Here is a 56199-nt window from a genome sequence, read left to right as displayed (position 1 = left end):
CAGGGCGGCTCTGTCGCTCATGGGGGTAGCGTACGCCTGGGGTTGAACACGTTCAAAATGGGATTCCCTCCTTCCGGACCCCGCCCCGAAGGCCATCGTGCGGCCCTGGTCGGACCGGGCCTACGATGTCCGCCGACGAGGGAGGATGCATGGGCCTGGACTTGAGCGAGCGGGCCTACCGGGGGCAACGGTGGGCGGCTCGGGCGGCGTTGGCCGCCGCGGGCCTCGCGGTGCTGGTGCCGCTCGCCTACGGCGGTGTCGGCGGCGTCGTGCTGCTGGTGGCCGGCGCGGTGGGTCTGGGGCTGAGCGCGATCGCGGTGTGGTGGACGCTGACGCTGCGCGGGCCGCTGCGCTGGGCGGCGGCCGTGCTGGCACTGGCGGTGCCGGCCGCGGTCGTCGCCCTGTTCGCGGCCACGCTGTTCTGGGCGCTGCTGGTGTCCGTCGCACTGTGGACGGTGGCCGTGTGGAGCGGTCGGTACGCGCTGCGGGGCACCGGCGGCTCGCGGGTGCGGGTGATGCGGGAGCGCAGGGCGTCGCCGCCGAAACGGCCGTATCTGATCATGAATCCCCGCTCGGGCGGCGGGAAGGTGGACCGCTTCTCGCTCCAGGAGAAGGCCGAGCGGCTCGGCGCCCGGGTCGTCCTGCTCGACGAGGACCAGCACCAGGACGTCACCGCCCTCGCCCGCGAGGCCGTGGCCGACGGCGCGGACCTGCTGGGTGTCGCGGGCGGCGACGGCACCCAGGCCCGGGTCGCGGCCGTCGCCGCCGCCTACGACATCCCGTTCCTGGTGATCAGCGCCGGCACCCGCAACCACTTCGCCATGGACCTCGGGCTCGACCGCGACGACCCGGCGTCCTGCCTGGACGCTCTCGTCGACGGCGTGGAGCTGCGCGTCGACCTGGGGTTCGCGGGCGGCCGGCCCTTCGTCAACAACGCGTCCTTCGGGGCGTACGCGGCGATCGTGCAGAGCCCCGGCTACCGCAACGACAAGATCGGCACCAGCCTGGAGCTGCTGCCCGACCTGCTCACCCGCCAGCAGGGCGCGACGCTGACGGCCCGTGCGGCGGGCAGGACGCTCCACGCTCCGCACGCCGTGCTGGTCAGCAACAACCCTTACCGCACGGGCGACCCCTTCGGCTTCGGCCGCCGCGACCGCCTCGACGCCGCCGTCCTGGGCGTCCTCGGCATCAGGGTGGACAGCGCGGCCGAGGTCGCCGCGCTGCTCCTCGACCCCGACCCGGAGGGCCTCACCATCCTCACGGCCCCCGAGGTGGTCATCGAGGCCGACCGGCCGGAGATCGAGGCCGGCCTCGACGGCGAGGCGCTCGTCCTGCCCGCCCCGGTCCACTGCCGCATCACCCCCGGCGCCCTCCGCGTCCGCGTCCCCCGCAAACGCCCCGGCGTCCCCCCGCCCGCACCCCGCCTGGACTGGCGCCGCCTGCGGAAGCTGGCGGCGACGGTGGGGCGTACGGCGGTGCATCGGCGGCGGCTGTGAGGCGGGCGGCGGCGACCAAGGAACCAGACTCACCCCTTCCGCTTCTTCATCTGTCACGTGGATCGGCCGAGCGAGGGAAGCACCGGGCGCGGTAGCCGCCTGCCCGGAGCCCCTTGCGCTGTACTGCGGTGGACTGCGGTGGACTGCGGTGGGAGGTGGGCCGATGGCCGGGCGAGCGCCCTGGGTGGCGGCGTGCGTCCTGCTGCTCGTCGGCGTCATCGGCGGGTGCGGCACGGTCTCGGAACGCCGGGACGACGTACGGGACACCGCGGCCGCCTTCGAGACGGCCCTCGGCAAGAAGGCGTACGCCGATATGTGTGCGGTTCTCGCGCCGGGCACCGTGGAGGAGCTGGAGCAGACGGCCGACGGTCCGTGCGCGAAGGCGCTGAGCGAGGAGTCGCCGCCGTCCGGTGGTGCCGTGCGGCGGACGGACGTGTACGGGAACCAGGCACGGGTGGTGCTCGCGGCGGACGTCCTGTTCCTCTCCCGTTTCACGGGCGGCTGGAGGGTCATGGCGGCCGGCTGCCGGGAGCGCCCCGGGGAGCCCTACCAGTGCCGGATCAAGGGCGGGTGAGGTGTGCGGATCATGTTCGGCGTGATCGTGGCGATCATCACGGTCGGCCTCGTCTACCTGGCGGTTCTGGGGCTGATGCACCGATGACCGAGCACTCCTCCCGGACCGCACCGCCCGAGAGCCGCGGACTGCGGGGCTTCGTGCGGGACAACGGGCTCGGCCTCTTCTTCACCGTCGGGTTCCTGCTGTCCCTGGCGGGGCAGGCGATCGCCGGACACGCCGACTTCAACAACGAGTTGGCGGCCGATCAGCTCCAACAGGTCTCGCTCGCCGAGTACGTCACGTCGTCCGACTTCGCCGTCGACGTGTCGGAGAACTGGCAGTCGGAGTACCTGCAGTTCTTCCTGTACGTCGGCGCGACGGTCTGGTTGCTGCAACGGGGCTCCCCCGAGTCCAAGGAGCTGCACAAGGCCGGAACCGAGTCCGACGAGGACCAGCTGGTCGGCGCCTACGCCAAGGAGAGCTCGCCGAAATGGGCCAGGGCGGGCGGCTGGCGTCAGGCGGTGTACTCGCACTCGCTGCTGCTGGTCATGGGGACGGTCTTCCTGCTGTCCTGGCTGGTCCAGTCCGTGACCGGCGTGGCCGCCTACAACGAACAGCGGCTACGGCAGCTGCAGTCCCCGTTGAGCTGGTCCGGCTACCTCGGCGCGGCGGACTTCTGGAACCGCACGCTGCAGAACTGGCAGTCCGAACTGCTCGCCGTCGCCTCCATGGCCGTGCTGTCGATCTACCTACGGCAGCGCGGCTCCCCGGAGTCGAAGCCGGTGGGGGCGGCGCACGGCGCCACCGGCGTGGAGGGCTGATCGGCGGGAGAGGACGTCCGGTTCGCCCCCGGACCCCGGTCGCCCCGGACCCCGGTTCCCGGCCCGCCCCCCGGCCCTCGGCCCCTCGGCCCCTCGGCCCCTCGGTCCCTCGGTCCCTCGGTCCCTCGGTTCCCGAGCCCCCGGAAATGCGACCGGAGTGAGTACTCACTCATTGACGGAGTGAGTACTCACTCCGTACTCTCGCAACCATGACAGCGCCCAAGGAGAACCCGACCACCCGCCGCCGCGCCCCCGGCATGTCGCCCGAGCAGCGCCGCGAAATGATCATCCAGACCGCGATCCCGCTGATCACCGAATACGGCGCCGCGGTGACCACCGCGAAGATCGCCCGCGCCGCGGGCATCGGCGAGGGCACGATCTTCCGGGTCTTCGCCGACAAGGAGGAGCTGCTGCAGGCCTGCGTGGCCGAGGCGCTCTCCCCCGAGCACGCGGTCCGCGAGCTCGACGCGATCGACCTGTCCCAGCCGCTGCCCGACCGGCTCGCGGAGGCGGCCGAGGCGCTGCAGGCGCACATGGCCAGGATGGGCGCGATCGCCGGCTCGCTGGGACATCGCGGCGGCAAGCACCCCGGCACGGTGCGCGGCGCGGGCCGCGACGAGTCGACGACCCGTATCCGCGCGGCCCTCGCGGCACTGCTGGAGCCCGAGGAGGCCGGACTGCGCCGCCCGCCGGAGCAGATCGCGGCCCTCTTCTTCGGGCTGCTCTTCACCCAGCCGCGCACGGACGACGAGCCCGACCTGACCCCGCAGGAGTTGGTGGAGGTGTTCCTGCACGGGGCACTCTCGGGAAGCGCCAAGTGAGCACGCGGAGGCGGCGCTTGACCGTGACGGCCCTGGCCGCCCTGACCCCCGCCCTCGTGTGGCTGGTCACGGACCCACTCCTGGGCCACCGAATCCGCATCACCGACGGCGACCAGACCCTCGACATCGGCGCCGCCCCCGTGGCGGTGGTCGCCCTACTGGCCTCACTCTCCGGCTGGGCCCTGCTGGCCACCCTGGAGCGCTTCGCGCCCCGGCACGCCCGCAGCATATGGACCGGCATGGCCGCCGCCGTACTGGCCGTGTCCTTCCTGCCGTTCACCGGCGACGGCATGGACGGTGGCACCCGGGCCTCCCTCGCCCTGATGCACCTGGCGGTGGCGGCGGTGCTGATACCGGGGCTGGGCGGCAGGGCACCGGGGGCGGACGCCGGTGCCTCCAGGGAGTGACCGCCGACACCAGGAACGACGCCGCTACAACCCCGCAATCGCGTTCCACCGCTTCGAGAAGTCCACCCGCTCCTCAGAGGTGATGTCCCGCGCGATCGCCAGCCGCCCGCGCATGGCCGCGTCCGGGAAGATCAGCGGATCCTCCGCAAGGGCGGCCGTCTCCTCGTCCTTGGCGGAGGCGAGGACGTCCTGGGCGGCCGGGACCGGGCAGACGTAGTTGACCCACGCGGCGAGTTCGGCGGCGACCTCGGGCTCGAAGTAGTAGTCGATCAGCCGCTCGGCGTTGGCCTTGTGGCCGGCGAGGTTGGGGATCATCAGGGACTCCGACCAGAGCTCGGCGCCCTCCTCGGGGACGACGAAGCGGATGTCGGGGTCGTCGGCCTGGAGTTGGATGACGTCGCCTGAGTACGCCTGGCAGGCCAGGACGTCGCCGCTGGACAGGTCCTTGATGTAGTCGTTGCCGGTGAAGCGGCGGATCTGCCCCTTGCGCACCTGCTTCTCGACCTGGTCGCAGACGGTGTGGAAGTCGTCGGCCGTCCACCGGGTGATGTCGACGCCGTTGCCCTGCATGAGGAGCGCGAAGGCCTCGTCCAGCCCGGAGAGCAGCGTCACCCGGCCCTTCAGGTCGCTCGCCCACAGTTCTGAGACATGGCGTATCTCGCGGCCGAGCCCGCGGCGGTTGTAGGCGATGCCGGTGATGCCGCACTGCCAGGGCACGGTGGACTTCCGGCCGGGGTCGAAGGCCGGTGAACTCAGCAGCGGATCCAGGTACTTGGTCACGTTCGGCTGCCGCGCCCGGTCCATCTCCTGCACCCAGCCGAGCCGCACGAACCGGGCGCACATCCAGTCGCTGATGACGATGAGATCGCGGCCCGTGCGCTGATGGTTCATCAGGGAGGGGCTGATCTTGCCGAAGAACTCGTCGTTGTCGTTGATCTCCTCGACGTAGTCGACGGAGATGCCCGTGCGCTCCTGGAAGGCCTCCAGCGTCGGCCGCGCCGTCTCGTCCTCGTCGTCCGTGTCGATGTACAGCGGCCAGTTCGCCCACGTCAGCCGCTTGTCGGTGGCGGAGACATCGGTGGCGGCCCGGTCGCCGGGCGACACATAGGCGGGCCGCACACCGCAGCCGGCGAGCCCGCCGAGCAGGGCGCCCGCACCGAGGGTGCGCAGCAAAGTCCGGCGGGACAGCGGGGAGTTCATCGGGGGGAAGGCCATGGCCGCAGCATGCCGCCACGACACGGAGCCCAGCAATGGACGCCCCGTCAAGCGGAACGGCACCCGGCGGACACCCTGTCGACCACGCCCCGAACAGGCACGGGGCTGTGTCGACCCCGAAGATCCGCCGCGGGGGCGCGAACAGACTCCGCGCCCCCGCGGCCGTAATGCGACCTGCGACCTACGCGTCCAGGGACGTCATGACGTGCTTGATCCGCGTGTAGTCGTCGAACCCGTACGCCGAAAGGTCCTTGCCGTAACCGGACTTCTTGAACCCGCCGTGCGGCATCTCCGCGACCAGCGGGATGTGCGTGTTGATCCACACGCAGCCGAAGTCCAACGCCTTGGACATCCGCATCGCACGCCCGTGGTCCTTGGTCCACACCGACGACGCGAGGGCGTACTCGACGCCGTTGGCCCACTCGACGGCCTGTGCCTCGTCCGCGAAGGACTGCACGGTGATGACCGGCCCGAAGACCTCCTTCTGGATGATCTCGTCGTCCTGCTTCAGCCCGGACACCACGGTCGGCGCGTAGAAGTAGCCCTTGTCGCCGACCTGGTGGCCACCGGCCTCGACCTTGGCGTGGGCGGGCAGCCGCTCGATGAACCCGGAGACCTGCTTGAGCTGGTTCGGGTTGTTGAGCGGGCCGAACAGCACGTCCTCGTCGTCCGGCTGGCCCGTCTTCGTGTCGGCTGCGGCCTTCGCGAGCGCCTGCACGAACTCGTCGTGGATGGCCTCGTGGACGAGCACGCGCGTGGCGGCCGTACAGTCCTGCCCGGCGTTGAAGAAGCCCGCCACCGAGATGTCCTCGACGGCCTTGGCGATGTCGGTGTCCTGGAAGACGACGACCGGCGCCTTGCCGCCCAGCTCCAGGTGGACGCGCTTGAGGTCCTTGGACGCGGACTCGGCGACCGACATACCGGCCCGCACCGAACCGGTGATGGAGGCCATCGCCGGGGTCGGGTGCTCGACCATCAGACGCCCGGTGTCACGGTCGCCGGTGATGACGTTGAAGACACCCTTCGGCAGGATCCCGCCGATGATCTCCGCGATGAGGACGGTCGAGGCGGGGGTGGTGTCCGACGGCTTCAGGACGACCGTGTTGCCCGCCGCGAGGGCCGGCGCGAACTTCCATACGGCCATCATCATCGGGTAGTTCCAGGGCGCGACCTGCGCGCAGACGCCGATCGGCTCACGGCGGACGATGGAGGTCAGTCCCTCCATGTACTCGCCGGCCGAGCGGCCCTCCAGCATCCGCGCCGCGCCCGCGAAGAAGCGGATCTGGTCCACCATCGGCGGGATCTCCTCGGAGCGGGTCAGCCCGATCGGCTTGCCCGTGTTCTCCACCTCCGCCGCGATGAGCTCCTCGGCCCGCTCCTCGAACGCGTCCGCGATCTTCAGCAGGGCCTTCTGGCGCTCGGCGGGGGTCGTGTCACGCCAGGCGGGGAAGGCGCGCGCGGCGGCCTCCATCGCGGCGTCGACATCCGCCTGCCCGGACAGCGGCGCGGTCGCGTACGCCTCGCCCGTCGCGGGGTTGACCACCTCGGTGGTCCGTCCGTCGGCGGCGTCCCGGAACTCACCGGCGATGTAGTTCTGTAGCTTGCGCAGCCGTCCCAGCTCGGTGCTCACTGCCGGCCTCCTGTCAGGTCGAACTGTCCATTCTCTGAGACACCTACCCTAATCGGCGGGCCCACGTTTTCAACACCCCCACTGGTGTCACTTCTGCGAAATCCGCAAGTATCCGTCTCGCAAACAACGAATTTCATCGCCCCGGCCTTGCGGAACTGTCGAGACGTCGTGCACAGTGACCTCGTGGCCAGTCGAAGCGCAGAGCACAGGGACTCCCGCGAGTCCAGGAACGGCGGCGGTCCCCAGCTGGACGCCGTCTCCCTCGCCATCATCGAACAGCTCCAGGAGGACGGCCGCCGGCCGTACGCCGCCATCGGCAAGGCCGTCGGCCTCTCCGAGGCGGCCGTGCGCCAGCGCGTCCAGAAGCTGCTCGATCAGGGCGTGATGCAGATCGTCGCCGTCACGGACCCGCTCACGGTGGGCTTCCGCCGGCAGGCGATGGTCGGCGTCCACGTCGAGGGCGACGTGGAGTCCGTGGCCGACGCGCTGACCGCCATGTCCGAATGCGAGTACGTGGTGATGACGGCCGGGTCGTTCGACCTGATGGTGGAGATCGTCTGCGAGGACGACGACCACCTCCTGGACGTCATCAACAGGCGCATCCGGGCCGTCCCCGGAGTGCGTTCGACGGAGAGCTTCGTCTACCTCAAGCTCAAGAAGCAGACCTACATGTGGGGAACCCGATAACCGTGAGGACCCGATAACCGTGAGCACCAACAGCCCTCAGGACCTCAGCAGGACCGCGTACGACCACCTGTGGATGCACTTCACCCGCATGTCCTCGTACGAGAAGTCCCCCGTCCCCACCATCGTCCGGGGCGAGGGCACCTACATCTACGACGACAAGGGCAAGCGTTACCTCGACGGTCTCGCCGGCCTGTTCGTGGTCCAGGCGGGGCACGGCCGCGTGGAGTTGGCCGAGACCGCCTTCAAGCAGGCGCAGGAGCTGGCGTTCTTCCCGATCTGGTCCTACGCGCACCCGAAGGCCGTCGAACTGGCCGACCGCCTCGCGGAGCACACCCCGGGCGACCTCAACAAGGTCTTCTTCACCACCGGCGGCGGTGAGGCGGTGGAGACCGCCTGGAAGCTCGCCAAGCAGTACTTCAAGCTGGTCGGCAAGCCCACCAAGCACAAGGTCATCTCCCGCGCGGTCGCCTACCACGGCACCCCGCAGGGCGCCCTGTCCATCACCGGACTGCCCGGCCTGAAGGCCCCCTTCGAGCCGCTGGTCCCCGGCGCCCACAAGGTCCCGAACACCAACATCTACCGCGCCCCGATCTTCGGCGACGACCCGGAGGCCTTCGGCCGCTGGGCCGCCGACCAGATCGAGCAGCAGATCCTCTTCGAGGGCCCGGACACGGTCGCGGCCGTCTTCCTGGAGCCGGTGCAGAACGCCGGCGGCTGCTTCCCGCCGCCGCCCGGCTACTTCCAGCGGGTGCGCGAGATCTGCGACAAGTACGACGTCCTGCTGGTGTCGGACGAGGTCATCTGCGCCTTCGGCCGTCTGGGCACGATGTTCGCCTGCGACAAGTTCGGCTACGTGCCGGACATGATCACCTGCGCCAAGGGCATGACCTCGGGCTACTCCCCGATCGGCGCGTGCATCATCTCCGACCGCATCGCCGAGCCGTTCTACAAGGGCGACAACACCTTCCTGCACGGCTACACCTTCGGCGGCCACCCGGTGTCGGCCGCGGTCGGCATCGCCAACCTCGACCTGTTCGAGCGCGAGAACCTCAACCAGCACGTCCTCGACAACGAGGCCGCCTTCCGCGGCACGCTGGAGAAGCTGTACGACCTTCCGATCGTCGGCGACGTCCGCGGCAACGGCTTCTTCTACGGCATCGAGCTGGTCAAGGACAAGGCGACCAAGGAGTCCTTCAACGATGAGGAGACCGAGCGGGTTCTGTACGGCTTCCTGTCCAAGAAGCTCTTCGAGAACGGCCTCTACTGCCGTGCCGACGACCGCGGTGACCCGGTCGTCCAGCTCGCCCCGCCGCTGATCTCCAACCAGGAGACGTTCGACGAGATCGAGCAGATCCTGCGCGAGACGCTCTCGGAGGCGTGGACGAAGCTCTGACCTCCCGCGCTTCCCGCCCGGCCCGGGTGCACCCGTACGAGTGAGAACGGTGTGCCCGGGCCGCGTGCTGTCCGGTGTCGCGCCCCCGGCTCCTTAGCGTGCCCGTGTAACCGATCGGTCCTGCCTTCGTTCCCCCGCAAGGGGGATTGGCAAGAAGAAATGACGATCAGAACCGAGGTGTACGCCCATGGTGGCCCCGCCGGACAACGACGTGCTCTGGGCACGCGCCCTGCACTTCTCGTACCACGACGGCTCGCCCGCGCTCAGCGGCGTCTCCCTCGGGGTCCAGGAGGGCGAGGTCCTCGCCGTCATCGGTCCGCGCGGCAGCGGCAAGACCGCCCTTCTGCGCTGTCTGTCCGGCCTGGCCCAGCCGCGGCAGGGCGAGGTCTGGTTCAACAGCGTGCCGGTGCACACGATGGGCGCGATGGCCCGCGAACGGCTGCGCCGCGACCGCTTCGCCTGGATCGACCCGGCGCCGTCGCTGGTCCCCGAGCTGAACGTCTGGGAGAACACCGCCCTGCCCCTGATGCTGCGCGGCACCAGCCGCCGTCGCGCCAAGACGGCCGCACTGGAGTGGCTCAAGCGCCTGGACGTCGGCGAGGCCGCCCGCAAGCGCCCGCACCAGCTGGTCCAGGCCGAACGGCAGCGCGTCTGCATCGCCCGTGCCCTCGCCCCCTCCCCCATGGTGCTGTTCGCCGACGAGCCGACGGCTCCGCTGCACCGCGCCGACCGCACACACGTTCTGCGCACGCTGACGACAGCGGCCCGCTCGCACGGCATCACGGTCGTCCTGGCCAGCCATGACGCGGACACGGCAGCCCTCGCCGACCGCACCGTCACGCTCCTGGACGGACGGCGCGTGAACACGGTGCACCTGCCCCCCGTCGCCGAGGCGGAAGGCCGGGCCGCGTGCTCGCTCTCCGTCTGACCCGCGGCGCCCAGCCCGCCGTACAACTGCGCCGGCTGCTCGTGGCGGCGGGGTCGGCCGGCACGGGCTTCCTGCTGCTGTCCGCCCTCGGCTTCGCGCTGTCCCACCCCGACTCCCCCGCCGCCGCGACGCTCCGGCTGGCCTGGTGCGTACCGCCGTTGGCCGCGACGATCCATCTCGCGGTGGCGGTGGCCCGCACGGACCCGGGCACCAGACCCCGCCCGGGACTCGCGGCGATCGGGCTCGGCCCCGGCCGCCTGATGCTGATCTCGGCCACCACCACGGCCCTGGCGTGCACCCTCGGCTCGATGCTGGCCCTGCTCGTCTTCCTCCATCTCCGCGGCGATCTGACGGGCATGCCGTTCGACGGCGCGGCCGCGGCCTTCCTGGCGGCGGACAGCCCGCTTCCCCTGCCGGCCACCCTGACCCTGCTGGGGCTGGTACCGGCGAGCGCGTCGGCGACGGTCGCGCTGACACTGCGCCCGAAGACAGCGGGGCCCGCCGGGAGCCGGGGCGCGAGCTGGGCGTCCGGGCGGCTCGGGGCGTGGTCGCGGGGAGGTGCGGAGGCCGCGGCAGGCGATGCCGCGCCTCTCCCGCGGAACGGTGAGGCGTCCCTGCCGGAGAAGGGGGACGCCCCGCAGGAAGCCGATGCCCCGCAAGCGCGGGTGAGCATCCCGCTCCGGACGCCGGCCCCGGCGAACGGCACCCCCCAGGCGACCACCGAGGCGCCAGACCAGGCGACAGACCAGGCGCCGGGCCAGGAGACCGACCAGCCGGCCGCAACCGACGGCACCCGGCAGACCCCGGACGCCCTGCCCGACCTCCTCACGCCCCGCCCCGCGCCCAAGGGCCTCCCCTGGGGCATCACCATCCTCACCGCGGGCCTGGCCGTGGAGACCTACGCCAGCCGCGGCACCCCCGACGCTCACCTCTCCGTCCCCGCCGCCCTCCCCACCGGCCCCGCCGGAGTCCTGGTCGGCTGGGTCCTCGCCACCCTCGGGCTCGCCCTCGCCGCACCCGGCCTCACCCATCTGTGCGGCCGCCTGCTGCAGTCGGTGCGCCCGGGGCCGCTCCGGCTGCTGGCGGGTCGCGGCCTCATGGCGGAGGCCACCCGGATCGGCCGCCCGCTCGGCGTCGTCTGCGCCGTGGCCTCCGCCGCCTACGCCATGGCCCCGCTGCCCGACGCCGCGGCCGACGCCGCCGTCGGCCCCCTCACCACCCTCGGCGCCACCGTGATCATCGGCTGCACCCTGGCCACCCTGCTGATCGCCGCGGTGGAGGCCAGACAGTCCCGCGCCGACACCATGGCCGCACTGCTCCGCCTCGGCGCCCCCACCTCGATGCTGCGCGGCTCGGCGGCCCTGCGCGCCGCCGCCCTGCTGGCCCTCTTCTGCCCGCTGACCCTGATCGTGGCCGAGCTGGCCGCCCTGCCCCTGGCCCGCTGAGAGACGCCGCCTCGTTCCCGGCCGCGCGCCGCCGGAAAACCCGTACGAAAAAATCTCCGCGCCGCGATGAGTTCCGCTCGGACCCCCGGTCTACCCCACCGAACAGCAACCACCCGATGGGAGAGACCACCATGAGCGCCCCCGCGTACCAGCAGATGATCTTCGTAAACCTGCCCGTGAACGACCTCGACGCCTCGAAGAAGTTCTTCACGGAGCTCGGCTACTCGATCAACGCCCAGTTCAGCGACGAGAACGCCGCTTCGGTGGTGATCAGCGACACGATCGTCGCGATGCTGCTCACCAAGCCGTTCTACTCGACCTTCACCAAGAAGGAGATCGCGGACGCCACGACGACCAGCGAGGTGCTGATCTGTCTGAGCGCCGAGAGCCGCGACAAGGTGGACGAGCTGGTCGAGAAGGCGGTCGCCGCCGGTGGCACCGCGTCGGACAAGGTCCAGGACATGGGGTTCATGTACGGCCGCGCCTTCGACGACCTCGACGGCCACACCTGGGAGGTCGTCTGGATGGACCCGTCGGCCGTCGAGGGCTGAGGCCGGCTCCCGTCGCCCGGTGCCTAGCATGGGCGGGTGCACACGATGCCCGCCCATGCGGCCCACCACGACGACCGTGAGATAGAGACGCTGGAGGAGTTCGACGCGACCGTCTCGGCGCGCGGCTCGCTGGCCGGATTCCGGGTCCAGGCCGTGGACCTGACGGACCGTACGCGCGAACTGCTCGGTTCGGACACCGCGGGCGCCGTCTTCCTCGGCTGCCCGATGCGCGAGGAAGCCGCCGCGAAGATCCGCACCGACGGCGCCCTGGTCTTCCCGCCGGTCCCCGACCTCCCCTTCGAGCCGTACCGGGGCCTGGTCTACTCCCCCGACGAGCTCTTCGCGTCCCTGGCCGACGGCTACGAGAACACGCCCGACGCCCACGCCTACGCCTGGTTCCAGCGCACCAAGGCCGACCGCGACGTCTACGCCTCCATGCTCCGCGCGATCCATGACGACTCCATCTCGGACGCGCTCGACGAACTGCTGTCCGGCGCCCGCGTGGTGGGCGTCATGGGCGGCCACGCGATGCGCCGGGGCACGCAGGCCTACGAGGGCGCCGCGCGGCTCGGCCGGGAGCTGGCCCGCGCCGGTCTCACGGTCGCCACCGGCGGCGGGCCCGGCGCGATGGAGGCCGCCAACCTGGGCGCCTACGCCGCCCCGCTCGACGACGAGATGCTGCCCGAGGCCCTCCGACTCCTCGCGAAGGCACCCCAGTTCACGCCGTCGGTCACCGACTGGGCGGCGGCCGCCTTCGAGGTGCGCGCCCGCTGGCCCCGGGGCGGACGCTCCGTCGGCATCCCGACCTGGTTCTACGGCCACGAGCCGCCGAACCCGTTCGCCTCGCACATCGCCAAGTACTTCGCCAACGCAACCCGTGAGGACGGCCTGCTGGCCCGCTCGAACGCGGGTGTCGTCTTCCTGCCGGGCGCCGCCGGGACCGTACAGGAGATCTTCGACAACGCGACACCGAACTACTACGAGTCGCGCGGCGAGCCCACGCCCATGGTGCTGGTCGACCGGGCGCACTGGACGGAGCGGCTGCCGGCCTGGCCGCTGCTCCAATCCCTCGCCAGGGAGCGGTCGATGGAGACGCGGATCGCTCTGGTCGACCGGATCGAGGAGGCGCCGGAGGCGTTGAAACGTCTTGGCGGTTAATGAGAGGGCAAAGCCAACGCCTGTAGGCTGCATATGCGTTGACACTACTTATGCCACGCTTATAAACCTGTGAGTCTCCTGGGGCCGTTGATGTCACGTCACCGGCTCTGCCGAACCCCCCTCAGTGATGCAACTCCGTAAAGGACAAACGTGTCCATAAACCGCCGTACCGTCGCACGTTCCGTGCGCGCTCTGGGTGTCGCCTCCGCCTCGGCCGCGCTGGCGCTCTCCGTCGCGGGCGCCGCCGCCGCATGCGACATCAGTGAATTCTCCGCCGAAGCCAAGTGCGACGGCGACAAGGGCGTCATCACCGTCACCGACGTGGACCCCAGCGGTATCCCGGCCACCGTCACGGTGTACCTGCAGAACAACGGCGCCGACCTGAAGAAGGTCGGCGAGCAGGAGGTCAAGGGCTCGCGCGAGGGTGTCACGATCACCTTCGCCGAGAACTGGAAGCCGAACGCCGAGTACCGGGTCCACGTCAAGGCCGCCGGCTATGTCGACGAGGACATCAAGCCGAACCTGACGACGCCGTCCACGGCCTGCAAGAAGGAAGAGGAGAAGCCGCCGGCGCCGTCGGACACCCCGACCCCGTCGGAGACCGCCTCGACCCCGGCCGAGGAGAGCGAGTCGCCGTCCCCGACCCCGTCGGAGAGCGACAGCACCGCCCCCGCGGACACCGCGAGCAGCGCCCCGTCCCCGGCGGCCGGTGACTCCAACCTGGCCGAGACCGGTGCGAACTCCAACACCGGCCTGATCGCCGGCATCGCGGTCGCCCTGGTCGCGATCGGCGGCGGCGCGGTCTTCTTCGGCCTGCGTCGCCGTGGGGCGAGCAGCGACCGCTGACACGCCCGTCGAGCAGCAGTCCGGTGGCCCGTCCCCACTCCGGGGGCGGGCCACCGTCGTACCGCGTCAGAAGCTGGCCCGCCGCAGCCAGAACTCCAGCAGCTCGCGCTCGCCCAGCACCTCCAACTCGGGGCTGTCCAGCGGCAGTCGACGGTAGAAGGCGAGCAGGACGGCGGTGAGCGGGCCGCGCAGGGCGACCGTCGCCTTCCGGTGGTCGCGCCGCCAGGCGATGGCGTCCCCGTCGAGCTCGATGACCCACTCGGCGTTCAGGCCCGGGGTGTTGTCGGTGGCGTGCAGATGGATGCTGCTCCCCGGCCGGCGCAGGTCGCGCGTCGGGTCGTCCGGCAGGTTGCGCTGGGCCCATTCGATGATCTGCAGCCACTCGTCGATCGCGTCGGCGGCCACGGCCGGCGCGACCTCGTAGGGCAGTCCGGCCGCGAGCGTGGCGTCCGCGCGATGGACGGTTATCTCGTGTGCCATACGGCGGGCCCAGAACCCGGCGGTGTGGATCCCGGCCCAGGCCCACACCTCGGTGTCCGGCCCGGCCTCACGCAGCGCGCCGACCACCATCTCGCCGGTCTCGGCGAGCCAGGCGTCCAGGGCGGCAGGGTCCCCCTCGCCGTCGGGGCCGCCCGCGAGCGGGACCTTCTCCTCGGGGACCTCCTCGCGCGCCCGCGTCCGCACGATCAGCTCCACCCAGCGCAGGGCGCCGCCCATGTGCCGCACGAGCTGTTCCAGAGTCCAGTCCGGGCACGTCGGCACGGTGACCGACAGGTCGACGCCGGAGGTCACCACCGACCTCAACTGGCCTACCTGGTGGGCGATCTCGTCGCAGTAGCGGTCATGGGCGAGCAGCGTCATGCCCCGCACCCTATGCGCACGGTGATCAGCCGAGCACGACAATTTCCGCCGCGTCGAACTCGACCCCCACGGCGTCCCCGACCTCGGGCGCGTCCCGCAGCGCACACGCCGCTTCGAGGCGCGGCGCGTCCTCCGGCTGCAGATGTACGGCGACATGGGTGCCCTTGAAGGTCCGCGCGGCGACCGTGCAGCGCAGGCCCGCGTCGGGGGCGACGAGACGGACCCCGGCCGGCCGTACGAGCAGCGTGCGCGTGCCCTGCGCGGCGCCCTCGCCCACCGGGAGCTTCCCCCAGGGCGTGTCCGCGGCCTCGCCGGCGACGCTGCCCTGGACCACGTTGTCGAAGCCGAGGAAGCGCGCGACGAACTCGTCGACGGGCCGCTGCCACACCTCGAGCGGCGTCCCGCTCTGCGCGATCCGCCCGTCGCGCATGACCACGACCCGGTCGGCGAGCGCGAAGGCCTCACCCTGGTCGTGCGTCACCGCCAGCACGGTGGTGCCCAACCGTCCGAACAGCTCCCGGAGTTCGACCACGAGCCGCTCCCGCAGCGAGCGGTCGAGCTGGCCCAGCGGCTCGTCCAGCATCAGCAGTCGGGGCCGGGGCGCGAGCGCGCGGGCCAGCGCGACGCGCTGCTGCTCGCCGCCGGAGAGGGAGGCGACGGCACGCCGGGTGGCCCCCGGAAGTCCGACCAGGTCGAGCAACTCCCGTACCCGCTCGCCCTGTTCGCCCTTGGACGCGCCGTGCATCCGGGCCCCGAAGTCCACGTTGCCGCCGACGTCCCGCTGCGGGAAGAGCTGATGGTCCTGGAACATCAGCCCGACGCCCCGCTTGTGGGCGGGCACACCGGCCTGGTCCCGCCCGTCGAGCGACACCCGCCCGGCGTCGAGGGCCTGCAGCCCCGCCACCACCCTCAGCAGGGTCGACTTGCCGCTGCCGCTCGGCCCGAGCACGCACACGATCTCGTGCTCGGTGACATCGAGGTCGACGGCGTCGAGCACGGCCCGCCCGCCGAAGCGCACGGTCGCCCCCGCCAGACTCAACAGCATCTAGAACTCACCCGTCCGATCCGTACGAAGCCGCTCCAGCACCAGCAGCGCCACCGCGCACACCACCATCAACACCGTCGAAAGAGCCATCGCCTGGCCGTAGTTGAGCTCGCCGGCCCGCCCCAGCAGCCGCGCCACCGCGACCGGCAGCGTCGGGTTGTCGGGCCGTGCGATGAACACGGTCGCGCCGAACTCCCCGAGCGACACCGCGAAGGCGAACCCGGCCGCGATCAGCAGCGCCCGCCGCACCATCGGCAGGTCCACCTCACGCCAGACCCGCCAGGGCGAGGCCCCCAGCACCGACGCCGCCTCGCGCAGCCGCTGGTCCACGGCCCGCAGCACGGGCAGCATGGTCCGTACGACGAAGGGCACCCCCACCAGGGCCTGCGCGAGGGGCACGAGGATCCACGTACTGCGCAGGTCGAGGGGCGGCTCGTCCAGGGCGATCAGGAACCCGAACCCGACGGTCACCGCGGACACCCCGAGCGGCAGCATCAGCAGCGCGTCGAAGCCCCGGACGAACCGGCCCGCGTCCCGCCGGGTGAGCGCGGCCGCCGCGAGTCCGCCGATCAGCACGGCGATGAGGGTGGCGGCGACGGCGTACTGGAGGGAGTTGCCGATCGCCTCAATCGGCGCCACCAGGAAGATCCCCCCGTCGGCGCTGGTCAGCGCCCGGTAGTAGGCGAAGTCGGGGGCGTCCAGGGAACGCTGCACGAGGACGGCGAGCGGCAGCAGCAGGAGTACGGCGATGACGGCCAGGACACCGGCCAGCAGCGCCCACTGCCCCGCCCCGCGCGGCCGGCGCGCGGTCACCGACGCGTCCACCAGACGCAGGGCGCTCTCCCGCCGCCGCACCGTCCAGGCGTGCACGGCGAGGATCGCGGCCACCGCGAGGAACTGGATGATCGTCAGGACGGCGGCCGTGGACAGGTCGAAGATCTCGGAGGTCTGGCGGTAGATCTCCACTTCGAGGGTGGAGAAGGTCGGCCCGCCGAGGATCTGCACCACACCGAAGGAGGTGAAGGTGAACAGGAAGACCATGAGCGCGGCGGCGGCGACGGCGGGCGCGAGCGCCGGCAGGGTGACCTGACGCCAGGCTCTGAGGGGCGACGCCCCGAGCATCCGCGCGGCTTCCTCCTGGCGCGGGTCGAGTTGCGCCCAGAGCCCGCCGACCGTCCGTACGACGACGGCGTAGTTGAAGAAGACGTGGGCGAGCAGGATGGCCCACACGGTGGTGTCGAGCCGTACGCCCCACAGTTCGTCGAGGAGTCCGCCGCGGCCGACGAGCGCGAGGAACGCCGTGCCGACGACGACCGTCGGCAGCACGAAGGGGACGGTCACCACGGCCCGCAGCACGTTCTTGCCGGGGAAGTCGAAGCGGGCGAACACATAGGCGCCCGGCAGCGCGATCAGCAGGGTGAGGGCGGTGGAGGCGAGCGCCTGCCAGGTGGTGAACCACAGGACGTGCCGGATGTCGGACTGCCCGAGCACCTCCGGCAGACGCCCGAACTGCCAGACCCCGTCGACCTTCAGACCGCGCCCGACGATCGCGGCGACGGGGTAGGCGAAGAAGACCGCGAAGAACGCGACGGGCACGGCGACGAGGCCGAGCCGCACCGCCGCGCTCCGCCTGCGTCCTTCGCGGGGTGCTGCTTCCGCTACTTCAGTACGAGCGAGGTCCACGACTTGACCCAGTCGTCACGGTTGTCGGCGATCTTCGCGGGGTCCATGGTCTGAGGGTCCTTGGCCTGCGGGCCGTACTTCACGAACTCCGGCGGAACCTGGGCGGCTTCCCGCACGGGGTAGACGAACATGTTCAGCGGCATGTCGTCCTGGAACGTCTTGGTCAGCAGGAAGTCGAGGAGCGCCTTGCCGCCCTCGGTGTTCTTGGCGTTGCTGAGCAGGCCCGCGTACTCGACCTGCCGGAAGCAGGTGCCGTCCGCGACACCCGTGGGGGCGCTGGCCGGCTTCGGGTCGGCGTAGATCACCTCGGCGGGCGGCGAGGAGGCGTACGACACGACGAGCGGCCGGTCGGCCTTGGCCTTCTTGCCGCCGGCGGAGCCGGAGAACTCCTCGTTGTAGGCCTGCTCCCAGCCGTCGACGACCTTCACGCCGTTGGCCTTCAGCTTCTTCCAGTAGTCCTGCCAGCCGTCGTCGCCGTACTTGGCGGCGGTGCCGAGCAGGAAGCCGAGGCCGGGCGAGGAGGTGGAGGCGTTCTCGGTGACGAGGAGGTCCTTGTATGCGGGCTTGATCAGATCGTCGAACGATGCCGGCGGGGCCAGCTTGTGCTCGGTGAAGTACGCCTTGTCGTAGTTGACGCAGATGTCGCCGGTGTCGATCGGCGTGACCCGGTGCTTGTCCTGGTCGATCCGGAACTCGGGCAGGATCAGGTCGGACCCCTTGGCCTCGTACGACTGGAACAGGTCGTTGTCGAGGGCGCGGGAGAGCAGGGTGTTGTCGACGCCGAAGAAGACGTCGCCCTGCGGGTTGTCCTTGGTCAGGATCGCCTTGTTGACGGCCTGCCCGGCGTCGCCGTCCTTGAGCACCCGGACCTTGTAGCCGGACTGCTTCTCGAACGCGGCGAGGACGTCCTTCGAGACGGCCCACGAGTCATGGCTGACGAGCGTCACGGTCTTGCTCGTGGACTCTCCGCTGCCACTGCCCGAGTCGGAGGATCCGCACGCGGACAGCGTGACAAGGCCCAGCCCGACGGCGACGGCCGCGAACTTCTTGGTTGTGCTCACTGAATTCCTCCTGGGATGGACCAGGAAGAGACGCGGCCCTGCCCAGGAGCCTTTTCGACTCCTGGGCAGGGCGCAACAGCTTGAGTGGTGACCGAACTTCCTACCCAGAATGACCTGGGCAAGGTTCAGAGGGTCTGCGGCCCGGTTGCCGCACTCTCAGCGCTGTGGCGCTCCCCTGTCGGAATATGAAGATGTGCTTACGACGGTCTTACGCTGGCCAGACTACCGCTCGGTCGCGGCGAGCTGACCGCACGCCCCGTCGATCTCCTGACCACGGGTGTCCCGGACCGTCACCGGCACACCATGGGCGGCGATCGCCTCGACGAACGCCTTCTCGTCCTCGGGGCGCGACGCGGTCCACTTCGAGCCGGGAGTCGGGTTCAGCGGGATCAGGTTCACATGCACGGGCTTGCCCTTGAGCAGCCGCCCGAGCCGGTCACCACGCCAGGCCTGGTCGTTGATGTCCCGGATGAGGGCGTACTCGATGGACAGCCGACGGCCGCTCTTCTCCACGTACTCGAACCCGGCATCGAGCACCTCGCGCACCTTCCACCGCGTGTTCACGGGGACGAGGGTGTCGCGCAGCTCGTCGTCGGGCGCGTGCAGCGAGATCGCGAGCCGGCACTTGAAGCCCTCGTCGGCGAACCGGTGGATCGCCGGAACCAGACCGACCGTCGAGACGGTGATCCCGCGCTGGGACAGCCCCAGCCCGTCGGGCTCGGGGTCGGTGAGCCGGCGAATGGCCCCCACGACCCGGTTGTAGTTGGCGAGCGGCTCGCCCATGCCCATGAAGACGATGTTGGACAGCCGCGAGGGCCCGCCGGGCACCTCGCCGTCCCGCAGCGCCCGCATCCCGTCCACGATCTGGTGCACGATCTCGGCGGTGGACAGATTCCGGTCCAGCCCCGCCTGCCCGGTGGCACAGAACGGACAGTTCATCCCGCACCCGGCCTGCGAGCTGATGCACATGGTCACCCGGTCCGGGTACCGCATCAGCACCGACTCGACGAGCGTCCCGTCGAACAGCCGCCACAGCGTCTTGCGCGTGGTCCCCTGGTCCGTCGACAGATGCCGTACGACGGTCATCAGCTCGGGAAGCAGCTCCTGGTGCAGCTTGGCCCGCGACCCCGCCGGGATGTCGGTCCACTGCTCCGGGTCGTGCGCGTACCGCGCGAAGTAGTGCTGCGAGAGCTGCTTGGCACGAAACGGCTTCTCCCCGATCGCGGCGACGGCGTCCTTGCGCTCAGCAGGCGTGAGATCGGCAAGGTGCCGCGGGGGCTTCTTGGCTCCGCGGGGGGCTACGAAAGTGAGTTCTCCGGGCTTAGGCATGGCTCAACCAGTGTCGCAGATCCACTTGAGTGAACTGCGGCCGCGGCCGGTTACGACGCGCCGGCTCCCCGCCACTCGTCCAGCCGGACCTCGATCACCCTGCCGATCTGGGGTTTTTACGCTGGTTGGCATGGAAGCGCGCCTTCTTCTGGCGATTCCCGCACGTGTTCATGTCACACCATTTGCGGGTGCGGCTCTGGCTGGTGTCGAAGAAGGCCGCTCGGCAGGTTGGCGACGCGCACAAGGCCAGTTTCCCGTCTCGTTCGCCCGCGATGATGCTGATCGCGTCCGCGGCGATCACGCCGAGGGCGTCTTCCACGCAGGAAGCCGAGCTGAGCTGCCAACGCCGCCGGCCCTCGGGCGTCAGGATCGCCGCGGCCCGGCCCTGAGCGCTGCATTCGTTGATGACTTGGACAGCGGACGCGGGGAGGGGGTCCTGGATCGCGGCCGCCGTCGCGGCGGCGTGAATCGACTCCCTCAGTTCCCGGGCGCGGTCGAGCTGGGCGGTGGTGCAGGAGTCCACGGCGAGGCCGCTCACCGCCAGCCAGTCGACGAGTCGGTGCGGCGTGGGGATGCGCTCCACGGCGTTGCCGTGACGCTCCGACAGGGTCCCCGTGAAGCTGGTCGCCAGCACGTTGCCGAGGCGGAAGTCAGGGAAGCCGGCACGCATGGAACCACCTTAGCCGGTTGCCGTATGACTCGGCGGGCTGCTAGAACCGTCTTAGCCGGTTCGCGGCAGGTAGCGGCCGGTTCCATGACGGTCAGGAGGTCTTATGCCTCGTCCAACCGGCGACGTACACGCATTCGAAGCCCACGCAACTGACGCTGACCTCGACGATCTGCGCGCGCGACTGGCCGCCGCGCGACTGCCGGAGCGCGAAACGGTCCCTCGCGCCGCGCCCGGGCCCCGTCGGTGGGAACAGGGTGTTCCGCTCGCCGACCTCGTCGATGTCGTGAACTACTGGCGCACCGGGTACGACTGGCGGCCGTTCGAAGAGCGCCTCAACCAGATCGGCCAGTTCCGCACGACCATTGACGGTCTGGGTATCCACTTCCTGCACCGCCGGTCCGCGCGCGCGGATGCCATTCCTCTGGTCCTGACGCACGGCTGGCCGGACAGCATCGCGCGATTCGTGGATGTCCTCGACGAGCTGGCCGACCCGCGAAATCCGGACGCGCCGGCGTTCCACGTCGTGGTCCCGTCGCTGCCGGGGTTTGGCTACAGCGACAAGCCGGCCACTACCGGGTGGGGTACCGAAAAGATCGCGGCCGCCTGGGTGGAGTTGATGGAACGGCTCGGCTACAGCGAGTTCGCAGCCCACGGCGGCGACTGGGGCGGGAACATCACCACGGTTCTCGGCGGCAGGTTCCCGGCGCACGTTCTCGGCATCCACACCACGTTCGCGGAGGGACCGCCCGGGCTGACGACGGACGGGCTCACGGCGGTCGAGCGCAGGTGGGCCGAGGACACCCGCGATTTCTGGCGCCACCGCGCGGCGTACGCCAAGCAGCAGGCGACCCGGCCGCAGACCATCGGCTACTCGCTCGTCGACTCACCGGTCGGGCTTCTCGCCTGGATCCTCGACAAGTTCGCCGAGTGGTCGGACACCGAGGACAGCCCGTTCGAGACGATCTCCAGGGACAGGGTTCTCGACGACGTCACCCTGTACTGGCTGACGCGGACCGGCGCGTCGTCGGCGCGTATCTACTACGAAAGCCACAACTCGCTGGACCCCGAACTGCGGGTCGACGTCCTGTCAGCGATCACTATCTATCCCCACGACGTCGAGAAGTGTCCCCGGCCCTGGGCCCAGGAGCGGTACCGACAGATCGTCCGATGGGGGGCGCCCGAAACCGGGGGGCATTTTCCGTCGCTGGAGGTTCCCGAGTATTTCGTCAGAGATCTGCAAGAGGGTCTCGGGGCAGTGCTGGCCGCCAGTCGGTGAACGCGGCTGCAGACCTGCCTACGGGGAACCCGTTCCCGGGCGATTGCGGTTTTGCGGCAACCACCCGGGAACGGGTTTCTTCGATTCAGCAGTGGTCGGTGTTCGTCTTGTACCAACCGCCCCACGTATTGGTCGCGTAGTCGTCGTAGTTGCAGTAGTAGTTCCCCGACTCCGTGACGACCTTGACGGCCTTTCCGGCGGAGCTCTCGAAGTAGCCGACCGTGGCCAGGGCCTTGCCGTTGCCGGGGAGCTCCTTCCAGCCTCCCGCGCCTGACCAGGTGTGCCAGATGGTCCCCGAGGGCGCCACGCCGAAGCACTCGTCCGGCCCGTACTGCCAGTCGACGAAGTCAGCGCCGTATTCGTTGAAGTTTCCCGTGTATCCGAAACAGGTTGCCGAAGCCGCTGACGCGGGTGAAGTGGAGATGCCCACCGCACCGAATGCCGCCACGGACACCGCGGCAGCAGTGACCGCCAGACGGAAACGAGACTTCACGAGTTCTCCTCTGTTCGGTTCCGGCCTTCTTGATCGAGCTCGCCTTACGCTATGCGGGCCCGAAAGGATCACACAAGCGCGGATTTCGGCTACTCGCACACAAATGGACCGGTTAATTCCGAGTAGAGGAGTGATTCATGGATTTAGAGCAGGTGTAACCTTCCCCACGGATTCCCGATGCGCAATTCGGGTCAACAACACCGGAAGCGCGGTGTGCGGGCGCGCGGGGCGGGTCGACGGCTCGGTTGCGTCCGCGCCGCCGTAGTCGGGTGAAACGGGCGTTCGAGCTGGCCGGGAACCCTAGCCCCTCGCCCCCTCCAGCCGGTCCTTGAGGAGTCGCTCGTCGCGCGGCAGTTCCTTGCGGACCTGGGGGCGGACGACGAGCGGTACGAGGACCTTGCCGATGCCGTGGCCTTCGAAGTCGACCTCGATGGAGACCCGGGAGCGGCGGCCGCCGTCGAGCGGCTCGATCTCACCGTGGCTGCGGGCGCGGACGGGGCCGTCGATGCCGTGCAGATCCCAGCTGTGCGGTGGATCCAGCTCGTCGAACTCCACGGTCATCGGGATTTGACGGCTTCCTACGCGCCGGGTGACCCGGACCCTGGAGCCGGAGTGGATGGGCCCTTCGTCGAGCGACTCGGCCGCGACGGCGCTCAGCTGCCATTCCGGCAGGTGGGAGGGGTTGGTGATGTACGCGTAGACCTCGTCCGGCGTGCAGTCGACGTCGATGACTTCTCGGATGGCGGTCATGGCGACCCCCTTTGAGTGCCTTTGCGGGCGTACGGCCTTTTCGCGGACGTACGGCGCCTTTGTGGTCGTACATCGAAATCGTCCCACAAAGCAAGGAGCCTCCGCTCAGCCAGAACGGAGGCTCCCGGATGCGATGCCGAAAAAACCGTCAGCCGGACCCGACGAACAGCACGAGCAACAGCCACACCACCGGCGCCGTCGGCAGCAGCGAGTCCAGCCGGTCCATGATCCCGCCGTGCCCCGGCAGCAGCGTGCCCATGTCCTTGATGCCCAGGTCCCGCTTGATCATCGACTCACCGAGGTCGCCCAGGGTCGCACTGGCCGCGACCGCGAGGCCCAGGAGCAGGCCCTGCCACCAGGTGCCGTCGTCGATCAGGAACTGCATGCACAGCGCGCCCGCCACCATCGCGAAGCTCACCGCACCGAGCAGGCCCTCACGGGTCTTGCCGGGGCTGATGCGCGGCGCGAGCTTGGTTCTGCCGAAGCGCCAGCCGATGGCGTACGCGCCGGTGTCGCTGACGACCGTGAGGAGCAGGAACGTCAGGACGCGCCACGGGCCGTCGTCGGCCGTGAGCATCATCGCGACGAAGGTCGCCAGGAACGGCACGTAGAAGGCCGCGAAGACGCCCGCGGTGACGTCCCTGAGGTAGCCCTCCGGTGGCTCGGTCATCCGCCAGACCAGTACGGCCAGCGCGGTCAACGCCATCGCCACCCAGGCGCCCTCGGCACCCCGGACGTATCCGGCGACGACCATGGCCGCGCCACCGAGCGCCAGCGGCACGAGCGGGGCATTGATGCCCTTGCGCTCCTCGAGCCGCTTGGTCAGCTCCCACAGGCCCACGACGACAGCGACCGCGACGACACCGACGAAGACGGCCTTGACGACGAACAGCGACGCGACGATCACCACGCCCAGCCCGACACCGACCCCTATGGCCGCACTCAGGTCGCGCCCCGCGCTCTTCTTCTGCGGCTGGGGCGCCGGCTGCGGGGCGTCGGGCATGGGCTCCGGATTCTGCGGCGCCGCCTCGAAGGGCCGCGCCTGCGGCATGTCGTGAGACCGCGTCTGCGGGGGCCGGCCGTGGAACAAGGGGCCGCCCGTCCGAGCGGCCCCCCGGTCGTCATCCTGGTCTCCGCCATACGCGGGCACGTCGGGCACGATGGGCATGGGGCGAGTCTGCTGCGCCTCAGGCGCATCGTACGCGGGACCCGCCGGGGCAGCCCCCTGGACAGGTCCACGCGCGGAGGCCCCCCAGTACCCGGCCTGCCCGGCCCCGGTCGGCGCCCCCCAGGAAGAGTCGTTCATCAGACCTCGAGCAACTCTGCTTCCTTGTGCTTGAGGAGCTCGTCCACCTGAGCCACGTACTTGTGCGTGGTGTCGTCGAGCTCCTTCTCCGCACGGCGGCCCTCGTCCTCGCCGATCTCGCCGTCCTTGATCAGCTTGTCGATGGCGTCCTTGGCCTTGCGGCGCACGGAGCGGATGGACACACGCGCGTCCTCGGCCTTGCCCTTGGCGACCTTGATGTAGTCGCGGCGGCGCTCCTCGGTGAGCTCGGGGAACACCACACGGATGATGTTGCCGTCGTTGCTCGGGTTGACGCCGAGGTCGGAGTCGCGGATCGCCTGCTCGATGTTGCGCAGCGCGCTCTTGTCGAACGGGGTCACGACCGCCATGCGGGGCTCCGGCACGGAGAACGAAGCCAGCTGGTTGATCGGCGTCGGCGCGCCGTAGTAGTCGGCCACGATCTTGTTGAACATCGCCGGGTGCGCACGGCCGGTGCGGATCGCGGCGAAGTCCTCCTTGGCGACCACGACGGCCTTCTCCATCTTCTCCTCGGCCTCGAGGAGGGTCTCTTCGATCACCACTTGCTCCTGCGTGTCTTGAGTAAGGCCCGGCTGCGGTTCCTCTGTGTGGGGCGGCGGCCGGCTGCGTCGCGTCTTCTTCCTGCACGGTTCCCGACCGGCAGGACATTGTCCATCCCCCGGTCAGGGTCCGCCCCGTCCGTCCCCCGGACGGGTTTGTCGTCTGAGTTGTCGGAGCGTCAGCCCCGACCGCCCTGCTCACCCACAAGCGTGCCGATCTTCTCACCCTTGACGGCGCGGGCGATATTGCCTTCCGCCAGAAGCTCGAAGACGAGGATCGGGAGCTTGTTGTCGCGGCACAGGGTGATCGCCGTGGCGTCGGCGACCTTGAGGTCGCGCGTGATGACCTCGCCGTAGCCGAGGGAGTCGAACTTGACGGCGTCCGGGTTGGTCTTGGGGTCGGAGTCGTAGACCCCGTCGACACCGTTCTTGCCCATCAGCAGCGCCTCGGCGTCGATCTCCAGGGCGCGCTGGGCGGCGGTGGTGTCGGTGGAGAAGTACGGCATGCCCATACCGGCGCCGAAGATGACCACGCGGCCCTTCTCCAGGTGCCGTACGGCGCGCAGCGGGATGTAGGGCTCGGCGACCTGGCCCATGGTGATGGCGGTCTGGACCCGGCTGTCGATGCCCTCCTTCTCCAGGAAGTCCTGGAGGGCGAGGCAGTTCATCACGGTGCCGAGCATGCCCATGTAGTCGGAGCGGGCCCGGTCCATGCCGCGCTGCTGGAGTTCGGCGCCCCGGAAGAAGTTGCCGCCGCCGATGACGACCGCGACCTGCGCGCCGTCGCGCACGACGGCCGCGATCTCGCGGGCGATCTTGTGCACCACGTCGGGGTCGACGCCGAGGCCCCCGCCACCGGAGAAAGCCTCTCCGGACAGCTTCAGCAGAAACCGGCCGCGTACTTTGCCGTCGTCGCTCTTCTGGGCCTTGGTGGTCATCGAGATCCCGCCTTTGTTACGTGGTGCACATACGAAGAAGGCCATTGCCGGCTCGGGTGTGTTTCGCATCCCATGCGCGGCAACGGCCTCCTCGTCAGATCTGCTGTCGTCCGTCACGCGCGCGTGCGCGGTGACGGCGTCCGCCAACGACTGCCTTCGACCCTATAGGGCGGAGGCGCCGATCGCGGCACGGACTCAGATGCCGACCTTGATGCGCGAGAAGCGCTTCAGGGTGACACCGGCCTCGTCCAGAACCTTCTGGACGGACTTCTTGTTGTCGAGCGCGTACGGCTGACCGAGCAGCGTGGCGTCCTTGAAGAAGCCGTTGAGGCGACCCTCGACGATCTTCGGCAGGGCGGCCTCGGGCTTGCCCTCGGCGCGGGTGGTCTCCTCGGCGACGCGGCGCTCGGACTCGACGACCTCGGCCGGCACGTCCTCCTTGGAGAGGTACTTCGGCGCGAAGGCGGCGATGTGCTGAGCGACGCCCTTGGCGACCTCGGCGTTCGGCTTGTCCAGCTCGACGAGGACACCGATCTGCGGGGGCAGGTCGGGCATCGTGCGGTGCATGTACGCGATCACGAAGCCGTCGGCGAACTGCGCGAAGCGGTCCAGCACGATCTTCTCGCCGAGGTTGGCGTTGGCCTCGTCCACGAACGCCTGGACGGTCTTACCGGCCTCGATCTCGGAGGCGAGCAGGGCCTCGATGTCGGCCGGGGAGGTCTTCGCGACGTGCTCGGCGATCGCGTTGGCGACGGCCTGGAACTTCTCGCCCTTGGCGACGAAGTCCGTCTCGCACTTCAGCTCGACGATGACACCGGAGGAGTTGTCGTCGGCGATGATCGAGACCACGGCGCCGTTCTCGGCGGAGCGGCCCTCGCGCTTGGCGACGCCCTTCTGGCCCTTGATGCGGAGCGCTTCGACAGCCTTCTCGACGTTGCCCTCGGCCTCGTCCAGCGCCTTCTTGCAGTCCATCATGCCGGCGCCGGTGAGCTCGCGGAGCTTCTTGACGTCAGCGGCGGTGTAGTTCGCCATGAGTCTGTGAATCTTTCTCGAAGTCTGGAAGATCGAAGATCTACGGGGTCTGCGGCCCCCATGTAGCCGGGAGCCGCTGACCTTTCGTCGACCTACGGGTGAACGGCGGGAGCGGACTTCACCGCGCCGGAGGCGCTGTGGGATTCAGTACCGCTCCCGCCGTCAACGCTGACGGTGTCAGGCCTGCTCGCCCTCGGCGGCCTTCTCGCCCTCGGCCGGGGCGGCCTCGGCAGCCGGAGCCTCGGCGGCCGGAGCCTCGGCGGCGGGAGCCTCGGCAGCCGGGGCCTCCTCGGCCTTCTTCTCGCCCTCGAGCAGGTCGCGCTCCCACTCGGCGAGCGGCTCGCCGGCGGCCTTCTCGCCCTTGCCCTCCGTCGCCACGCCGGAACGGGCGATGAGGCCCTCGGCGACGGCGTCGGCGATCACACGGGTGAGCAGGGTGACGGAGCGGATCGCGTCGTCGTTGCCCGGGATCTTGTAGTCGACCTCGTCGGGGTCACAGTTGGTGTCGAGGATGGCGACGACCGGAATGTTGAGCTTCCGGGCCTCGCCGACCGCGATGTGCTCCTTCTTGGTGTCCACGATCCAGACGGCGCTGGGCACCTTCTGCATCTCGCGGATACCACCGAGGGTCTTCTCCAGCTTGGCCTTCTCGCGCGAGAGCACGAGAAGCTCCTTCTTGGTCAGACCGGAGGACGCGACGTCCTCGAAGTCGATCTGCTCAAGCTCCTTGAGGCGCTGCAGACGCTTGTAGACGGTCGAGAAGTTGGTGAGCATGCCGCCCAGCCAGCGCTGGTTGACGTAGGGCATGCCGACGCGGGTGGCCTGCTCGGCGATGGCCTCCTGCGCCTGCTTCTTCGTGCCGACGAACATGACCGTGCCGCCGTGGGCGACGGTCTCCTTGACGAACTCGTAGGCGCGGTCGATGTACGACAGCGACTGGAGCAGGTCGATGATGTAGATGCCGTTGCGCTCCGTGAAGATGAAGCGCTTCATCTTCGGGTTCCAACGACGGGTCTGGTGACCGAAGTGGACGCCGCTCTCCAGCAGCTCCCGCATCGTGACGACGGCCATGGCCGTATCTCCTTGAATGTTCTCGGTTGTGCCGCGGATGCCGGACGGCTTCCGCGCCTGACGCCCACATGCGCCGTGCCACGAAGGACCGAGGGGCGCTGATGCGGACCGTTTCCGGGAGCCGCATCGGGGCGTGCGAAGTCGACCCGGTGACCCGGATCGCCAGAAGAAGTGTACGGGACCCGGGAGGCAGCGGGTGACGCCGCTGTCCACAACCCGGGAGTTATCCACAGATACCGGCCATGATCGGTGAGGGTGGGGGACGGTTCTCGCATGCGAGAGATGCGATGTGCGAGGACGGCCCGGTTTGCGAGGGCATGCCGACGGCTGGTGTTACTGCTGCTCCTGACCGCGGCCGCCCTGCTGTCACCGGCCCCACGACTGACTCTGACTGCGACCGGCGTGCCCGTCGCCCCGGCCCCCGCAGTCTCCGGTGCCCCCACGGTCCCTCCGGTGCCGCCGGTGCCGGCCGTCGGCCGGGCGTGGCCCATGGGTGCACGCCCTCCGATCCTCCGCGGCTGGGAGCCCCCGGCGACGGCGTACGGCCGAGGCCACCGCGGCGTCGACCTGGCGGCGCCGGCCGGGTCACCCGTCCGGGCGGTGGCGCCGGGGCGGGTCTCCTTCGCGGGCCGGGTGGCCGGAAAGGGGGTTGTGTCGGTGGAGCTGACGGGGACGGGGGATCCACCCCTACGGACGACGTACGAACCGGTGCGGGCGGTGCTGAAGAAGGGCGACGAGGTGGCGGCGGGGGATGTGGTGGGCACAGTGGAGGCGACCGGGTCGCACTGCGCGGGGTCGTGCGTGCACTGGGGCCTGAGGAGAGCCGAGACGTACCTGGACCCGTTGTCCCTCATGCCTCCGTGGCTGCTGAACCGGGGTCCCTCGAGGCTGCTGCCGGTACTGGGGGTGCCGCTGCCGGCCTAGCCGACCGGGCGGCGAGCAACGACGGCACGCCTCCAAGGCGCTCGCCTCCTAAGCCGCCCGTCAGCCCCCGCTCGCGCAGACCTCAGCCCCGCACCCCCCGCAGAGCCATAGCCACCGCAGCCTCCGTAATCGCCGAAGGCTCCTCCGCCGCCCCCAGCTCGATCCTCCGCACGGCCGCGTCCACCACTCCCTGCAGCAGCATCGCCGCCAGCCGGGGTTCCGCGTGCCCCATCTCCCTCAGTGCCTCGACGATCATCGCGACCAGCCCGCCGTGCGCCGCCCGGATCTTCTCCCGAGCCCCAGCGTCCAGTTCGCTCGCGGAGATCGCCACCACGGCCCGGTGCCGCCGGTCCCCCACCAGCGCGAGCTGCCGGCGCACATAGGCCTCGACCTTGCCCTCGGCCGTGTCCGCCCGCTCCATCGCCGCCGAGACCTCCGCGGCCCACACGGGAAAGTCGACCTCGCACAGCTCCTCGACCACGGCGGCCCGCGACCGGAAGTACTCGTAGACGGAACTGCGCGCGAGCCCCGTCCGCTCGGCGAGAGCCGGGAAGGTCAGCGCCTCCGTCCCGCCCTCGGACAACAGGGAACGCGCCGCGTCCAGCAGGGCGGCTCGCTGCATCGACCGGTGCTCGGCCACGGAGGCCGCTCGAATCCTTGGCACGTCAACCACTTTACGGACGCGCCCTCGCCGACGGGAGTCTCTCCACGGAACGCCACTACGTCCGGCCAGGTCAGCGTCCGAACCCGGCCAGTTTCGCCCGGAGCTGGAGCACGGACTTGGTGTGGATCTGGCTGACCCGGCTCTCGGTCACCCCGAGCACGTTCCCGATCTCGGCGAGCGTGAGCCCCTCGTAGTAGTACAGGGTCACCACGGTCTTCTCGCGCTCGGGCAGCGTGTTGATCGCCCGCGCCAGAAACCTCCGCAGCTCCCGGTCCTCGGCCACCTCCACGGGGTTGTCCGCGGCGGTGTCCTCCAGGGTGTCCATGACGCTCAGCCCGTCGCCGCCCTCGCCCCCGCCGTGCAGCAACTCCTCCAGCGCCACCACGTTCGCGAGCGAGAGCTGGCTGAAGACCGCGTGGAGCTCGTCCACCGCGATCCCCATCTCGACGGCCACCTCGGCCTCCGTCGGAGTGCGCCGCAACCGCGCCTCCAGGGTGGCGTAGGCCCGCTCGACGTTGCGCGCCTTCTGCCGCACCGATCGCGGGATCCAGTCCAGCGCCCTGAGTTCGTCGATCATCGCGCCCCGGATCCGCGTGATCGCGTACGTCTCGAACTTGATCTCCCGGTCGATGTCGAACTTCTCGATCGCGTCGATCAGTCCGAACACCCCCGACGACACGAAGTCCGCCTGCTCCACGTTGGGCGGCAGACCGACGCTGACCCGGCCGGCCACGTACTTGACGAGCGGCGAGTAGTGCAGGATCAGCTGCTCGCGCAGTCGCTCGTCCCCCGTCGCCTTGTACGACCGCCACAGCTCGTCGAGCGTCGAGGGAGCGGGCGGTCGCACGGTGCCACCGTCACGGGCGGCTGGGGGGATCGCCGCCCGGTCGGAGCCGGAGGTGTGCTGGGGCATTCGTTGCCTTGTGCCGTTCTGCCGTGAAGTGCGGGGATGCTTTGGGGGGAGCTGTCTGGCCGATGTCGTTCTGGTGCCGTTCCGGGAACCTTCCGGTGCCGAGGTGCCGGTCTGAGCCGGAATCCTCGCGAGCGTAGCGTGACTGCGGTGTCGCGGTGCGCGAAGGGCGGAGCGCAAGCCGTACGCAGATACGTTCCGCTGGACGCTCCGCCGGGGCATGACGGTCGCACTGAGTGATCACCCGAACACCCCAACTGGGCGAATTATCAAGGGCGTCCGTGTTCCCCCGTACGGCCGAACACGCTCGGTCAGCAGCCGCCGCGACCGGCGCGAACCGACGTCAACGCCTGGCGTGTCAACTTCCAGCTGTCGCCGTGTCGTTCGACGTAGCCAAGTGAACGGAGTTCGTACAGTCTCGCGATCGCGTCGTCCTCCGTGGTCTGCGCGCCGCGTGCGATCTCGTCCGCTCTCGCGGCGCGGCGGCCGGGCAGCGCGGCCAGCACGCGGCGGGCCGCCGGCTCCAGCAGATCGCGCGGCAGGACGGGTCCGCGGCGCTCGGGGGCCAGCTCTCCCATGTCGCCGATCAGTTCGACGACCTCGGCGGCGTCGGTGACGAGGACGGCGTCGCCGCGCAGGAGTTCGTGGACGCCGGCGGAGAGGCCGCTGGTGGCCGCGCCGGGAACGCCCATCGTGTGCCGTCCGAGCCGCTGCGCCGCCCGGGCGGTGACCAGTGAGCCGCTGCGGTGGGCGGCCTCGACGACGACCGTGCCCCGGGTCAGCGCCGCGATCACGCGGTTGCGCACGATGAACCGGCTGGGCGTGGGGTGCTCCCCCGGCGGCAGCTCCCCGATGACGAGCCCCTGGTCCGCGATCCTGTTGATCAGCTGGGTGTGCCCGCGGGGATAGGGCCGGTCGACCCCGCAGGCGAGCACGGCGACGGTGGCTCCGCCCGAGCCGAGGGCGCCCCGGTGTGCGGCACCGTCCACGCCGTAGGCACCGCCGGACACGACCACCCACCCCCGCTCGGCGAGTCCGCCGGCGAGGGTGGTCGCCATGTGGGCGCCGTACTCGGTGCAGGCCCGGGCGCCGACGACGGCCACGGACCGCAGGGCCCACATCCGCAGACTGGCCCGGCCCCGCACCCACAACCCCATGGGCCGGGCATCCCCGAGATCGTCGAGCTGGCCGGGCCACTCCACCCCTCCGGGACACAGAAACCGCACTCCGGCGTCCCTGGCCGCGGCAAGATCCCGCGCGGGCTCGGCCCGCGTCGCACGCGCCCGCAGCCCCTCCCATCGCCTGGGGCTCACACCGGGCAGCACCTCGACGCCCTCCCGTAACCGCCGGGCCACGTCCCCCACCCCGAACTCCCGCACCCACCGCCCGACGACCTCGTCCCCGGGCTCGACGACGCGGCTGAGGAAGACCCGGTCGAGCAGTTCGCCGCCCGGGTCCGCACCGCCGGTCACGTCAGCGCCCCGATGGCCATGGGCACGCCGCGCGGCACACCGGTGCGCAGTTGCAGCGCCAGTCCGACGTCCGTCGCGTCGGGCCGGTCGTGGCCGACGAGGTCGGCGACGGTCCAGGCGACCCGCAGGACCCGGTCGAGTCCACGGGCGGTCAGCACACCGCGCTCCAGGTTCCGTTCCGCCTCGTCCATGGCGCCGCTCGCGGCGTACCAGCGGCTGCGCAGCTCACGCCCGGGGATCTCGCTGTTGGTGAGCCAGGGCGTCCCGGCGAGCCGGGTGTGCGCCCGCTCGCGGGCCGCGCGCACCCGGTCGGCGACCGTGGCGGTGGATTCGCCCCTCGCGCCGCGCTCGGTCAGCTGGGCTCGGGTGACGCGGTCCACCTCCACCCGGAGGTCGACCCGGTCCAGCAGCGGCCCGGACAGCCTCGCCTGATAGCGGCGGATCGCCGAGGGCGGGCATTCGCACACGTCGTCCAGTTGGGAGAAGCGGCCGCACGGGCAGGGGTTGGCGGCGAGCACCATCTGGAACTTCGCCGGGAAGCGCACGACACCCGCGCTGCGCGCGATCACGACGTGCCCGGCCTCCAAGGGCTGGCGCAGCGCGTCGAGCGCCACACTGCTGAACTCCGGCGCCTCGTCCAGGAAGAGAACACCCCGGTGTGACAGGGACACCGCGCCGGGCCGTGCGATGCCCTGTCCGCCGCCGACGAGTGCCTGCATCGTCGCCGAGTGATGCGGGGCGCAGTAGGGGGCCACGTCGATCAGGGGCTTGCCCGGGGGCAGCAGCCCCGCGACCGAGTGCACCGCCGTGACCTCCAGCGACTCCGGCCTGGTGAGCCGGGGCAGGATGGCCGGCAGCCGCTCGGCCAGCATCGTCTTGCCCGCGCCCGGCGGCCCCTCCAGGAACAGGTGGTGCCCACCCGCCGCGGCGACCTCCACAGCCGTGCGCGCCGAGATCTGGCCCACCACGTCGGCCAGGTCGTGCCCGCCGTCCGGCTGGGCGGCGCCCATGCTGTGGATGCCCGTGGCCGCGCTCGTCCCCGGCACCCGCAGGCCGGCGAGCAGCGGATCCGGCCGGCCCTGCTCCTGGGGCTCCTCGTCGGGTACGGGTTCGTCGGCGAGGACGGCGATCAGCTGCCGCAGGCTGCGCACTCCCAGGACGGACACTCCCGGCACCAGCGACGCCTCCGCCGCGGCGCACTCCGGGACGACCACCTGCTCGTAGCCGGCGTCGGCGGCGGCCAGCACGGCGGGCAGGATGCCCCGGACGGGACGCACGCGTCCGTCCAGTCCCAGTTCGCCGATCATGACGATGTCGGCGAGAACCCGCGGGTCGATCCGCTCCGCCGCGCCGAGCACCGCGCAGGCGACCGCCAGGTCGAAGCCGCTGCCCGCCTTGGGCACCGACGCCGGACTGAGCCCCACCGTCAGCTTCTTCTGCGGCCACTCGCCGCCCGAGTTCACGACGGCCGCCCGGACCCGGTCCCGGCTCTCCGAAAGGCTCTTGTCCGGCAGGCCCACCAAGGTGAACGCCGCCACCCCGGGCTCCAGGTCCGCCTGGACCTCGACCAGGACACCCTCGACGCCGACCAGGGCCACCGAGCACGTACGAGCGAATCCCATCTCAGGCCACCCCCCGCGCGTGCTCGACGACGGGGGCGCCGCGCTCCGGCAGGACGACGCCGATCAGGTCGATGCGGACGCCTCCCGGTGGGGCGCCGCCGTGGGTGTGGAGCCAGCTCTCCGCGAGGCCCCGCAGCCGCTGCGCCTTCTCCAAGGTCACCGCGGCCATCGGATGCTCGAAGGCACCCTTCCTGCGTGTCTTGACCTCGCAGACGACCAGGACGTCGCCGTCCCGCGCCACGATGTCGATCTCACCTGTCCTGCCGCAGCGCCAGTTGCGCTCCAGGACCGTCATCCCGGCCTCGACCAGCCGCCGCGCGGCCAGGGTCTCGCCGTACCTGCCGAGTGCACTCCGTGCGTTCATGTCGGCACCACCTCCGGCGCCAACCCTCACGCGAAACAGTTCACCGAGTTGATCTTGGTGGACTACTCACCGGTTGTGGAAAACTCCGTCACCCGGAAGGCAACTCCAGATCACTCTTGTTCAGCTCCTCGATGTTCACGTCCTTGAACGTCAACACCCGGACCTGCTTGACGAACCGCGCCGGGCGGTACATGTCCCACACCCAGGCATCCGCCATCGACACCTCGAAGAACACCTCACCCTGGACCGAGTGCACCTGCATCTCGTAGTCGTTGGTCAGGTAGAAGCGGCGCTCGGTCTCGATCACGTACTTGAACAGACCGACGACATCGCGGTACTCCCGATAGAGCTTGAGCTCCATCTCGGTCTCGTACTTCTCGAGGTCCTCGGCGCTCATGGCATGTTCCCCTTCAGCCGTGCGATCCCACCATTGTGCGCCAGTCCCGTCAGCACCTAGACAATTTCGGGGTCAAGGGTCACGGGCCCGGCGGGGGGACCTTCGTCGAGCAGCGTGCGCAGCAGCTCGGCGAGTCTGGTCGGATACACCGTCTCATGCGCTCGGGCAAGTTCCTGACACGTCCACCAGCGCGCACCGGCGACACTGCGCCGCTCCAGTTCGGTGAGGGCCACGGCCCGGGTGGCCGTCTGGGTGGTACGGGCCAGGTAGTACCACTCGTCCTGGTCCCAGCGACGCCCCGCGAACGGGAACGAGCACCTGCGCCGCCACAGCACGGGGCCTAGCTCGACCTCCGTGATGCCGGTCTCCTCGGCGAGTTCCCGCAGCGCGGCCTCCTCCCGCGTCTCGTCGCCCTCGAGTCCCCCGCCGGGCGTGAACCACCAGTTGTCGGCCGGATCCTCCGGCTCATGGCCGTACAGCAGCAGAATGCGGTCGTCGGGGTCGAGCAGCACGACCCGGGCGACCTTGCGCAACCCGCCTTCGTGCTCCTGCACCGCCTCAGCGGACACCCGCGGGCTCCGTCCGCGTGCCGGAGCGGCGGCCGCCGAGCAGCTTCGCGACCGGACCGTACGCACCGCCGCCCAGGACCAGCACGGCGCCCGCGACGACGAGCGCGACGAGCGTGCGCAGCGGACCGGGCGACGACAGCGCGCCCAGCTGCTCGAAGCCCGTGGGGCGCGTCAGCATGCCGTCCATGGGCCATACGACGGCGTCCACCCGGGCCGACACGGCGCTGCGGGCCACCGTGCCGCCGGCGGCGTCCGTGAGGTGGGCGGTGGAGTCCAGGGAGCCGCTGCGCTCGTCACCGAGGAGGAAGAGCCGGCCCTGCGGGACGGTGACCGTCGGGAAGTTCTGGATCTCGGCCAGGGTGCCCTTGGGCAGATACGGCTCGTCGATCCGCTTGCCGTTGACGGTCAGCTTGCCGTCGGTGCAGCAGGCGACCGTGTCCCCGCCGACCGCGACCACACGCTTGACGACGGGCGCGTTGCTCACCCAGGACTTGTCGGTGAAGACGACGACGTCGCCGCGGCGGATGTCGTCGCCGTCGATGCGCTCGGCCAGCACCCGGTCACCCGCGCCGATCGTCGGCTCCATCGAGGGGGTGGGCACGATGTACGGCCGGTAGATCACCGCTCCCCAGGCGAATCCGCCCAGGAACAGCACCAGGCCCAGCGCCACGGCCAGTCCGGACAGTCGCTGTCCGGTCCGGCTGCCCGCCGGGCCCCTGCTCGCGCCGCTGTCACGCGGCACCGTACGTGTAGTGCTCTCGCCACCCATGGATCCGCACCCTACCCGGCGGTACCACCACCGGGCAGCCCCTCCTCGGGCCCCGAGGCGGCACGCTCGGCAAAGGTTTCCCAAGCCTTTGTGGAGGTGCTGTGGGTGGCCTCAGCACGTCAGCGCCTCAGGCACATCAGCGCCGCAGCAGGTATGCGCCGCAGCACGTATGCGCCTCCGCGCGTATTCCACCTCAGCGCGTTTTCCGCCTCAGCGCGTCTCCGCCGCCGCGATCCGGCGCCGGCGCCACAGCACGAACGGCACCGCACCCGCCAGGGCGAGACCCTGCGGCGCGACCGTCAGAGCGGCGGATCCGGCGTTCAGGTTCTGGTCGAAGGTGGCCGGAACCGGCAGGGTGCCCCAGCGGTTGACCGGCCAGGCGATGACGATGGCGCGGCCGACGACCTCGTTGACGGGGACCATGCCGTGGTTGCGGTCGGACTGGTTGTACCGCGAGTCCCGGGAGTTCTGCCGGTGGTCGCCCATGACCCAGATGAAGCCCTCCGGGACCTTCACCTTGAACACTCCGCCCTGGTCGTCCATGCTGCACGGCGTGTTGCCGGGGTAGACGTAAGGCTCGTTCAACGCCTTGCCGTTGACCGTCAGCGGCCCGGTCTTCTTGCACTCGACGGTGTCGCCGCCGACGCCGACCACCCGCTTGATCAGGTCCTTCTCCTCCGCGGACGGCATCAGGCCGATCCAGCTGAGGAAGGTCTGCAGCGCGTTGGGGTCCGGGGTGGGCTCGCCCGCCAGCCAGTTGTCCGGGTCGTGGAAGACGACGACCTCGCCGCGCTCGGGCTCGGAGCCGAACCACGGGGTGAGCTTGTCGACCAGGACGCGGTCACCCTGCTGGAGGGTGTTCTGCATCGAGTCCGACGGGATCGAGAACGCCTGCACCAGGAACGTCTTGATCAGCAGCGCGAGAACGAGCGCGATACCGATCAGGATCGGCAGCTCCTTCCAGAAGGAGCGCTGCTTCTTGGGCCCGGGGGCAGCCCCGGACTCCTCGTCATCGGTGGGCGGCCGTCCGCCCGACCCTCCGCCGCTGCCGGCCGGTCCGGGCTCATTCCCGGAGGTCACGGCGCCGTCCGCGGCCGGGTCGGCTGCTTCCACGGGGTGTCCGCGGTGCTCCTCGCCGTCGTGCCCGGACCGTGCGCCAACCGCCACATCCCCCACGCCAACTCCTTACTCTGTGCCGCTGCCTGCCCCATGCGCGGCGCAGGCCCACCACTCCCATAACGAGCGGGAGTTCCGCAGGGCTCGGGAGCTGGATCGTTCCGTTCGAATGGTCCTGTGCAACCCTATGCGACAGCTGGGGAGCAGCGGTCGACCCCGTCCCCCAGTCGGACACGGAGGCGTAGGTGTTCGGCTCCTCCAGAGTGGTCCAGTGGCCGAGGGGCCAGGCGATCCACATCGCCCGTCCGACGACCTCCTCCTCGGAGACCGTGCCGCCGTAGCCCTGGTCCTGGTGGGCTCGGGAGTCCGCGGAGTTGGCCCGGTGGTCTCCCATCACCCACAGCCGGCCCTGCGGGACGGTGATCTCGAACCGCGCCTCGGAGGGGGCGTTGCCGGGGTAGAGATAGTCCTCGTTCAGCGGAATGCCGTTGACGGTGACCCGCCCCTGCCCGTCACAGCACTTGACGCGGTCGCCGCCGACCCCGACGACCCGCTTGATGAGGTCCTTCTCGTCGTCGGACGGCAGCAGGCCGATGAAGGTGAGCGCCTCCTTGACCTGCTTGACGACGACGGGGTCCTCCTTCTTCACCGTCGTCTGCTCGTCCCGCAGCCAGCCACCGGGGTCCTTGAAGACGACGACGTCACCGCGCTGCGGCTTGGAGCCGAACCAGGGGGTGAGCTTGTCGACGAGGACGCGGTCGCCGATCTGGATCGTCTGCTCCATGGAGCCGGAGGGGATCACGAAGGCCTGGACGAGGAAGGTCTTCAGGACGAGCGCTATGAGGACCGCGACGCCGACCAGGAGGGGTATCTCCTTGATCGCGGAGCGCCTGCGGCGCCGTTTGACCTTGCGCTGGAGCTTGCGCCGCTCCGCGCGGGTACGCCCGCCGGCGGGGCTTGCGGCACGCCGCGCACCGGTGGGCAGCAGGTTGTCGGCGGGGCTGCTGGGGACGCCGCGGGGCTTGCCACGGTTACCCATGGGCGCCCGCCCCGTTCGACGCGGGCACGCGCGCGTAGGCGTCCGGGCGGGCCAGGCGGGTCCAGTGGGCGGTCGGCCAGACGATCCAGTCGGCGCGGCCCACGACGTCGTCGACCGGGATCATGCCGCCGCCGGGCGAGCCCAGATGGTCGCGGGAGTCGCTGGAGGCACTGCGGTGGTCGCCGAGGACGAACAGGGTGCCGTCGGGCACGACGACGTCGAAGCGCACCGCGGACGGGCTGTCGCCGGGGTACAGGAACGTCGACTCGTCGACCGACCGGCCGTTCACCTGGATCCTCCCCTCCTTGTCACAGCAGACCACGTGGTCTCCCCCCACACCCACAACGCGTTTGATGTAGTCCGCATCCCCGAAGTACCCGGTTCCGTCGAACACGACAACATCCCCGCGCCGCGGATCGGCACCGAAACGGTACGCCAACTTATTTACGAGAACGCGGTCCCCGATCCTCAATCCGGACTCCATGGATCCGCTGGGAATCTCGAACGGCCGCACCACGAACGTGTTGAGCAGCAGGAGGAACACCAGCAGGACCAGCAGCGTCAGGCTGATCCGTCCGCCCGGCAGCCACTCGGTGAAGCGCGAGGCGAACGCGAAACGCGACCGTCCCTCCTGACCCTCCGGGTCCGAGATCGCCTCGGGGTCGGAAGGGCGGGAGGAGCGGTCGCGCTCCGTCGGCTGTGCTTCGGTGTCCATCGGGGCCAGATGTTATCCGGCCCCGCTTCGGACCCCGCGGGGGCGAGCCCCCTGAAGCGCTCAGTTCTCGCGCTTCTCCTTGATCTTCGCCGCCTTGCCGCGCAGGTCGCGCAGGTAGTACAGCTTGGCGCGACGCACGTCACCGCGGGTGACGAGCTCGATCTTCTCCACGATCGGGGTGTGCACCGGGAAGGTGCGCTCGACGCCGACGGAGAAGGAGACCTTGCGGACCGTGAAGGTCTCGCGCACGCCGGCACCCTGGCGACGGATCACAACGCCCTTGAACTGCTGCACACGGGAGCGGTTGCCCTCGATGACGCGGACGTGGACGTTGACGGTGTCACCCGGGCGGAAGGCCGGGACGTCGCTGCGCAGCGACGCGGAGTCGACGGAGTCGAGCAGGTGAGACATTTCGTCTGCTTTCTTCGCCCATGCCACAGGTCATAGGCGGGAGCTAGTTCTTCGTGAGGATGCTGTCCGTGTCGGGGCGGGCGTCGTGTCCCCCTGTGGCAGGGGCGCGCGCCGGAGACGCACAACAGCGGACTATTCTTCCACGCCCTCGGCCCTGCGCCAAAATCGGCCGAACGGCTCCCCTTCCGGGTCGGGCATCCAGCCCAGGATGGAGAGCATCTCGCGGTCCTTCTTGTCGAAGGCCTTGGGGTCGCAACGCTCGATGAGGTCGGGCCGGTTGGCCGTCGTGCGCCTGAGCGCCTCGTCCCGCCGCCAGCGCGCGATCTTGCCGTGGTGGCCGCTGAGCAGCACGTCCGGGATGTCCCGGCCGCGCCACTGGGGCGGCTTGGTGTAGACGGGGCCCTCCAGGAGGCTCGCCATCGCGCCCGGCGCGAAGGAGTCGTCCCGGTGGGACTCGGCGTTGCCCAGGACGCCGGGCAGCAGGCGCGCCACGGCCTCCGTGACGACCAGGACGGCCGCCTCGCCGCCGGCGAGGACGTAGTCGCCGATGGACACCTCGTGGACGGGCATCCGGGTGGCGTACTCGTCGATGACGCGGCGGTCGATGCCCTCGTAGCGGGCCGGCGTGAAGATCAGCCAGGGCCGCTCGGACAGTTCGACGGCGAGTTCCTGGGTGAAGGGGCGCCCGCTGGGGGTGGGGACGATCAGGCACGGCTCGTGGGAGCCGCTCTCGTAACCGTCCGCCAGGACGGAGTCCAGTGCGTCACCCCAGGGATCGGTCTTCATGACCATGCCGGGGCCGCCGCCGTAGGGCGTGTCGTCGACCGTGTTGTGGCGGTCGTACGTCCAGTCGCGCAGATCGTGCACCTGGACGTCGAGCTGCCCACGCGCGCGTGCCTTGCCGACCAGGGAGACGTTCAGGGGCTCCAGGTACTCCGGGAAGATCGTGACGACGTCGAGCCTCATGCGCTGTCGTCCCGGGACGAGGCACTGTGTCCATCAGCGACTTCCTCGCGGGCCGCCTGGTCGTCGATCAGGCCGGGCGGCGGGGTGATGACCGCCCGCTGCTCCTCCAGGTCGATCTCCGTGACGATCTCCTCGACGAAGGGGATCATCACCTCGCTCCCGTCGGGCCGCTCGACGATGAACAGGTCCTGGGAGGGCAGGTGCGAGATCTCGGTGATACGGCCGACCTCGACGCCGTCAGCGGTCACGACGTCCAGGTCCATGAGCTGGTGGTCGTAGTACTCGTCCTCGTCCTCGGGCAGTTCGTCCGGGTCGACGTCGGCGATCAGGACGATGTTGCGCAGGGCCTCGGCGCCGGTGCGGTCGCGCACGCCCTCGAAACGCAGCAGGAGGCGGCCGCTGTGGACCCGGCCGGTCTCGATGGTGAGCGGGCCCGCGGAGGCGGGATCGGTGGCGAGTACGGCGCCGGGGGCGAGCCTGAGCTCCGGCTCGTCCGTGCGTACCTCGACGGTGACCTCGCCCTTGATGCCGTGGGCGCGGCCGATCCGTGCGACTACCAGCTGCACTGTGCTTGCTCTCCTGTAGGAACGACGGAACAACTGCGGGCCGGGGACGGCCAGTGGCCCTCCCCGGCCCGAGCCGGTGCTGCGTTCGGCGTCAGCGGACGTGGTCCACGTCGACGAGGTCGACACGGACGCCGCGGCCGCCGATGGCGCCCACGACGGTGCGCAGCGCGCGGGCGGTACGGCCGTTGCGGCCGATCACCTTGCCGAGGTCGTCGGGGTGGACCCGGACCTCCAGCACGCGCCCACGGCGCAGGTTGCGGGAAGCGACCTGCACATCGTCAGGGTTGTCGACGATGCCCTTCACGAGGTGCTCGAGAGCCTCCTCGAGCATGCTCAGGCCTCGGCCGACTCGGACTCGGCGGCAGCCTCGTCCTTCTTCTCCGCCTTCTTCTTCTGGGTGATCGCCTCACCCTTGCCCTCGTCGTCGCCACCGAGGGCCTCGAACGAGGGACGCGCCTTCTTCGGCTCGGCAACCAGCAGCGGCGCCGGGGCGGGCTCGCCCTTGAACTTCTGCCAGTCGCCGGTCTTCTTCAGAATGGCGAGGACGGGCTCGGTCGGCTGCGCACCGACACCCAGCCAGTACGCCACACGGTCGGCGTCCACCTCGATGACCGACGGGTTGTAGGTCGGGTGGTACTTGCCGATCTCCTCGATCGCACGGCCGTCACGGCGGGTGCGGGAGTCGGCGACGACGATGCGGTAGTGAGGCGAACGGATCTTGCCCAGACGCTTCAGCTTGATCTTGACTGCCACGGGAGTGGATTCTCCTGGATTTGACGTGGTTGGGCACGGCGAGAAAGGCCGCGTGGGGTTGCGGTACCCGAGTGCCCGATGGACGCGTCAGCCGGAGGAGAGAGGGGTCCTGTGCGGCTGTCGAGTACAGCTAGCCATTGTGCCATACCCGGCGGGTCGCCCTTGGCCGAGGGGGCGGGGACGGCGCCAGGGCATGACTGAAAGGCACCCGGCGCTTCGGGTGCCCTGCGGGTGGAGCGCGCAGCCGGCGCTTGCGGGGTGCCGTTCGACCGCACGGCGGCACCCCGCGAGCGACACCGCATGATGAACCGACAGCCACGAGATGTCGGTGCCTCACGCACTGGTGCCGTTACGCCGCTCCGACCACCTCGGGGATCCGGAACGGCTTCCCGCAGCCGCCGCACACGATCGGGGCCTGGGCCAGGACCGAGGGGACGACCCGGACGTTGCGGCCGCAGTCGCAGACCGCCTTGACGCGGACGCCGCCGCCGGAGGATCCGTGACGGGCGGCCGGGCCGCGGAAGGTCCGGCTGGTGTTGTCGGCGGAGGTCGCCGCGGTGTGGGCCTTCAGTGCGCGCTGGAGGCGTTCGATGGTCGGGCGGTAGCGCCGCTTGGCCTCGGGGTTCAGCGTGACCAGGGAGAAGCCGCTGCTCGGATGGGGCTCCTCCGGGTGGTCCAGACCCAGCTCCTCGGCGATCGCGAGGAATCTGCGGTTGTGGTACCGGCCGGCCCGGGAGGTGTCGCGGACGCCGCGCGAGGCGGCGATGCCATGGACTGCCTCGTGAAGCAGTCGCTCGAAGGAGAGCTCGTGACCGCACGCGGACGACGACTCCCCGATCAGGGACTCTGGCGCGGCGAGATCCGGCAGCTCGGGGTGGTACCGCTGAATGTCGGCCCACGCCTCTGCCAGCTCTGCGGCGAGAACAGGTGGTGTCTGTGTCGTGCTCACGTAATGACAACGAGCCGGAGTGCCCCTGTGTTCCGATTCCGGGCCATCCCAAATAATTTGCACGTACCCGTCAGTTGCGAATGATGCGCCCTGACGAGGGCGGGTGCGCCGATCTGCGGAGAAGCCTCACAGGTCGCTACAAGGTGGTGCGTAGCCTGACGTACGCCCACCCGTCTCCCACCACCACCCTCAAAGGGGGCCCTTACGGGCCGCCCCTCTTGACCGGCGCGTACGCCCCGTCCACGCGCCGATGCCGCTGTGGTCCGCGGATGCGCAAGAGGCGTTTCGGCCGCTCTCGCCCCCCACACGCGTCATATCAGTAAGCGCGCGCGACGACGGCGACGTTACCCGGTGCGTCGTCGGCGTCCGGCACCGACCCGTCCTCGGCGACCAGGCACCGTACGGTCACGGCGTGCTCGGCCAGTCCGGCCTCGCCTTCCTCGCCGAGCGTCGCCCACGGCAGGCGGGCCCAGCCGCCGGCGGTGGCGACCTCGACGGCTTCCTCGACCGTCGACACGTCCGACGTCCGCGATTCGCGGCGCTCGCGGGACTGGCGCAGCAGCAGCGCCTGATCCTCCTCCAGGATCGCGGGGAGCAGCCCGGCCAGGGCGTCGAGCGCGACCGGCTCCTTGCCGCCCGGGATCCGCCGCGCGAGCATCGCCGTGCCGCCCTCCAGGTCACGGGGCCCGACCTCGATCCGTACCGGCACGCCCTTGAGTTCCCAGTCGACCGCGCGGCGCCCGAACGGGGTGTCCGTGCGGTCGTCGACCTGGACCCGTACGCCCGCCGCGGCCAGCCGGTCGCCGATCTCACGGACCTTGGCCAGAACCGGCTCGTCCCCCTTGATCGCGAGGACGACCGCCTGGACCGGCGCCAGCCGCGGTGGCACCCGCAGGCCGTCGTCGTCGCCGTGCGCCATGATCAGCCCGCCGACCATGCGCGTGGAGGAGCCCCAGGAGGTCTGCCAGACGTACTCCTCGCGACCCTCCTTCGACAGGTACCGGGTCGAAAAGGCCTTGGCGAAGTTCTGGCCGAGCTCGTGGCTCGTGCCCATCTGCAGAGCCTTGCCGTCGCCCATCATCGCTTCGAGGGTGAGGGTGTTGATCGCCCCGGCGAAGCGCTCGCTCGCGGTCTTGCGGCCGAGCACCACGTCGATCCCCAGGACGTCGACCATGAAGTCGGCGTACACGTCCCGGTGGATGTACGCGGCGTAGTCCCGTGCGTCCTCGTAGGTGGCGTGGGCGGTGTGGCCCTCCTGCCAGAGGAACTCCGTGGTGCGCAGGAACACCCGCGGGCGCATCTCCCAACGCACCACGTTCGCCCACTGGTTGATCAGCAGCGGCAGGTCGCGGTAGCTCTGCACCCACTTGGAGAAGTACTCGTTGATGATCGTCTCGGAGGTGGGCCGGACGACGACGGGCTCCTCCAGCTCCTTGCCGCCGCCGTGCGTGACGACGGCCAGCTCGGGAGCGAATCCCTCGACGTGCTCGGCCTCCCGCGTCAGGTACGACTGCGGGATGAACAGCGGGAAGTAGGCGTTGGCGGCTCCGGCCCGCTTGATACGGGCGTCCATCTCCGCCTGCATCCGCTCCCACAGCCCGTAGCCGTATGGCCGGATGACCATCGTGCCGCGCACCGGACCGTTGTCCGCGAGCTCGGCCTTGTTGATCAGGTCCTGGTACCAGCGCGGGAAGTCATGTGCCCGTGGCGTAAGAACGGGTGCCTTTGCCATGGCCAGATGGTACGGGCCCATGTTGCCGGAATGTGAATTTCGGCCACGGACACAACGAACCCGCAAGCCGGGCTCCGCAACCCCTGGACGCGGAGTCGGGGGCGGAGTTTCCTGGCATACGGGGGAGCGTGAGCGCATCGTCACACGGCGCTACGACAGTCGGGCACAGTGACAACTCTCGTCGGAATGGGGCGCTTTACATGACACCTACGCTCGTGCGGCAGCACCTGTCCCACGCGGGCGCGACACCCCGGGTGGACCTGTGTGCACGCGCGCGTGACTGGTCCGAGATCCAGGAGCGGATGCTGGTCCCGCTCTACGAGGCCGTCTACGAGCGACTGGAAGTGGGCCCGGGTACCAGGCTGCTGGGCCTGGGCTGCGGCAGTGGGCTCGCCCTGCTGATGGCGGCTTCCAGAGGCGCGGTCGTCACCGGTGCCGAGTCCGACTCACCCGAACGGCTGGCCCTCGCCAGGCAGCGGCTGCTGCCCGAGGCCTGGGACGGGCGGGCACGTGCCGGGGCCAGGCTCGTCGACGGCCCGCCCCAGGACGCGGCCGACGCGAGCACTCCCGCGTTCACCCTGGTGACGGCGTTCGAGCCGATCGGGTGCCTCGCGGGTGACTCCGAGGGGCTCGCCGACCTGCTCGCCGCCGCGACACCGCTCACCGAGCGGGGGGCTCCCGTGGTGCTCGCCGGCTGGGGTCCGCCGGAGCGCTGCGCCACGTCGTCGGTGCTGCGGGTGGCCACGAAGCTGGCCGATCCCCTGCGCAGCACGGGCAGTTGGCGCCCGGCCCTGCGCGACGACCTGGAGGAGGTCGCCCAGCGGGCGGGCCTCAGGCCCGACGGTTCCGGGCGGGTGGCGTGCCCGTTCGGGTACGCGGATGTCGACAGTGCCGGACGCGGACTGCTGTCGACGGGGTTGTTCGACGCGGCGATCGCCGCGACCGACCAGGCCCAGGTCGACAAGGAGTTGACGGAGGCGCTGCACCCGCACCAGCGGCGGGACGGGACGGTCTGGATGCCGAACGTGTTCCGGTACCTGATCGCGCGGGTCCCCTGAGCTTTCAGACCTCGGAGTCCTTGGTCAGCCGGGTGATCCCGGCGATCCGGTAGGCGTCCGCCTCCTCCAGGGTCTCGTTCTCCAGCAGCGCCTCGGCGAGTGCGTCCAACTTCGTGCGGTGGTCGCGGAGTTTGCGGCAGGCCTCCTCGTAGCAGGCGTCGACGATCCGGCGCATCTCGTCGTCGATGACGTCGAGGGTCTGCGGGGCGGCGGAGAGTCCGTACGCCTGCTGGGCGTCGCTCGGCAGGGCGGACAGCCGGCCGACGCGTTCGCTCATGCCCCAGCGGGCCACCATCCCGCGCGCGATGTTGGTGACCTGTTCGAGGTCGTTCTCGGCGCCGGTGGTGACGACCCCGTAGACCACGTCCTCGGCGGCCATGCCGCCCAGGGCGCCGATGATCCGGCCGCGCAGGTACTCCTCCGAGTGCGCGTACCGCTCCACCTCGGGGGTCGACATCGTCACGCCGAGCGCCCGGCCGCGCGGCACGATGGTGATCTTGCGGACCGGATCGGCGCCCGGCTGGAGCATGCCGAGCAGGGCGTGCCCGCTCTCGTGGAACGCGGTGCGGCGGCGGTCCTCCTCGGGCATCACGAGGGTGCGTTCGGCGCCGAGCTGCACCTTCTCCAGGGCCTCGGAGAGGTCCGCGGCGGTGACCTGTTCCTGGCCCCGCTTGACCGCGAGGAGCGCGCCCTCGTTGGCGAGGTTGGCCAGATCCGCACCCGTCATGCCCGGCGTCTTGCGGGCGAGCTGGAGGAGGTCCACGTCCTCGGCGAGCGGGATGTCGCGGGTGTGGATCGCCAGGATCGCCTCGCGTCCCCGGCGGTCCGGCGGGGAGACGTTGACGACCCGGTCGAAGCGGCCGGGGCGGGTCAGCGCCGGGTCCAGGATGTCGGCGCGGTTCGTCGCGGCGATGACGATCACGCCCTCGGAGCCGGAGAAGCCGTCCATCTCGGTGAGGATCTGGTTCAGGGTCTGCTCGCGCTCGTCGTGACCGCTGACCGACGCGCCGCCGCTGCGCACCCGCCCGATGGTGTCGATCTCGTCGATGAAGATGATCGACGGCGCCACCTTGCGGGCCTCGGCGAACAGCTCCCGGACGCGGGAGGCGCCGACGCCCACGATCATCTCGATGAACTCGGAGGCGGAGGCGGAGAAGAAGGGCACGCCCGCCTCGCCCGCCACGGCCCGCGCCAGCAGCGTCTTGCCGGTGCCCGGCGAGCCCGCGAGGAGCACACCGCGGGGCATCTTCGCGCCCATCCTGCGGTAGGCGTCGGGATGCTCCAGGAAGTCGACGACGTCGTCCAGCTCGCCCTTGACCTCGTCGATGCCGGCCACGTCGGCGAACGTCGTGCGGTGCTTGCCCGGCAGCAGCTCGACCGGCTTGGGCGGCGGCTTGCGCCCGAACATGCCGCCCGCGCCGCCGCGGCCCCCGGCGAACCGGCGGGCGACGAAGAGCCACAGCGCGACGATGATCACGAGGGGCGCGAGCGAGATCAGCAGGTTGACCAGGAGACCGCGCTGCTTCACGACCGGCTCCGCGGTCACCGTGACGTCGTTCCGGCTCAGCTCCTGCCAGAGGTCGTCGTCGGCGAAGGCCGGGCGCTGGGTCTTGAACTTGGTGTACTTGCCGTCTCCGTCGGGGTCGTCCCTGGCGCTCTTGAGCTCGCCCTGGATGGCGTCGCCCTTGGAGTAGATCTTGTCGACGTTGCCGTCGTCGACCTGCCGACTGAACTCGGTGTACGAGATGGTCGGCTCATCGCCCTCGTCGAGGTACGTCAGTCCGATGTAGGCCAGGAGGAACACGACCACCGCGGTGACCAGGAGGCCCCACCAGCGGCCGCGTGCGCGCCGGCCACCGGGCTTGCGGGGCGGCTCGTCGGGGGTGCCCTCCGTGCGCCACGGCTGGTCAGGGGCCTTGCGTGGCGGCGCGGCATTGCTCATATCTGGACGTTACGGCAGACAGCGGGCCCTGGCACGCGCAGAGGGCGCCCCTCGTGACGAGGGACGCCCTCTGTGACGTACGGGAGGGGCTCAGCCCATGAACTTCTTGAACTCGTCCGGCAGCTCGAAGTCCTGCCCGGCCTGCTGACCCGGCAGTCCGAGGGCACCGCCGGCCTGAGCGGCGGCGGCCCGGCGGGCGGCCTCCTCCTGCTCCTGCTGCTTGCGCTTCATCGGGTTGCCGGAGCGCTGCTTGCCCTTGGCCTTCTTGGGCTGCTTCTTCGTCCGGCCCGGACCGCCGCCCATGCCCGGCATCCCCGGCATACCGGGCATACCGCCGCCCTGGGCCATGCGGGACATCATCTTGCGGGCCTCGAAGAACCGCTCGACGAGGTTCTTCACCGCGCTGACCTCGACACCGGAACCGCGGGCGATACGGGCGCGCCGCGAGCCGTTGATGATCGTCGGCTCCTGGCGCTCGGCCGGGGTCATCGACTTGATGATCGCGGCCGTGCGGTCGACGTCCCGCTCGTCGAGGTTGTTGATCTGGTCCTTGATCTGGCCCATTCCCGGGAGCATGCCGAGCAGCTTGGAGATGGAGCCCATCTTCCTGACCTGCTCCATCTGGGCCAGGAAGTCGTCGAGGGTGAAGTCCTGGCCCTTCTTGGAGGCCAGCTTCTCCGCCATCTTCTGGGCTTCGGCCTGGTCGAAGGTCTTCTCCGCCTGCTCGATCAGGGTGAGCAGGTCACCCATGTCGAGGATGCGGGAGGCCATCCGGTCCGGGTGGAAGGCGTCGAAGTCGTCGAGCTTCTCGCCGTTCGACGCGAACATGATCGGCTTGCCGGTGATCTGCCGGATCGACAGGGCGGCACCACCGCGGGCGTCACCGTCGAGCTTGGAGAGCACCACGCCGTCGAAGCCGACGCCGTCGCGGAAGGCCTCGGCGGTGTTGACCGCGTCCTGACCGATCATCGCGTCGACGACGAACAGGATCTCGTCCGGCGAGACCGCGTCCCGGATGTCGGCGGCCTGCTGCATCATCTCCTGGTCGATGCCCAGGCGGCCGGCGGTGTCCACGATCACGATGTCGTGGACCTTGGCCTTGGCGTGCTCGATGGAGTCCTTGGCGACCTTGACCGGGTCACCGACGCCGTTGCCCGGCTCGGGCGCGTAGACCGCGACGCCGGCGCGCTCGGCGACGACGCTGAGCTGGTTCACGGCGTTCGGGCGCTGGAGGTCGGCGGCGACCAGCAGCGGCGAGTGGCCCTGCTCCTTCAGCCAGTGGCCGAGCTTGCCCGCGAGGGTCGTCTTACCGGCACCCTGCAGACCCGCCAGCATGATCACGGTCGGCGGCGTCTTGGCGAAGCGCAGTCGCCGGGTCTCACCGCCGAGGATCGTGACGAGCTCGTCGTTGACGATCTTCAGGACCTGCTGGGCCGGGTTCAGCGCCTTGGAGACCTCGACGCCGAGCGCGCGCTCCTTGACGTTCTTGATGAACGTCCGGACGACGGGCAGCGCCACGTCCGCCTCGAGGAGCGCGATGCGGATCTCGCGCGCGGTGGCGTCGATGTCCGCCTCGGAGAGCCGTCCCTTGCCGCGCAGGTTCTTGAAAGTCGCTGAGAGGCGATCGGAGAGAGTATCGAACACGGCGCTCGCGGTCCTCGGGGTCGGTGGCAGCTGGGAATCGCCCTCCAGGGTATCCCGGCGGCACAGGTTGCCGGGATCCCTGGGTTCGGAGCCTTGGAACAGGGTCTCAGCCCCGCAACGTCTCCTCCAGCTTGCGCGCCACGGACGCCGCCTCGTCACCGGGCAGCGGCGCGCCCTCGGGTCCTGTGACATAGAACGCGTCCACGGCGTTGGCGCCCAGGGTGCTGACATGCGCACTGCGCACCCGCACGCTCGCGTCCTCCAGCGCCCGTCCGATCCGGAACAGCAGTCCCGGCGCGTCCTGGGCGCGCACCTCGATCACCGTGGCCAGCCGCGAGGCGGCCGGGTGGACCGTCACCCGCGGCGGCGGCGCGACCACGCCCCTGCGGCGCGGATAGGCCGCGTCCCGCTCGGCGAGGCGGCCCGCGATGTCCAGGGAGCCGTCCAGCGCCCGTACGAGGTCGGCGCGCAGCCGGGCCGCCTGCGGCAGCGAGCCGTACTCGGCGGCGACCCGCCAGTTCAGCAGCAGGACGGTGCCCTCGACGCCGTCGGGCAGGTCCAGGGCGCTCAGCTCGGCGGTGCGGACGGTGAGCCGGTGCATCGCCAGGACGCCGGCCACCGCGGGCAGCACGCCCGGCTGGTCGGGGACGGCGATGAGAAGTTCCACACCGAGCGGCTCCGGGTCGCCCGAGGGCTGCTCCTCGGCCGGCGGCTCGGTCTGCGCGCGCAGCGAGAGTACGGGGCTGCCGGTGGCGACCGCCTCGATGGCGAGCCGCTCCTGCTCGGCGGTGGGCGCGGCGGCCACGGGCTCGTCCGGGTCGTCCCCGGCGAGCACGGCCCCGACCCGTTTCACCAGGTCGGCGACGAGGGACCCGCGCCACGACGACCACGCGGCCGGGCCGGTGGCGAGCGCGTCCGCCTCGGTCAGGGCGTGCAGCAGCTCCAGGGTGCCCTGCGAACCGACGGCCTCGGCGACCGCGCGCACGGTGGCCGGGTCCTCCAGGTCACGCCGGGTGGCCGTCTCGACGAGCAGCAGGTGATGGAGAACGAGGGTGGAGAGCACGGCCACGTCGTCGCGGTCGAAGCCGATGCGCGCGGCCACGTCCTTGACGATGATCTCGCCGGCCACGGAGTGGTCGCCGGGCCAGCCCTTGCCGATGTCGTGCAGCAGCGCGGCGACCAGGAGCAGGTCTGGGCGGTGGACGCGGCGCGTGAACTCGGAGGCGCGCACGGCCGTCTCGATGAGGTGCCGGTCGACGGTCCAGATGTGCACGGCGTTGCGCTGCGGACGGCAGCGCACCCGCTCCCAGTCCGGCAGGAAGTGCGTGATCAGACCCTCGGCCTCCAGCGCCTCCCACACCTCGACCGTCGGCCGTCCGGAGCCCAGCAGGGTCACCAGCTGCTCACGTGCCTCGGCGGGCCAGGGCGTGGGCAGCGGGCGCGCGCCGGCCGCCATGCGCCGTACGGCGTGCAGGGAGAGCGGGAGTCCGGCCTGGGCGGCGGCCGCCGCGGCGCGCAAGGGGAGCACGGGGTCGCGGTCGGGGCGCGCGGCTCGGGCGAGCACCACCTCGCCGTCCTGCTCCACGACGCCCTCGGCGAGCGGGGAGCGCTCGGCGGTCGGTTTCGCACCGCCGCCCAGCATGGCGCGCAGCCGCGGCCGCACGGCGCGAGCCCGCAACACGCGCCCCACTTCACGCCAAGTGACATCACTGGCGTACGAGACCACCCGCGCCGCCTCGTACACCTGCCGCAGCAGCGTGTCGGCGTCGAGCAGGCCGAGCTCGGCGGCGACCTGGTCCTGCTCCTGGAGCGAGAGCCGGTCGGTCGCCCGTCCGGTGGTCAGGTGCAGGGCGTCGCGTACGTCGAGCAGCCGGCGCCGGGCGTCGTCGAGGCCCTCGCGCGGGGCGTCGGCCAGCCAGGACGCGGCGACGGCGCGCAGGATGGTGGCGTCCCGCAGACCGCCGCGCGCCTCCTTCAGGTCGGGTTCCAGGAGGTACTGCAGCTCGCCCTGGCGCTCGGCGCGTTCGGCGGACAGCTCCTGGAGTTCGGGCAGCCGCTTGGGGGCCTGGTTGCGCCAGTCGGCGAGGACCGCCGTGCGCAGTCCGGCCGTGAGGCCGAGGTCGCCCGCGATGTGCCGTGCGTCCAGCAGGCCGAGTTGGACCTTGAGGTCCTCCCCCGCTGTCGCGCGGGCCTCGGCCGGCGTACGCACGGAGTGGTCGAGGGCGAGACCGAGGTCCCACACGGGGTACCAGATGCGGTCGGCCAGCGCGGCCACCGTCTTGCTGTCGCCGCCGTCGTGCAGCAGGAGCAGGTCCAGGTCGCTGCGCGGGGACAGCTCGCCGCGGCCGTATCCGCCGACGGCGACCAGGGAGACACCGCGCAGCCCCTCGGCGCCGGCCGCGAACAGGCCGGTCAGCCACTCGTCGGTGAGCTGCGCGAGGGCGGCACGGCGCGGCGGCCCGGACCGCACCTCCTCGGTGAGGAGACGCAGCCGGGCCGCCGCGTAGCCGCTGGGTCCCGAGTCCTCTGCATCCTTGGAAACGTCCGTGCTCGTCACCCAGCGACTCCTGTTCTGTTGCCCTGCGTCAGAGCGCGTCGGGCCCGCGCTCGCCGGTCCGCACCCGTACGGCCGTCTCGACCGGCAGGGACCAGACCTTGCCGTCACCGATCTTGCCGGTGCGGGCGGCCTTGACGATGACGTCGATCAGCTGCTCGGCGTCGTCGTCCTCGGCCAGGACCTCGATGCGGATCTTCGGGACCAGGTCGACGGTGTACTCGGCACCGCGGTAGACCTCGGTGTGGCCCCGCTGACGACCGTAGCCGCTCGCCTCGGTGACGGTCAGACCGTGGACCCCGAAGGCCTGGAGGGCTTCCTTGATCTCGTCGAGCCGGTGGGGCTTGACGACTGCGGTGATGAGCTTCATGCGTCCACCTTCTTGCTCGAGGCCGCGCCGACCGGGGCGGGGGCTGCGGCGGTCCGGGCGGCACCGCCACCGGCGCCGCTGAAGTCGTATGCGGTCTCGGCGTGCTCGGCTTGGTCGATGCCGGCGACCTCGTCGTCCTCGGGGACCCGCATACCGATGGTCTTGTCGAGGATGAAGGCGAGGAGCGCGGAGACGACCAGCGAGTAGGCCAGGACCGCGAAGACACCGGCGCACTGCTTCCAGAACTGGGTCATGCCGCCGCCGTAGAAGAGACCCGCGACATCGGACTGGCCCTTGCCGGTGGCGAAGAAGCCGATGAGCAGGGAGCCGACGACACCGCCGACCAGGTGGACGCCGACGACGTCGAGCGAGTCGTCGTAGCCGAGCTTGTACTTCAGGCCCACGGCCATGGCGCACAGCAGACCGGCGATGGCACCGACGGCGATCGCGCCGAGCGGGGAGACCGCGCCACCGGACGGGGTGATGGCGACCAGACCGGCGACCGCGCCGGAGGCGGCGCCCAGCGTGGTGAACGCGCCGTGGCGGATCTTCTCGTAGATGAGCCAGGCCAGCATGGCGGCGGCGGTGGCGACCTGCGTGTTGACGAACATCAGCGCGCCGACGCCGTCGTCGTTGCCGAGCCACGAGCCGGCGTTGAAGCCGAACCAGCCGAACCACAGCAGACCGGCGCCGAGCATGACCAGCGGGAGGCTGTGCGGGCGCATCGGGTCCTTCTTGAAGCCGACGCGCTTGCCGATGACGAGGATCACGCCGAGCGCCGCGGCACCGGCGTTGATGTGGACCGCCGTACCACCGGCGAAGTCGATCACACCGAGCTCGAAGGCCCAGCCGCCGGCGCCCCAGACCCAGTGCGCGACCGGGAAGTAGACGACCGTGGCCCACAGGGCGACGAAGAGCGCCCACGCGGTGAACTTCACGCGGTCGGCGAGAGCACCGCTGATCAGGGCGGGCGTGATGATCGCGAACATCAGCTGGAACACCATGAACACGAAGATCGGGATGGTGTAGCCGTCCCACAGCTCCGTGAGTCCGATGTTGCTGAGGCCCACCCAGTCCGAGTTCCAGCCGATGAGGCTGCCGGAGTCGGTGCCGAACGCCATGGAGAAGCCGTACAGCACCCACAGGATGGTGACGATTCCCAGGCTGATGAAGCTCATCATCAGCATGTTCAGGGTGCTCTTGACGCGGACCATGCCTCCGTAGAAGAAGGCCAGGCCCGGTGTCATGAGCATCACCAGGGCGGAACAGATGAGCATGAAGCCTGTGTTGGCGGACGACAGCGTGGGTGCGTCCGCCGCAAGCGTGATGGCGGCTGATGCCATCGGCGTCTCCTCGTCATTGGTACGGCCCCGTGCGGGCGAAGCCTGAGCGGATTGAGGGGTGGGCCGGTTATGCGCCAAGAGATTGGCGCAGCGCCGTTTCGGTGGAAGCCCCTCGTTGTTTCGCCGCCGTGACGAAGGCGCCCTGCGTGTTACGCGTCGATGAACTGCCGGATGTTCGGCTGCCCGATCGTTATCGTGGCGCAACCTTCATGGAAGGGAAAAAAGCCGACCGCGGTCGGCCTTCCGATGACCTGGCATGGGGGAGCCGAGTCGGGCAGTTCGGGAGGACCGGCCGCGGCCGGGGTTCAGGGGTTGCCCTGCGGTGGGACGCGGGGCTCAGACCGCCTCCGCGGTCTCGGGCAGCTCGACGGCGAGCTTGTCCGTCAGGTCCACGACCTCGGCGAGATCACCGAAGTCGCGTACGGCCGTGTCGACCGTCTTTCGAATACGAGTGTTGACGCGCTCGGAGCGCACCTTCTTGGCGACCGCCATGGCCTGCTCGGCGTAGACCGCGCTCTGCTCGGGCTCACGCCGCAGCAGATGGACCGTGGCCACACCGATCAGATTCAGCGCGTACGACCGCTGGTGCTCGCTGTCCTTCGCGAACAGGTCGACCGCCTGCTGCATCAGCGGTTCGGCCAGCGAGGCGTACGTCGGGCTGCGGCCGGCGACATAGGCGAGGTCGCGGAAGGAGTGGCTGTTCTCTCCGTAGAGCTCGGCCTCGGAGAAGAAGCGGATCCAGTCGGGGTCCGGCTCGTCCCACTCGTCGGCCTCGGAGAAGGTGTCCTCGGCCATCCGCACCGCCCGCTTGCACTTGCCGGGCTGGCCCATGTTGGCGTACGCGCGGGCCTCCATCGCATACAGCATGGACTGGGTGCGCGGACTCGCGCAGTCCCGGCTGCCGTACTGCGCGAGGTGGATCAGCTCCAGGGCGTCGTCGGGCCGGCCCAGGTGGATCATCTGGCGGCTCATGCTGGACAGGACGTAGGAGCCGAGCGGCCGGTCACCGGCCTCCTTGGCGGCGTGCAGGGCGAGGACGAAGTACTTCTGCGCGGTGGGCTGGAGCCCGACGTCGTACGACATCCACCCGGCCAGCTCGGCGAGCTCGGCCGCGACCTTGAACAGCTTGCGGGTGGTGGCCTCGGGGTGGGGCTCCTGGAGCAGGTCGGTGACCTCGTGCAGCTGGCCCACGACCGCCTTGCGGCGCAGGCCGCCGCCGCACTGGGCGTCCCACTGCCGGAACATGACGGTCGTGGACTCCAGCAGGTCCAGCTCGGGCTTGGACAGCCGGCCGCGCGCGCGGGAGGACGGCACGGTCCGGGGCTCCTCGAGCGGGGCGGCCGGGGTGGGGACCAGCCAGCGCTGCATCGGCTCGATGAGCGCCGGGCCCGCGGACAGGGCCAGCGAGCTCCCGAGGAAGCCGCGCCGCGCCAGCATCAGGTCACTGCGCGAGAACTCGCTGAGCAGGGCCACCGTCTGCGGGCCGGTCCAGGGCAGGTCGACGCCGGACACGGAGGGTGACTGACGGGCGGCGCGCAGGCCGAGGTCCTCGACCGAGACGACACAGCCGAAGCGCTCGGAGAACAGCTCGGACAGGATCCTCGGGATCGGCTCACGGGGGTTCTCGCCGTCCAGCCAGCGGCGTACGCGGGAGGTGTCGGTGGAGATGTGGTTGGCGCCCAACTGGCGTGCGCGGCGGTTGACTTGGCGGGCGAGCTCGCCCTTCGACCAGCCGCTGCGCACGAACCAGGACGTGAGCAGCTCGTTGGGGCGCTTGTCAGCGTGCGATGCGCTACCGGCACTCGTACCGCCTCCGCCGTTGCCGCTCACTGGAACGCCCCCATCCCTTGGACCACTTGTCACCGAGTGCGCCAAGCCCTATCAGAATGCCGGTAAATACGGTCTCCCGTCCGGCAGTTGTCACCCTTCGAACGGAAAGTCGACTTGCCCCCGGCATACCCACGAGCGCATGTGCCCCGAAGCTGTGTGCACTCACAGTAATCCTACGATCACGCCTCCAGCCATGGCGATCCAGGAATCGCCACCATTCGCCACCCCTTCGAATGAACTCACCGTGGCCTTCCCGCGATTCACTTGACATAGGACGGCCGGAAGTGGGCGGAGGGAAGCACTCAGGGGCGCGTGTCGCCCAGCCCACAACCCGGGATACCTCCAAGCGCCGCGTGGACCAGGCGGCACGAGGGGGTACACGAACCGTCCGGAAGCACACAGAGTCACGATCCGCTTTCACGTCGTAACCACCGGCGCGTTGGACCGTTGGAGGGGGCATGGGCTTCACGATCGGCGGCATTCGGGAGATCCGATCCGGCTCGCGGCGACGCGGCCGCACCTCGGAGTGCACCGCCGTCGCCGAGTTCACCGGGCTCTGGGGCTGGGACGCGGTGCCCGGAGCGCGCGCCGCGGCGGGCACCTGTTCGTGCGGCCGCTCCGACTGCTCCGCGCCCGGCGCACACCCCCTCCACTTCGCGCCCGAGGTCCCGGCCGGGGCCACGCTCGACGAGGTGACCAAGGCGTGGTCGGAGTACCCGGGCGCGTCGGTGATGCTGCCGGTGGGCCGGGCGTTCGACGTGATCGAGGTGGCCGAGCCCGCCGGACGCCGCGCGCTGACCCGGCTCGAACGCATGGGCCTCCCCCTCGGCCCGGTCACCGCCACACCCGACGGCCGCGCGCACTTCTTCGTCGCCCCCGGCGCCGCCGCCGAGCTCCCCGAGCTCCTCTACCGCATGGGCTGGGACGACCCCACCCACCTCGACCTGCGCGGCCTGGGCCCCGGGGCGCACATCACGGCCCCGCCGTCCGACCGTGGCGGCCTGGGCCCGGTGCGCTGGCTGCGGCCCCCGGCGCTGGACACGGCGACGAAGCCGCCGGCGGCGAGGCTGCTGCTGGGCACGCTGGCCTACGTCGCGCACAGGTCGCGCGCATAGACGTACACGGCGAAGCGCCCGCCCCCTGACTGCACCTTGGGAGGCGGGCGCTTCTTGCACCACGTACCGAAGTCGGTAGCCGGTGTCACTCTCCGATAAGGGCGTCAACGAACGCCTCCGGCTCGAACGGCGCCAGGTCGTCGGCGCCCTCGCCCAGCCCGATCAGCTTCACCGGCACACCCAGCTCGCGCTGCACCGCGATGACGATGCCGCCCTTGGCGGTGCCGTCCAGCTTGGTGAGCACGATGCCGGTGATGTCGACGACCTCGGCGAAGACACGGGCCTGCACGAGGCCGTTCTGCCCGGTGGTGGCGTCCAGCACCAGCAGCACCTCGTCCAGCGGCGCGTGCTTCTCGACGACCCGCTTGACCTTGCCGAG

General features: G+C 70.5%; 57 protein-coding genes and 1 riboswitch (2 of these 58 cut by a window edge). Of the genes, 16 read left to right on the top strand and 41 right to left on the bottom strand.

Annotation, left to right across the window (positions count from 1 at the left end; translation table 11 throughout):
* Positions 1 to 21, bottom strand: the 5' end (the start) of a protein-coding gene (locus ACIRD7_RS20070) for a hypothetical protein (protein WP_403454837.1). 516 nt of this gene lie to the left of the window's left edge; 21 of the gene's 537 nt are visible here — the first part of the coding sequence; its start codon is at positions 19 to 21; its stop codon lies beyond the left edge, outside the window.
* 128 nt (positions 22 to 149) lie between these two features.
* Here ACIRD7_RS20070 and ACIRD7_RS20065 point away from each other — a divergent pair, with 128 nt between their 5' ends.
* The 5 genes from ACIRD7_RS20065 (at position 150) to ACIRD7_RS20045 (ending at position 4101) form a co-directional block, all read left to right on the top strand.
* Entirely contained in the window at positions 150 to 1496 is a 1347-nt protein-coding gene (locus ACIRD7_RS20065; RefSeq protein WP_403454835.1) for a diacylglycerol/lipid kinase family protein, read from the top strand.
* A gap of 163 nt (positions 1497 to 1659) precedes the next feature.
* Positions 1660 to 2070, top strand: coding sequence for a hypothetical protein (locus ACIRD7_RS20060; RefSeq protein ID WP_403454832.1), 411 nt, complete (start codon positions 1660 to 1662; stop codon positions 2068 to 2070).
* Between the two features lie 83 nt (positions 2071 to 2153).
* Positions 2154 to 2873 carry a DUF6766 family protein gene (locus ACIRD7_RS20055; protein WP_403454830.1) on the top strand — a complete coding sequence of 240 codons (720 nt, stop codon included), beginning with the start codon at positions 2154 to 2156 and terminating at the stop codon, positions 2871 to 2873.
* Between the two features lie 209 nt (positions 2874 to 3082).
* Entirely contained in the window at positions 3083 to 3694 is a 612-nt protein-coding gene (locus ACIRD7_RS20050; protein WP_403454828.1) for a TetR/AcrR family transcriptional regulator, read from the top strand.
* Between the two features lie 23 nt (positions 3695 to 3717).
* Positions 3718 to 4101, top strand: a complete 384-nt coding sequence (locus ACIRD7_RS20045) for a DUF6069 family protein (RefSeq protein WP_403455106.1) — start codon at positions 3718 to 3720, stop codon at positions 4099 to 4101.
* 24 nt (positions 4102 to 4125) lie between these two features.
* On the opposite strand, the gene ACIRD7_RS20040 is transcribed toward ACIRD7_RS20045, so the two are convergent.
* Both ACIRD7_RS20040 and ACIRD7_RS20035 read right to left on the bottom strand, forming a co-directional pair.
* Entirely contained in the window at positions 4126 to 5316 is a 1191-nt protein-coding gene (locus ACIRD7_RS20040; protein ID WP_403454826.1) for a spermidine/putrescine ABC transporter substrate-binding protein, read from the bottom strand.
* A 181-nt stretch (positions 5317 to 5497) separates the two neighbouring features.
* Entirely contained in the window at positions 5498 to 6946 is a 1449-nt protein-coding gene (locus ACIRD7_RS20035) for a gamma-aminobutyraldehyde dehydrogenase (protein ID WP_403454825.1), read from the bottom strand.
* A 168-nt stretch (positions 6947 to 7114) separates the two neighbouring features.
* Here ACIRD7_RS20035 and ACIRD7_RS20030 point away from each other — a divergent pair, with 168 nt between their 5' ends.
* The 7 genes from ACIRD7_RS20030 to ACIRD7_RS20000 all read left to right on the top strand — a co-directional run bounded on the left by ACIRD7_RS20030 (position 7115) and on the right by ACIRD7_RS20000 (position 13954).
* Positions 7115 to 7633 (top strand): Lrp/AsnC family transcriptional regulator, encoded by a 519-nt coding sequence (locus tag ACIRD7_RS20030; RefSeq protein WP_403454824.1) that lies wholly within the window; start codon positions 7115 to 7117, stop codon positions 7631 to 7633.
* Positions 7634 to 7652: 19 nt separating this feature from the next.
* On the top strand, positions 7653 to 9026 hold the full coding sequence (locus ACIRD7_RS20025; protein ID WP_403454822.1) for an aspartate aminotransferase family protein: 1374 nt from the start codon (positions 7653 to 7655) through the stop codon (positions 9024 to 9026).
* A 187-nt stretch (positions 9027 to 9213) separates the two neighbouring features.
* Positions 9214 to 9954, top strand: coding sequence for an ABC transporter ATP-binding protein (locus tag ACIRD7_RS20020; RefSeq protein ID WP_403454821.1), 741 nt, complete (start codon positions 9214 to 9216; stop codon positions 9952 to 9954).
* Positions 9936 to 11399 (top strand): hypothetical protein, encoded by a 1464-nt coding sequence (locus ACIRD7_RS20015; RefSeq protein ID WP_403454820.1) that lies wholly within the window; start codon positions 9936 to 9938, stop codon positions 11397 to 11399. The genes ACIRD7_RS20020 and ACIRD7_RS20015 overlap by 19 nt, the downstream gene beginning before the upstream one ends.
* Positions 11400 to 11530: 131 nt before the next feature.
* On the top strand, positions 11531 to 11950 hold the full coding sequence (locus tag ACIRD7_RS20010; protein WP_403454819.1) for a VOC family protein: 420 nt from the start codon (positions 11531 to 11533) through the stop codon (positions 11948 to 11950).
* A 36-nt stretch (positions 11951 to 11986) separates the two neighbouring features.
* The gene (locus tag ACIRD7_RS20005) at positions 11987 to 13108 is read left to right on the top strand and encodes an LOG family protein (RefSeq protein WP_403454818.1); all 1122 of its coding nucleotides are present in this window, start codon (positions 11987 to 11989) and stop codon (positions 13106 to 13108) included.
* A gap of 183 nt (positions 13109 to 13291) precedes the next feature.
* Positions 13292 to 13954 carry an LAETG motif-containing sortase-dependent surface protein gene (locus ACIRD7_RS20000; protein WP_403454817.1) on the top strand — a complete coding sequence of 221 codons (663 nt, stop codon included), beginning with the start codon at positions 13292 to 13294 and terminating at the stop codon, positions 13952 to 13954.
* 66 nt (positions 13955 to 14020) lie between these two features.
* On the opposite strand, the gene ACIRD7_RS19995 is transcribed toward ACIRD7_RS20000, so the two are convergent.
* The 6 genes from ACIRD7_RS19995 to ACIRD7_RS19970 all read right to left on the bottom strand — a co-directional run bounded on the left by ACIRD7_RS19995 (position 14021) and on the right by ACIRD7_RS19970 (position 20603).
* Complete coding sequence (locus ACIRD7_RS19995) at positions 14021 to 14815, bottom strand: maleylpyruvate isomerase family mycothiol-dependent enzyme (protein ID WP_403454816.1); 795 nt, start codon at positions 14813 to 14815, stop codon at positions 14021 to 14023.
* 25 nt (positions 14816 to 14840) lie between these two features.
* Entirely contained in the window at positions 14841 to 15860 is a 1020-nt protein-coding gene (locus ACIRD7_RS19990; RefSeq protein ID WP_403454814.1) for an ABC transporter ATP-binding protein, read from the bottom strand.
* Positions 15861 to 17543 (bottom strand): ABC transporter permease, encoded by a 1683-nt coding sequence (locus ACIRD7_RS19985; protein WP_403454813.1) that lies wholly within the window; start codon positions 17541 to 17543, stop codon positions 15861 to 15863. It lies immediately after the preceding gene.
* The gene (locus ACIRD7_RS19980) at positions 17519 to 18604 is read right to left on the bottom strand and encodes a thiamine ABC transporter substrate binding subunit (RefSeq protein WP_403454811.1); all 1086 of its coding nucleotides are present in this window, start codon (positions 18602 to 18604) and stop codon (positions 17519 to 17521) included. The genes ACIRD7_RS19985 and ACIRD7_RS19980 overlap by 25 nt, the downstream gene beginning before the upstream one ends.
* A gap of 79 nt (positions 18605 to 18683) precedes the next feature.
* A riboswitch (TPP riboswitch) is annotated at positions 18684 to 18791 on the bottom strand.
* A gap of 35 nt (positions 18792 to 18826) precedes the next feature.
* A complete protein-coding gene (rlmN, locus tag ACIRD7_RS19975) occupies positions 18827 to 19933 on the bottom strand; it encodes a 23S rRNA (adenine(2503)-C(2))-methyltransferase RlmN (protein WP_403454810.1) in 1107 nt (368 codons plus the stop codon).
* A gap of 94 nt (positions 19934 to 20027) precedes the next feature.
* Positions 20028 to 20603, bottom strand: coding sequence for a CGNR zinc finger domain-containing protein (locus ACIRD7_RS19970; protein WP_403454808.1), 576 nt, complete (start codon positions 20601 to 20603; stop codon positions 20028 to 20030).
* 103 nt (positions 20604 to 20706) lie between these two features.
* Between ACIRD7_RS19970 and ACIRD7_RS19965 the strand changes: the two genes are divergently transcribed.
* Entirely contained in the window at positions 20707 to 21879 is a 1173-nt protein-coding gene (locus tag ACIRD7_RS19965) for an epoxide hydrolase (protein ID WP_403454805.1), read from the top strand.
* Between the two features lie 85 nt (positions 21880 to 21964).
* Here ACIRD7_RS19965 and ACIRD7_RS19960 read toward each other — a convergent pair whose 3' ends face one another.
* The 7 genes from ACIRD7_RS19960 to rpsB all read right to left on the bottom strand — a co-directional run bounded on the left by ACIRD7_RS19960 (position 21965) and on the right by rpsB (position 28026).
* Entirely contained in the window at positions 21965 to 22372 is a 408-nt protein-coding gene (locus tag ACIRD7_RS19960) for a hypothetical protein (protein WP_403454802.1), read from the bottom strand.
* 300 nt (positions 22373 to 22672) lie between these two features.
* Complete coding sequence (locus tag ACIRD7_RS19955) at positions 22673 to 23122, bottom strand: SRPBCC family protein (RefSeq protein WP_403454800.1); 450 nt, start codon at positions 23120 to 23122, stop codon at positions 22673 to 22675.
* A gap of 148 nt (positions 23123 to 23270) precedes the next feature.
* Complete coding sequence (locus ACIRD7_RS19950) at positions 23271 to 24428, bottom strand: phosphatidate cytidylyltransferase (RefSeq protein WP_403454797.1); 1158 nt, start codon at positions 24426 to 24428, stop codon at positions 23271 to 23273.
* Positions 24428 to 24985 carry a ribosome recycling factor gene (gene frr / locus ACIRD7_RS19945; protein WP_147994035.1) on the bottom strand — a complete coding sequence of 186 codons (558 nt, stop codon included), beginning with the start codon at positions 24983 to 24985 and terminating at the stop codon, positions 24428 to 24430. Before frr ends, ACIRD7_RS19950 begins: the two co-directional genes overlap by 1 nt.
* A 179-nt stretch (positions 24986 to 25164) precedes the next feature.
* Positions 25165 to 25923 (bottom strand): UMP kinase, encoded by a 759-nt coding sequence (gene pyrH / locus ACIRD7_RS19940; RefSeq protein ID WP_403454795.1) that lies wholly within the window; start codon positions 25921 to 25923, stop codon positions 25165 to 25167.
* A gap of 195 nt (positions 25924 to 26118) precedes the next feature.
* A complete protein-coding gene (gene tsf / locus ACIRD7_RS19935) occupies positions 26119 to 26955 on the bottom strand; it encodes a translation elongation factor Ts (RefSeq protein ID WP_403454794.1) in 837 nt (278 codons plus the stop codon).
* A 177-nt stretch (positions 26956 to 27132) separates the two neighbouring features.
* Positions 27133 to 28026, bottom strand: coding sequence for a 30S ribosomal protein S2 (gene rpsB / locus ACIRD7_RS19930; protein ID WP_403454792.1), 894 nt, complete (start codon positions 28024 to 28026; stop codon positions 27133 to 27135).
* A 282-nt stretch (positions 28027 to 28308) separates the two neighbouring features.
* Between rpsB and ACIRD7_RS19925 the strand changes: the two genes are divergently transcribed.
* Positions 28309 to 28950, top strand: coding sequence for a M23 family metallopeptidase (locus tag ACIRD7_RS19925; RefSeq protein WP_403455104.1), 642 nt, complete (start codon positions 28309 to 28311; stop codon positions 28948 to 28950).
* 82 nt (positions 28951 to 29032) lie between these two features.
* Here ACIRD7_RS19925 and ACIRD7_RS19920 read toward each other — a convergent pair whose 3' ends face one another.
* The 18 genes from ACIRD7_RS19920 to proS form a co-directional block, all read right to left on the bottom strand.
* The gene (locus ACIRD7_RS19920) at positions 29033 to 29590 is read right to left on the bottom strand and encodes a TetR/AcrR family transcriptional regulator (RefSeq protein ID WP_403455103.1); all 558 of its coding nucleotides are present in this window, start codon (positions 29588 to 29590) and stop codon (positions 29033 to 29035) included.
* Positions 29591 to 29684: 94 nt separating this feature from the next.
* Entirely contained in the window at positions 29685 to 30527 is an 843-nt protein-coding gene (gene whiG / locus ACIRD7_RS19915; protein WP_403454791.1) for an RNA polymerase sigma factor WhiG, read from the bottom strand.
* Between the two features lie 308 nt (positions 30528 to 30835).
* The gene (dprA, locus tag ACIRD7_RS19910; protein ID WP_403454789.1) at positions 30836 to 31996 is read right to left on the bottom strand and encodes a DNA-processing protein DprA; all 1161 of its coding nucleotides are present in this window, start codon (positions 31994 to 31996) and stop codon (positions 30836 to 30838) included.
* Positions 31993 to 33618, bottom strand: coding sequence for a YifB family Mg chelatase-like AAA ATPase (locus ACIRD7_RS19905; protein WP_403454786.1), 1626 nt, complete (start codon positions 33616 to 33618; stop codon positions 31993 to 31995). The genes dprA and ACIRD7_RS19905 overlap by 4 nt, the downstream gene beginning before the upstream one ends.
* Before the next feature lies 1 nt (position 33619).
* Complete coding sequence (locus ACIRD7_RS19900; protein WP_403454783.1) at positions 33620 to 33982, bottom strand: YraN family protein; 363 nt, start codon at positions 33980 to 33982, stop codon at positions 33620 to 33622.
* 88 nt (positions 33983 to 34070) lie between these two features.
* Positions 34071 to 34379 carry a DUF2469 domain-containing protein gene (locus ACIRD7_RS19895; RefSeq protein WP_003993268.1) on the bottom strand — a complete coding sequence of 103 codons (309 nt, stop codon included), beginning with the start codon at positions 34377 to 34379 and terminating at the stop codon, positions 34071 to 34073.
* Positions 34380 to 34435: 56 nt separating this feature from the next.
* Positions 34436 to 34948, bottom strand: coding sequence for an NUDIX hydrolase (locus ACIRD7_RS19890; protein WP_403454781.1), 513 nt, complete (start codon positions 34946 to 34948; stop codon positions 34436 to 34438).
* Positions 34938 to 35717, bottom strand: coding sequence for a signal peptidase I (gene lepB / locus ACIRD7_RS19885; protein ID WP_403454779.1), 780 nt, complete (start codon positions 35715 to 35717; stop codon positions 34938 to 34940). Before lepB (ACIRD7_RS19885) ends, ACIRD7_RS19890 begins: the two co-directional genes overlap by 11 nt.
* Before the next feature lie 210 nt (positions 35718 to 35927).
* Complete coding sequence (gene lepB / locus ACIRD7_RS19880; protein ID WP_403454777.1) at positions 35928 to 36893, bottom strand: signal peptidase I; 966 nt, start codon at positions 36891 to 36893, stop codon at positions 35928 to 35930.
* Complete coding sequence (gene lepB, locus ACIRD7_RS19875) at positions 36781 to 37872, bottom strand: signal peptidase I (protein ID WP_403454774.1); 1092 nt, start codon at positions 37870 to 37872, stop codon at positions 36781 to 36783. The genes lepB (ACIRD7_RS19880) and lepB (ACIRD7_RS19875) overlap by 113 nt, the downstream gene beginning before the upstream one ends.
* Positions 37865 to 38587: a signal peptidase I gene (lepB, locus tag ACIRD7_RS19870; protein WP_403454772.1), complete on the bottom strand. Its 723-nt coding sequence runs from the start codon at positions 38585 to 38587 to the stop codon at positions 37865 to 37867. Before lepB (ACIRD7_RS19870) ends, lepB (ACIRD7_RS19875) begins: the two co-directional genes overlap by 8 nt.
* Positions 38588 to 38647: 60 nt before the next feature.
* Positions 38648 to 38998, bottom strand: coding sequence for a 50S ribosomal protein L19 (gene rplS, locus ACIRD7_RS19865; protein ID WP_328422921.1), 351 nt, complete (start codon positions 38996 to 38998; stop codon positions 38648 to 38650).
* 132 nt (positions 38999 to 39130) lie between these two features.
* The gene (trmD, locus tag ACIRD7_RS19860) at positions 39131 to 39964 is read right to left on the bottom strand and encodes a tRNA (guanosine(37)-N1)-methyltransferase TrmD (RefSeq protein ID WP_403454769.1); all 834 of its coding nucleotides are present in this window, start codon (positions 39962 to 39964) and stop codon (positions 39131 to 39133) included.
* Positions 39961 to 40530 carry a ribosome maturation factor RimM gene (gene rimM / locus ACIRD7_RS19855; protein WP_403454767.1) on the bottom strand — a complete coding sequence of 190 codons (570 nt, stop codon included), beginning with the start codon at positions 40528 to 40530 and terminating at the stop codon, positions 39961 to 39963. The genes trmD and rimM overlap by 4 nt, the downstream gene beginning before the upstream one ends.
* A gap of 91 nt (positions 40531 to 40621) precedes the next feature.
* Complete coding sequence (locus tag ACIRD7_RS19850) at positions 40622 to 40861, bottom strand: RNA-binding protein (RefSeq protein ID WP_003973401.1); 240 nt, start codon at positions 40859 to 40861, stop codon at positions 40622 to 40624.
* 2 nt (positions 40862 to 40863) lie between these two features.
* On the bottom strand, positions 40864 to 41283 hold the full coding sequence (gene rpsP, locus ACIRD7_RS19845; RefSeq protein ID WP_030048919.1) for a 30S ribosomal protein S16: 420 nt from the start codon (positions 41281 to 41283) through the stop codon (positions 40864 to 40866).
* A 349-nt stretch (positions 41284 to 41632) separates the two neighbouring features.
* Positions 41633 to 42232, bottom strand: coding sequence for a hypothetical protein (locus ACIRD7_RS19840; RefSeq protein ID WP_403454765.1), 600 nt, complete (start codon positions 42230 to 42232; stop codon positions 41633 to 41635).
* A gap of 316 nt (positions 42233 to 42548) precedes the next feature.
* Positions 42549 to 43964, bottom strand: a complete 1416-nt coding sequence (proS, locus tag ACIRD7_RS19835) for a proline--tRNA ligase (RefSeq protein WP_403454763.1) — start codon at positions 43962 to 43964, stop codon at positions 42549 to 42551.
* A 200-nt stretch (positions 43965 to 44164) separates the two neighbouring features.
* On the opposite strand from proS, the gene ACIRD7_RS19830 reads away from it, so the two are divergent.
* Positions 44165 to 45022, top strand: coding sequence for an SAM-dependent methyltransferase (locus ACIRD7_RS19830; protein ID WP_403454762.1), 858 nt, complete (start codon positions 44165 to 44167; stop codon positions 45020 to 45022).
* A gap of 4 nt (positions 45023 to 45026) precedes the next feature.
* Here the strand turns inward: ACIRD7_RS19830 and ftsH are convergent, their stop codons facing one another.
* The 6 genes from ftsH to ACIRD7_RS19800 form a co-directional block, all read right to left on the bottom strand.
* Positions 45027 to 46964: an ATP-dependent zinc metalloprotease FtsH gene (gene ftsH, locus ACIRD7_RS19825; RefSeq protein ID WP_403454759.1), complete on the bottom strand. Its 1938-nt coding sequence runs from the start codon at positions 46962 to 46964 to the stop codon at positions 45027 to 45029.
* 90 nt (positions 46965 to 47054) lie between these two features.
* A complete protein-coding gene (gene ffh / locus ACIRD7_RS19820) occupies positions 47055 to 48608 on the bottom strand; it encodes a signal recognition particle protein (RefSeq protein WP_403454757.1) in 1554 nt (517 codons plus the stop codon).
* Positions 48609 to 48714: 106 nt separating this feature from the next.
* Positions 48715 to 51165: a [protein-PII] uridylyltransferase gene (locus ACIRD7_RS19815; protein WP_403454755.1), complete on the bottom strand. Its 2451-nt coding sequence runs from the start codon at positions 51163 to 51165 to the stop codon at positions 48715 to 48717.
* 28 nt (positions 51166 to 51193) lie between these two features.
* Positions 51194 to 51532: a P-II family nitrogen regulator gene (locus ACIRD7_RS19810; RefSeq protein WP_003997576.1), complete on the bottom strand. Its 339-nt coding sequence runs from the start codon at positions 51530 to 51532 to the stop codon at positions 51194 to 51196.
* Complete coding sequence (locus tag ACIRD7_RS19805) at positions 51529 to 52875, bottom strand: ammonium transporter (protein WP_403454752.1); 1347 nt, start codon at positions 52873 to 52875, stop codon at positions 51529 to 51531. The genes ACIRD7_RS19810 and ACIRD7_RS19805 overlap by 4 nt, the downstream gene beginning before the upstream one ends.
* A 336-nt stretch (positions 52876 to 53211) precedes the next feature.
* The gene (locus ACIRD7_RS19800) at positions 53212 to 54705 is read right to left on the bottom strand and encodes a hypothetical protein (protein ID WP_403454749.1); all 1494 of its coding nucleotides are present in this window, start codon (positions 54703 to 54705) and stop codon (positions 53212 to 53214) included.
* Positions 54706 to 55163: 458 nt separating this feature from the next.
* Between ACIRD7_RS19800 and ACIRD7_RS19795 the strand changes: the two genes are divergently transcribed.
* Positions 55164 to 55820 carry a bifunctional DNA primase/polymerase gene (locus ACIRD7_RS19795; RefSeq protein WP_403454747.1) on the top strand — a complete coding sequence of 219 codons (657 nt, stop codon included), beginning with the start codon at positions 55164 to 55166 and terminating at the stop codon, positions 55818 to 55820.
* A gap of 85 nt (positions 55821 to 55905) precedes the next feature.
* Here the strand turns inward: ACIRD7_RS19795 and ftsY are convergent, their stop codons facing one another.
* Positions 55906 to 56199, bottom strand: the final stretch of a protein-coding gene (gene ftsY, locus ACIRD7_RS19790; RefSeq protein ID WP_403454744.1) for a signal recognition particle-docking protein FtsY. 918 nt of this gene lie beyond the right edge of the window; the window shows 294 of its 1212 coding nt (coding positions 919–1212); its start codon lies off the right edge, out of view; the stop codon is at positions 55906 to 55908.

The sequence above is a fragment of the Streptomyces sp. NPDC093568 genome, from assembly GCF_044764945.1.
Classification (GTDB): domain Bacteria; phylum Actinomycetota; class Actinomycetes; order Streptomycetales; family Streptomycetaceae; genus Streptomyces.
Note: the sequence above shows the minus strand (reverse complement) of the source record. Positions and strands in the feature narration are given on the sequence as shown.

What these genes read in the sequence shown, in the direction of transcription:
- ACIRD7_RS20065 (WP_403454835.1), top strand. Translation starts at nt 150, where the DNA reads ATGGGCCTGGACTTGAGCGAGCGGGCCTACCGGGGGCAACGGTGGGCG.
- ACIRD7_RS20060 (WP_403454832.1), top strand. Translation starts at nt 1,660, where the DNA reads ATGGCCGGGCGAGCGCCCTGGGTGGCGGCGTGCGTCCTGCTGCTCGTC.
- ACIRD7_RS20055 (WP_403454830.1), top strand. Translation starts at nt 2,154, where the DNA reads ATGACCGAGCACTCCTCCCGGACCGCACCGCCCGAGAGCCGCGGACTG.
- ACIRD7_RS20050 (WP_403454828.1), top strand. Translation starts at nt 3,083, where the DNA reads ATGACAGCGCCCAAGGAGAACCCGACCACCCGCCGCCGCGCCCCCGGC.
- ACIRD7_RS20040 (WP_403454826.1), bottom strand. Translation starts at nt 5,316, where the DNA reads ATGGCCTTCCCCCCGATGAACTCCCCGCTGTCCCGCCGGACTTTGCTG.
- ACIRD7_RS20020 (WP_403454821.1), top strand. Translation starts at nt 9,214, where the DNA reads ATGGTGGCCCCGCCGGACAACGACGTGCTCTGGGCACGCGCCCTGCAC.
- ACIRD7_RS20010 (WP_403454819.1), top strand. Translation starts at nt 11,531, where the DNA reads ATGAGCGCCCCCGCGTACCAGCAGATGATCTTCGTAAACCTGCCCGTG.
- ACIRD7_RS19995 (WP_403454816.1), bottom strand. Translation starts at nt 14,815, where the DNA reads ATGACGCTGCTCGCCCATGACCGCTACTGCGACGAGATCGCCCACCAG.
- ACIRD7_RS19990 (WP_403454814.1), bottom strand. Translation starts at nt 15,860, where the DNA reads ATGCTGTTGAGTCTGGCGGGGGCGACCGTGCGCTTCGGCGGGCGGGCC.
- rlmN (WP_403454810.1), bottom strand. Translation starts at nt 19,933, where the DNA reads ATGCCTAAGCCCGGAGAACTCACTTTCGTAGCCCCCCGCGGAGCCAAG.
- ACIRD7_RS19970 (WP_403454808.1), bottom strand. Translation starts at nt 20,603, where the DNA reads ATGCGTGCCGGCTTCCCTGACTTCCGCCTCGGCAACGTGCTGGCGACC.
- ACIRD7_RS19965 (WP_403454805.1), top strand. Translation starts at nt 20,707, where the DNA reads ATGCCTCGTCCAACCGGCGACGTACACGCATTCGAAGCCCACGCAACT.
- ACIRD7_RS19955 (WP_403454800.1), bottom strand. Translation starts at nt 23,122, where the DNA reads ATGACCGCCATCCGAGAAGTCATCGACGTCGACTGCACGCCGGACGAG.
- ACIRD7_RS19950 (WP_403454797.1), bottom strand. Translation starts at nt 24,428, where the DNA reads ATGAACGACTCTTCCTGGGGGGCGCCGACCGGGGCCGGGCAGGCCGGG.
- pyrH (WP_403454795.1), bottom strand. Translation starts at nt 25,923, where the DNA reads ATGACCACCAAGGCCCAGAAGAGCGACGACGGCAAAGTACGCGGCCGG.
- tsf (WP_403454794.1), bottom strand. Translation starts at nt 26,955, where the DNA reads ATGGCGAACTACACCGCCGCTGACGTCAAGAAGCTCCGCGAGCTCACC.
- rpsB (WP_403454792.1), bottom strand. Translation starts at nt 28,026, where the DNA reads ATGGCCGTCGTCACGATGCGGGAGCTGCTGGAGAGCGGCGTCCACTTC.
- ACIRD7_RS19925 (WP_403455104.1), top strand. Translation starts at nt 28,309, where the DNA reads ATGCGATGTGCGAGGACGGCCCGGTTTGCGAGGGCATGCCGACGGCTG.
- whiG (WP_403454791.1), bottom strand. Translation starts at nt 30,527, where the DNA reads ATGCCCCAGCACACCTCCGGCTCCGACCGGGCGGCGATCCCCCCAGCC.
- ACIRD7_RS19905 (WP_403454786.1), bottom strand. Translation starts at nt 33,618, where the DNA reads ATGGGATTCGCTCGTACGTGCTCGGTGGCCCTGGTCGGCGTCGAGGGT.
- ACIRD7_RS19900 (WP_403454783.1), bottom strand. Translation starts at nt 33,982, where the DNA reads ATGAACGCACGGAGTGCACTCGGCAGGTACGGCGAGACCCTGGCCGCG.
- ACIRD7_RS19895 (WP_003993268.1), bottom strand. Translation starts at nt 34,379, where the DNA reads ATGAGCGCCGAGGACCTCGAGAAGTACGAGACCGAGATGGAGCTCAAG.
- lepB (WP_403454779.1), bottom strand. Translation starts at nt 35,717, where the DNA reads ATGGGTGGCGAGAGCACTACACGTACGGTGCCGCGTGACAGCGGCGCG.
- lepB (WP_403454774.1), bottom strand. Translation starts at nt 37,872, where the DNA reads ATGGGTAACCGTGGCAAGCCCCGCGGCGTCCCCAGCAGCCCCGCCGAC.
- lepB (WP_403454772.1), bottom strand. Translation starts at nt 38,587, where the DNA reads ATGGACACCGAAGCACAGCCGACGGAGCGCGACCGCTCCTCCCGCCCT.
- rplS (WP_328422921.1), bottom strand. Translation starts at nt 38,998, where the DNA reads ATGTCTCACCTGCTCGACTCCGTCGACTCCGCGTCGCTGCGCAGCGAC.
- trmD (WP_403454769.1), bottom strand. Translation starts at nt 39,964, where the DNA reads ATGAGGCTCGACGTCGTCACGATCTTCCCGGAGTACCTGGAGCCCCTG.
- ACIRD7_RS19850 (WP_003973401.1), bottom strand. Translation starts at nt 40,861, where the DNA reads ATGCTCGAGGAGGCTCTCGAGCACCTCGTGAAGGGCATCGTCGACAAC.
- proS (WP_403454763.1), bottom strand. Translation starts at nt 43,964, where the DNA reads ATGGCAAAGGCACCCGTTCTTACGCCACGGGCACATGACTTCCCGCGC.
- ACIRD7_RS19830 (WP_403454762.1), top strand. Translation starts at nt 44,165, where the DNA reads ATGACACCTACGCTCGTGCGGCAGCACCTGTCCCACGCGGGCGCGACA.
- ftsH (WP_403454759.1), bottom strand. Translation starts at nt 46,964, where the DNA reads ATGAGCAATGCCGCGCCGCCACGCAAGGCCCCTGACCAGCCGTGGCGC.
- ACIRD7_RS19810 (WP_003997576.1), bottom strand. Translation starts at nt 51,532, where the DNA reads ATGAAGCTCATCACCGCAGTCGTCAAGCCCCACCGGCTCGACGAGATC.
- ACIRD7_RS19805 (WP_403454752.1), bottom strand. Translation starts at nt 52,875, where the DNA reads ATGGCATCAGCCGCCATCACGCTTGCGGCGGACGCACCCACGCTGTCG.
- ACIRD7_RS19795 (WP_403454747.1), top strand. Translation starts at nt 55,164, where the DNA reads ATGGGCTTCACGATCGGCGGCATTCGGGAGATCCGATCCGGCTCGCGG.